The organism is Streptomyces sp. NPDC037242, from assembly GCF_055604165.1.
Genome location: NZ_JBVJUY010000013.1, coordinates 1 through 57,230 on the forward strand (window position 1 = coordinate 1; position 57,230 = coordinate 57,230).

A 57,230-nucleotide genomic window follows, 5' to 3' on the forward strand; every position below is an offset into this window, starting at 1 on the left:
GAGGTGGGGCCGGGGGGCCGGCCGGGGGACCCATCAGCCGTCCTATTCGAAGCCCACCCCCCCCCCCCCCCCCCCCCCCCTCCCCCCCCCCTCTCCCCCCCCCCCCCCCCCCCCCCCCATCCCCCCCCCCCCGGACCGCGGGGCGCTAGCGCCGGTACCCGAGCACCGTCATCATCCCGGCCTCCGAGTGGTACACGTTGTGGCAGTGCACCATCCACAGCCCGGGGTTGTCGGCGTCGAAGTCCGCCGTCAAGGTCCCGTTCGGCAGGACGATCGCGGTGTCCTTGCGGGCGCCGCCGGCCCGCCCGCCGAGGGCGAAGGTGTGCCCGTGCAGGTGGAGCGGGTGCCACATCGTGGTGGCGTTGCTGAACTCCAGCCGGACCCGTTCGCCCGCCTTCACGGGGTGCCGCTGGTCCGCCGCGTACGGCTTGCCGTCGAAGGCCCAGTCGTACGCGGCCATGCCGCCGGTCAGCTTGATCTTTACCGTACGGTCCGGCTCGCGCGGGGCGAGCGCGGCCGGTTCGGCGGCCTTCAGGCCCTCCGCCGTCAGCGGCCGCCCGGACAGCTCGGCGGGCCGGGTCGCGGCGGTGGGCGCCGTACCCGAACCGGTGCGCAGCAGCGCGAGCGCCGAGCGGCCCTTGCCCTCGGCGAGCGCCGTCAGCGGGAACACCCCGTCCCCGGCGGTGACCAGCACGTCGTACCGCTCGCCCATGCCCAGGAGCAGGGAGCGGGTGGTGGTGTGCTCCACCGGGTAGCCGTCGGTGTGGGTGACCGTCAGATCGTGGCCGCCGAGGGCGATTCGGAAGGCGGTGTCCCCGCCCGCGTTGACGATCCGCAGCCGGATCCGCTCGCCGGGGCGCGCGGTGAAGACCGACGGGTCCTGCGGGGCCCGGCCGTTGATGAGGTAGTGCGGGTACGCGACGTCCCCCGCGTCCTTGCCGAGCACGTCGCTGTCGCCGCCCATGAGGACGCGGGACGGGCCGCCGGTGGCGGGAGCGGTGCTGCTCGCCGTACTGCCGTGGCCCGCGTGGCCGCCGCCGGATCCGCCCGAGCCGCCCGAGCCGCCCGGGCCCATGCCCTTGCGGAGTTCGGCGAGCACGGCGTCGGGGGTGGAGCCGTCGACCCCGTCGAGCCAGTCGTCGAGGACCACCACCCACTCCTTGTCGTAGGAGAGCGGCTCCTTCGGGTCCTCGACGATCAGCGGGGCGTACAGTCCGCGGTCCTGCTGGACCCCGGAGTGCGGGTGGAACCAGTACGTCCCCGGGTGCGGGACGGCGAAGCGGTACGTGAAGGAGCCGCCCGGGGCGATGTCCCGCTGGGTCAGCCCCGGGACCCCGTCCATGTCGTTGCGCAGCGCCAGGCCGTGCCAGTGCAGGGAGGTGGCCTCGGGGAGGTGGTTGGCCAGGGTCAGGGCGAGCGTGCCGCCCGCGGTGACCCGTACCTCCTGCCCGGGGAGCCTGTCCCCGTACGCCCACGAGCGGACGGAGAGCCCGCCGCCGAGGTCGAGCGGGGTGGCGGTGGCCGTGAGCCGGACCTCGGTGAGCGGGCCGGAGGCCTTGCGGGCGGCCTCGGCGGCCCGGACCTCGGGGCCGGCCGGGTCGACGTAGCCGCCGGGGCCGGCCGGGGTGGCGGAGGCGCCGCCGTGGTCCATGGAGCCGGAGCCGTGGTCCATGCCGGCCGTGCCGGAGCCCCCGGAGCAGGCGGCGAGCAGCCCGGAGCCGGCGGCGGCCGCGGTGGCGCCGAGCACGGCGCGGCGGGAGGGGAGGGAGGAAAGGGAGGGGAATGCGTGGGGAGCGCGGAAAGAGCGCATGGTGCAGCACCTCGTGGCTGTGTGGTGCGGTCGGATGGGCGCCGTCTGCCGCCGCCCCGCGGGCATGCGGGGGCGACAGCGGGGCCCGTCCTATACGCGCAGCACCGCCAGTCGGGTGAGGAGTTCGCGGGGTGGCGGCGGGTCCGGACCGCCGGACCGGCCCGGCGCGCGGGCCGCGCCCCCGAGCGGCGCGGCACGGCGCGGGCCGGCCAGTCCGGCTCCGAGGAACAGCAGGGTGAGCCCGGCCAGTACGGCGAGGCAGACCGACATGGGGTCCATGCCGATGCCGGACAGCGGCGCCCCGGCGGCCGGGTGGTCCGCGACGACGCCGGGTGCGAGGCCTCGTTCGAGGGCGGGTGCGTGCGCCGTGTCGGGGTCGTGCGGTGCACCGGGTGCACCGGGTGTGTCGGCCACGGCTGCCGCGTGCGCGGCGGACCGGGCAACGGAATGGCCCGTCGGCGCGTCCTCCGTGGCGTGGCCCTGCGCCGGATGGCCCAGGGTGTGCATGGTCACGATGCCCAGCAGCAGCGCGGCGAGCAGCAGCAGCCGGGGCCACCGGACAGCTCGTCGCGCGAAACGCAGGGCAGGGCGTGTCATGAACGAAACCCTACCCGGGGTGGGTATCCGATCGTAGGACCGGTACGGCCGTGTTTAGGATTAGTCACATTATGTCCATCAGGTCCCGTGACAACAGCGCCCGTACCGCGCCGCGCTCATGGCCGGTCGCCACCCTCATCGGCCTCGGCGCCGCGGCCTACACCGCGTGGGTGCTCGAAGTCGTGCTCTCCACCGGCCTCAACCCCATCGAGACGTACGTCAGCGAACTCGCCGCCCAGGACCAGCCGCTCGGCGGCCTCTTCCGGGCCACCGACTTCACCGCCGGACTGCTCGCCTTCCTCGGCGGGGCGCTGGCACTGCTCCGGCTCACCCGCCGCCCCGAGTCCCGCCGCCCCTGGGCCGTCGTCGGCTGGGCCGGTGTCACCCTCTTCGGCGCGGCCACCGCCGCCGATGCCTGGCTGCCGCTGAGCTGCACGCCCACCGCGGACCCGGAATGCGCCGCCCGGGAGACCGCCGGACTGGTCCCCGCCACCCATCAGGCCCATGCCGTCAGCAGCAGTCTCGCCATGACCGGCGCGCTCGTCGGGATAGTGGCCCTGACGGTAGCCGCCCGCCGCTACGGCTGGTTCGCGCCGCTCGCCCGGTTCGGCCCCGCGGTCGTCGTGCTCGAACTGCTCGCCACCGTCTGGACCCTGTCCGCCATCGCCCTGTTCACCGCCGGGCGCGGGACCTGGGCGCTCGGCGCCGGGCAGCGGCTGCAGGTACTGCTCGTGGCGGTCTGGCTGGGGCTGCTCGCGTACTCCGTGCACAAGGAGCGCCGTACGTGACCGCGAACGCCGATGGCACCGGCCGGTTCGTCCGGGTCGGCGGGGTCCCGCTGCACGTGGTCGTCGAGGGCGCGGGGCCGGTGTGCGTGCTCAGCGCCGGGCTGGCCATGGCCTGGTTCGACTGGGACCCGGTCGTCGGACCGCTCGTGGCCGCGGGCCGTACGGTCGTCCGGTTCGACCGCCCCGGACACGGCCTGAGCGGCCCGGCCGCCGAGCCGCCGACCGCCGCCGGGGAGGCCCGCCGGATCGCCGGGCTGCTGGACGCGCTGGGCCTGCCCGGCCCGGTGACCGTGGTCGGGCACTCCATCGCCGGGTTCCACGCCGAGGCCTTCGCCCGCCTGTACCCGGAGCGGACCGCCGCCGTGGTGCTGGTCGACTCCAGCGTCGAGGAGGCCCCCCGTACGCTGCTGCCCGCCGGGCTGCGCACCGGCGCCGCCCGCGCGTTCGGCCGGGCGCTGACCGCCGCCGGGCTGCCGGCCGCGCTGGGGCCGTGGGCCCGGCGGGCCACCGTACGGGCCTCCCGCACCGGCGGCGGCGACCCGGCCGCGCGGGACCTCGTACGCCGCTGCTACCGCACCGGCCGGGTCTGGCGGGGGGCCCTGCTGGAGAACTCCCGCTACCTGGACGTGGCCGCCGAGGTCCCGGCCCTGCGCCGGACGCACGCGCTGACGGCCCCCGCCACCGTGCTCGTCGGGTACGACGGCTCGGCGCGCGCGGGCGCCCTGCGCTGGCTCGCCCGCCAGGCGGAGCTCGCCGACGCGCTCGGCGCCCGGTTCGAGGTCGCCGAGCCGGCCGGGCACCTGGTCATGCTGGACCGCCCCGACCAGGTGGCCAGGGCGGTCCTCAGCACGGCCGACGCGGCCGATGCGGCCGACGCGACCGACGGGCCTCAGCCGCGGGCGTAGACCTTCTCCGCCCAGCCCGCTATCTGCTGCTCGGAGAGGTGTTTGGCCAGGTCGGCCTCGCTGATCATGCCCACGAGCTTCTTGTTCTCGATCACCGGCAGTCGACGGATCTGGTGGCTCTGCATCTCCTCCAGCACCTCGGAGATGTCGGCGCCCGCGTCGATCCAGCGCGGCGTGCCCCGGGCCATGTCGCCCGCGGTGACCTTCGACGGGTCGTGGCCCTTGGCCACACAGCTGACCACGATGTCGCGGTCCGTGAGGATGCCGCAGAGCCGTTCCGTCTCGTCACTGATGGGCAGCGCGCCCACATTGAGCTTCGCCATCAGCTGAGCGGCCCGGTCCAGGGTCTCGGTGGCGGGGATCCACTGGGCCCCGGCGTGCATGATGTCTCCGGCGGTGGTCATCGTGTAAACCTCCCTGCGCCGTGGCGACCGGACGCGGACGCGCTCCGGTCCCGGCGTCTTCCATCGTCGTGCCGCCGTTCGGACCACGCGACTCCAAACGGGGGAACGCGCACCCGTACGGGTGGCCGCATGGGCGGCCGTACGGGTGCGCGCTCCGCTCCTGCGCCGGTCAGCCGCGCGGTGCGGCCCCGCGCTTCGCCAGCATGTCGGCCATCAGGGTGAGCTCCGATTCCTGCGCCGCCACCATGCCCTGGGCCAGCGCCCGCTCGGCGGGGGTCTCGCACTGGGTGGCACAGCCCTGCGCCATGGTGACGCCGCCCTTGTGGTGGTCGGTCATCAGCTGGAGGTAGAGCACCTCCGCGTCCCGGCCGCTGAGGGTCCCGAGCTGCGCCAGCTCCTCCTTGGTGGCCATGCCGGGCATTAGCGCGCCCGGCTTGGCAGCCTGCGCGGAGTGCCCGGAATGCTCGCCACCGGTCCCCATCCAGGACATCGGCGGCTCGTCGGCCACCACCTTCGGCAGCCCCCACAGGTCCAGCCAGCCCAGCAGCATGCCGCGCTGGTTGGCCTGGGTGTTGGCGATGTCGTAGGCGAGGCTGCGCACCGCCTCGTCCCCGGTGCGGTCGCGCACGATGAAGGACATCTCCACCGCCTGCTGGTGGTGCACCGCCATGTCCCGGGCGAAGCCGGCGTCCGGCGAGTGGAGCCCCGGGGCGCGGGAGGACGTACCGGAACCGCCTGCCCCGGGGCCGCCGCTCGCGGTGGCGACCGTGGCCCCCACCGCGAACAGCAGCGCCAAGGCGACGGCCGCGCCCGCGGCCCAGTACGTACGGCTCACTTGTCGGCCAGCCCGTTCGTGCAGGCAGCGCCGGGCTCGGGGGTCTGCGGGCCCTGCACGTACTTGGTGAAGAACTGCGCGACGCGGGGGTCGGCCGCGTTGTCGACGGTCAGCTGCTTGCCCCACGCGCTGAGCATGATCGTGCCGGCCTGCTCCTTGTCCGGGCTCATCAGCGTGTACGGGGTCTTGCCGACCGTCTCGGCGAGCTTGTCGACGTCGGCCTTGGCGGCCTTCTCGTTGTACGTCACCCAGACCGCGCCGTGCTCCAGCGAGTGGACCGCGTTCACCTCGGGGAGCGGGTTCTTGTAGACGTCGCCGTTGCAGTTCATCCAGCGGGGGTGGTGGTCTCCGCCGACGGGCGGGTCCATCTCGTACTTCACCGGGGTCTCGACGTGGTTGCGGCCGAGCTTCGCGGCGTCCCAGCTCTGCTCGCCGTTGACCGGGGCCTTGCGGGCCGCCTCCTCGGCGTCCTTCTTGTTCTGCTGGTCGATCATCACCCAGGCGCCGAAGCCGATGAGCCCGGCGACGACGGCCGCCGAGACGGTGATCGCGATGGCCTTGTTGCGCCGGTCGCGGGCCCGCTCGGCGCGGCGCATCTCGGCTATGCGCGCTTGACGGGAGTTGTTGCTGTCGGACGTCCTGCTGGCCATGTGCCCTGATTCCTTCTGCTGAGGGGGGTGGAGGAGAGATGTGACGACGCCGGACCCGTCAGGTCCGCAGGACTTGGAGGGCGTACAGGTCAGGGGCGCGCGCGAGCGTCCCGGGCGGCCGGCCGACACCCGTGTGCGCGGGCCGGGCCGCCGGGACCGGGCCGCTCCCCGCAACGGCCACGGCGGGCGGCGGGACGGGCAGCACGCCGGGGGTGGTGTGCGCATGGGGGCCGCAGCCGGGCAGGTCGTACGGGGACGCGCAGAAGGCGTGCGTGCGGTGCGGGGCGTGCGTGGCGTGGGCGTCGAGCGCGTCGTTCACCGCGCCCGGGGCCGCGCTCGGCCGGGCACACAGGAGCCCGGTGGCGAGGAACACGGCGGCGAGGAGGAGCACCCCGAAGGCGCCCGGCAGGACGGCACGCCGAGCCGCGGTACGCCTGTGGCGTACCCCCTCGGCCTGCTCCCAGCCCCCCATGGGCGCCGATGGTAATGCTCATGACGGGTGCTAGGTCAGTGCGGGGGTGCCACGAGGTTTGCGGGGTGCGTAATGTGGCGGAAACCACCGCTGGCGATACTGGGCCGGCCCGACTGTGCCCCCGAGACCCGGGGCAGTGGTGCACAGGCCGCCTGAACTGCGAGGATGAAGGTATGGACAAGCAGCAGGAATTCGTCCTCCGGACGCTCGAGGAGCGCGACATCCGCTTCGTGCGCCTGTGGTTCACCGACGTACTGGGCTTCCTCAAGTCCGTCGCGGTCGCGCCCGCGGAGCTGGAGCAGGCCTTCGACGAGGGCATCGGCTTCGACGGCTCCGCCATCGAGGGCTTCGCACGGGTCTACGAGTCGGACATGATCGCCAAGCCGGACCCGAGCACCTTCCAGATACTGCCGTGGCGCGCCGAGGCCCCCGGGACCGCCCGGATGTTCTGCGACATCCTGATGCCGGACGGCTCGCCGTCCTTCGCGGACCCGCGCTACGTCCTCAAGCGCATCCTGGCCAAGACCTCCGACCTGGGCTTCACCTTCTACACCCACCCGGAGATCGAGTTCTTCCTGCTGAAGGACAAGCCGCTGGACGGCACCCGCCCCGTCCCCGCCGACAACTCCGGCTACTTCGACCACACTCCGCAGAACGTGGGCATGGACTTCCGCCGCCAGGCGATCACCATGCTCGAATCCATGGGCATCTCGGTGGAGTTCAGCCACCACGAGGGCGCTCCGGGGCAGCAGGAGATCGACCTGCGCTACGCCGACGCGCTCTCCACCGCCGACAACATCATGACCTTCCGCCTGGTCATGAAGCAGGTCGCCCTGGAACAGGGCGTCCAGGCCACCTTCATGCCGAAGCCGTTCTCGGAGTACCCCGGCTCGGGCATGCACACCCACCTCTCCCTCTTCGAGGGCGACCGCAACGCCTTCTACGAGTCGGGCGCCGAGTACCAGCTCTCGAAGGTCGGCCGCTCCTTCATCGCGGGCCTCCTGAAGCACGCCGCCGAAACGGCAGCGGTCACCAACCAGTGGGTCAACTCCTACAAGCGCATCTGGGGCGGCTCCTCGCGCACCGCCGGCTCCGGCGGCGAGGCCCCCTCGTACATCTGCTGGGGCCACAACAACCGCTCCGCCCTGATCCGCGTCCCGATGTACAAGCCGGGCAAGACCGGCTCCTCGCGCGTCGAGGTCCGCTCGATCGACTCCGGCGCGAACCCCTACCTCACGTACGCCGTCCTCCTGGCCGCGGGCCTGAAGGGCATCGAGGAGGGCTACGAACTCCCGGCGGGCGCCGACGACGACGTCTGGGCCCTCTCCGACGCCGAACGCCGCGCCATGGGCATCGAACCCCTCCCGCAGAACCTCGGCGAGGCCATCTCCCTGATGGAGCGCAGCGAACTGGTAGCCGAAACCCTCGGCGAACACGTCTTCGACTTCTTTCTCCGCAACAAGAAGCAGGAGTGGGAGGAATACCGCTCGGAGGTCACGGCCTTCGAACTCCGCAAGAACCTTCCGGTGTTGTAGGGGCAGGTCAAGCCCCTTGGGGCGGGCAGGGCATCCGGGCCGGTGGTCGTTGACCACCGGTCCGGAGTTGTGTCCTGGCCCTGGGGAGCGGTGGAGCGGTGGGCCGAGGTCACCCGGTCGGTCGAACCTGTGGGGTGGGGTGCCCGGGTTGGGGATGGCGGGCGTGGCTCGGGTGGGGCCGCGGCTTCGGGGGTCTGCCTGGTCGGTTTCCGGTTGCTCGGCCATCGGGCCGTATGTATCTGTGGAGAGGGGGCTCACCCTGCTGGCCATCCTGGAAGAGGCGGAGCCATGACAGGAGCACACGAGGCCGCCGGGCGCGTGATCGCCGGGCGGTACCGGCTCTTGCGTCAGCTCGGCGCCGGAGGCATGGGGCGCGTGTGGCTCGCCTACGACCAGGAACTGGCGTGCGAGGTCGCCCTCAAGGAGATCGCCCTGCCGCCGGACCTCCCGGAATCCGAGGTGGGCAGCCGGATCGCCCGGGCCCGCGGAGAAGCCCGCCACGCCGCGCGGCTGCGCGACCACCCCCATGTGGTCACGGTGCACGACATCGTGGAGGACGCCGGCCTGCCGTGGATCGTCATGGCGTTCGTACCCGGCGCGACCGATCTGGACGCGGTGGTGCGCGAGAACGGGCCGCTGCCGCCCCGCGAGGTGGCGCGGATCGGGCTGGCGGTCCTGGACGCCCTGCTGGAGGGCCACCGGCTCGGCATCCTGCACCGCGACGTCAAACCCGCCAATGTGCTCATGACGCGCTCCGGCATGAACTCCGGGCAGTACGCCGAGCGAGGCAAGGTGCTGCTGGCCGACTACGGCATCGCACTGGAACCGAGCTCCGGCGATCCGCGCCTGACCGGCACCGCGGGGATCCTCGGCTCCCCGCCCTACATGGCGCCGGAGCGGGCCCGCGGCGAGCCGCCGACCCCGGCAGCCGATCTGTTCGCGCTCGGCGCGACCCTGTACTTCGCGGTGGAGGGGACCGGTCCCTTCGAACGGGACTCCGCCTCCGCCACGCTGGCCGCCCTGCTCACGGAGGACCCCACCCCGGCGCTGCGGGCAGGGGAGCTCGCCCCGGTCGTGCAGGGGCTGCTGACCAAGGACCCCGCGCAGCGGATGGAGGGGGAGGAGGCGGTGCGCCGGCTCGGCCTCATCGTCGGCGGGCCCAACCCGGTGACCAACCCGGTGCAGCAGACGGTCCTTTCGGGCGAGGCGCCGCCACCCGGGCATCCTGCGCCCCAGCCGTTCGCGACCCTCCCGGGGTCGGGCCCGCCCCCGGGCTCCCGTCCGCCGCCCGATCAGGCCGGGCAAGGCCAAGGTCCCGCTCCCGCCCCCCGTCCCGAACCCTCCGGGAAGCGTTCCCGGCGCGGTGTCGTCCTGGCCGTCGCCGTGGCGGCCGTGGTGCTGGTGGTGGGCCTGGTACTGATGCTGCGAGGCGGCGGAGGCCCGTCGAACGGGGGCGAAGCGCAGTCCTCCGGGGACACCACGTCCGCGGTGGCCGAGGCGCACAAGGCCGTATCGGCGGCGCCGCTCTCGCCCGAGGACTGGGGCCCCGGCTACGTGCGGAGCGACCCGTACGAGCAGGACCCGGCCAAGGAATTCGCGGTCCGGGCCAATTGCGAGTTGTACGAGAAACCTGCGCGGACGGGCACGCTCGCCTCGGTCATGCGCGCCGTACAGCACGACGAAGCGGGCTTCTCGGCCAGTTCCGGGGCGGCGGTGTACGTGGACGACAGCACGGCCCGGGAATCCGTCGCCGACGACAGGGACACGATCCACCGCTGCACGGCCCAGCACCAGGGCAAAGCCCGCTGGGAAAACGTGCACGAGGCGGTCGCCCCCGAACTGTCCGGCTTCGACGAGGTGTTCTCCGAAGAGGGAAAGCTGGTCTCCTACGACGACGGCAGCAAGGCGAACGCACCGTACGTCCTGCTGACCGGTCGGACGGGGAACAGCACCGTCTCCGTCTACCTGGGCGGCCCGCCGGAGAAGCTGGCGGAGATCCGGAAGAAGGCCGCCGAGGTCCTGGTGCTCATGCGCACCCGCCTCGCCGCGCGGTAAGCGGTTTCCGACTCCCCCCGGGGCACGACAGCGCCCCGGGGGAAGGCCGGGTCGGTCCGGTCAGCCCTTCGAGAGGGTGACGACCTTGACCGTCGCGGGCGAGATGCTGCCCTGGCCCGTCTCGGGGTCCTCGGCGTACGTCGTCAGCTCGGCGCGGACCTTGCCCTTGGTGAAGCGGCTGTTCGGCTGCCAGGGGAGGTAGGCCTCGCTCTGCCAGGCGACCGCCTTGCCCGGGGTGCAGGCCACCGAGACGGCGATGATGCCCTTCAGGAGCTCGGTGTCGGTGACCTGCGTGACCGGGCCGTTGACGTACACGCTGGTCGGCTTGTTGCAGGTGACGGTGCCGTGCAGGAGCGCCTTGCCGTTCGAGGCGAGGGCCTTGCCGGTGCCCGCGATGGTGACGCCGGTCTTGAGCGGGACGGGCGTCGGCGTCACGGTGGAGCTCAGGCTCAGCGTGCCGCTCAGGACGTTGCGGTCGTCGCAGTCCTGCTCGAAGCGGGCGTTGAGGGTCTTCACCTTGCCGTCCGCGCCGAACTCCAGCGCGCCGATCCAGAACCCGCCGGTCAGGCTGTCGCAGCCGGCACGGTAGCCGTTGACGAGCATGGCCGGGGCGCCGGAGTCCGCAGGGGCCGGGAAGTGCACGGCCTCCGTGTACGAGCCCACCGCGAGCGCCTGGCCGGCGGGCGCGGCGAACTCGGCCGTCCACGGGTCGCCCGAGCGGTTGATCGTGACCCGGATCGAGTTGCGGTCGGCGGAGGAGGTGACGTCGAAGCGGTCGCCCTGCTTGGTGTCGTACCAGCGGGCCTGGTCGTCGCCGCCCTCGCCCGGGTCGCCCGCCCAGTGGAACTGGCCCGTGCCGACCGGGGCGGCCTGCGCCGCGGTGGTGCCGAGGAGCCCGGCGGCCAGCGGCAGGGTCAGCGCCACCAGGGCGGCCGAGCGGGTGAGTCTGCGGGCGCGCGTGGACATGCGGAAGTGCACTCTGGATCCCCCGTGAAGTGTGCGTCAGGAAGGGCCGGTGATGATCACCGGCCCGGCCCGAGTCTGCCAAGGAGGACGGGCTAACACAACATCTTTGCCACTTAAGGGAGTTATCGCGCCGAGTCGGGGACCGCCCGGTGCCAGACGGTACGGGCGGGGTTGGGCAGGGAGCCGACGACATGGAGCTCGGCGTCCAGCCCCAGGACCGCCGTCGTGGTGGCGCCGTCCGCCTCCTGGACGCCCGCCGGTGCGCCCGCGAACAGCATCCGGGACTCCGTCCACGCGGGCGGCCCGCCCAGGCCGGTCGTGCTGACGGTGCCGGAGTCCGCGCGCCCGGACAACACCCGGCCCGCGACGCCGACCGCGCCGTAGCCGGCCCGCCCGCCGGCCTCCGAGACGCTGGAGACGACCGGCTTCCCGCTGCCGCCCCCCGCCGTGGCCAGCGCGGTACGCACGACCCCCGAGTCCGGCCGCCGGAAGTAGAGGCGGACGCCCGCGCCCTCCGGCGCCGCCGTCAGCGGGACGGTGGTGGCGGGCAGCCCCGTCGGGAACGGGCCCCGCAGCGCGCCGGCCGGATCCGCGGAGGTCCAGGCCAGTACCGACTTGGTGGTGGTGGCGTACAGGTGGCGCCGCCCGGCGGCGTCGGTCACCGTCACCGGATCGCTCTGCAGGTCCTCCCCGCCGAGCCGCAGCCAGTCGCCGAAGCCGCCGCCCGGCTGCTGCTCACGGGCCCGCAGCGTGCGGTGCGCGTCGCGGACGTACACGGCCAGGCGGCCGTCGGCGCTCACCGCCGCCGCGGGGGCGCTGATCGCCGAGGTGCCGTCCTCGTCGGCCGCCTCGGGGGTGCCGAGCGACTGCCACGGCCCGAACGGGCCGCCGGGCGCGGACTGGACGGCGTACACGACCTCGCGCCGGTAGTCCTGCGGCCGCTCGCCCAGGACCGTACGGGTGGCGAGGACCGCGACGCGCCCGTCGGGGAAGCGGGCGGTGGTCGCGCCCGGGTCGATGCCGGTGCCGGGCAGCAGGGCCGGTCCGGTCCAGTCGGCCCCGGCGCCCGGGCCGCGGCTCCAGACGGCCATCCGGCCGTCCAGCGGCGAGAACGCGTACAGCCGGCCGGGCACGCCCTCCACCAGCCACGATGCGCTGTCCCCGCGGGCGTAGCGCAGCGACTGGGCCCAGTTGCGGCCGGTCGGGCTGCCCGCCACCTTGCGGTCGCCGCAACCCGAGGGGCTGCCGCAGTAGTTCTCGCGGTCGTGCCAGGCGTACGTCCTCAGGTAGCCGGTCTTCGTCTCGGCCGTCTGCGGGTCCAGCGCGTGCGGGAGGGTGCTGTTGTGGTAGCCGAGGTAGTTCTGGACGGTGAACCGCGGCCGCTCCCCGACCGGCACGTCAGCGGCGTACCGCGCCGTCGCGGCCTGAGCGAACCGCGCCCCGTACATGTGGTCCTGGTGGTCGGTGTACTTGCCGGTGTCGGCGTACCGTCCCGGGGTCGGGTCCTGGATCCGTATCGTCGTGGGCCGGTACGTCCCCAGGAGTCCGGCTATCGCCCGTATCACCTGGTCCTTGGTGTACGTGTACGGCTGCCGGACCGGGGTGCCGTTGGTCAACTGGGGCTCCAGCGCCGGTATCCGGCCGTTCCACAGGCCGCGCAGGCTTTCGGGATTGTCGCTGAAGGAGTTGCGGGCCTCGCGCAGTTGCAGCCAGACGAGGTTGACCTGCGGCTGGGCGACGAGCACGTCGAGCTCGGCCTGCCCGCCGCCGGCCGTGGGTATGACCGTGCGCCGCCAGGGGGCGGCGCGGTCGCCGGTGGCCATCTGGGCGTAGGCGGAGCGGATGCCGTTCTGCCGGGCCTCCGCGTAGTGGGCGCGGTCGGCGGGCTGGTCGGGGTCCCTGGCGGCCGCGCCGTGGGCCTGGTTGCGGCCGTCGGCCTCGCCGGAGGTGAGGTAGACGGTGGTGAGCGGGGTGCCGGCCGTGAGCGAGCGGCTGAGGTCGGGGTTCATGAAGAACAGGTCGTCGTCGGGGTGGGCGACGATCTGGACGACCGATCCGGCCGTGGTGCTCACGGGCAGTTCGGCGGCGGGGTTGCGCGTCTGGGTGGCCTCGGCCGCCGTCTGCTGGCCGGAGGCGACGGCGAGTACGCCGGTGGCACCCGCGGTGAGCATGGGCAGCACGGCCGCGAGGAGGAAACGGCGGCGGGAAACGGGCATCGCTAACCCTTGAGGTCGTTCCGGACGGGAAGAACCGCTGTGCAGTCAGTGAGAGGCCGAACGGGGGGAGTTGGTTCACCGGGACGGGCGATGACTTTGGACGCGGCGGCGGCGTGCGCGTCCGCGTCTCCTCCACGGCGCCCGCGTCCCGTCTACGGCGCCTGGGCCTCGTTGCGCGGGCCAACGGGCAGCCACGGCGCGAGGTACGCGTCGGGCTCGTTCGCCGACGAGGTCACGTACAGCCGCGCGTCGAGCCCCACCACCGCCAGGCTGACCGTGTTCCTGCCGGTCATCGTGGACGACGGCGCGCCGACGAACATCAGCGGCGAGCGCCGCCACGGCCGGCCCGACCCGACGTCCGCGCCCAGCAGCCCGCCCGCCGAACGGCCCGCGAGCACGTGCCCGCTCGCCGTCACCGAGCCGAAGCCCTGCAGTCCGCCGAGGTCCGTGAGGCCGTTGGCCTTCAGTCCGCCCTCGCCCGTGACCAGGGCCGTACGCACATTGCCCGAGCCCGGCTTGCGGAACCACAGCCGTACTCCGCCCTCGCGGCCCTCCGCGGTGAGGGGGAGCGTGGTGTCCGGCAGCCCGGTGGGCGTCGCCGGTCCCAGCGGGGCGCCCGGCTTCGGCTGCACCCACCCCAGCACCGTCTTGGTGGTGGACACGAACACCATGCGCCGCCCGGCCCCGTCGGTCGCGGCCGCCGGGGTGCCGTGCAGGTCGGAGCCCCCGTACTGCTCCCACGGGCCCCAACTGCCGTTCGCCGCCTGCACCCGGCCGCGCAGGGTGTACGCCCCGTCGCGCACGTACGCCGCCAACTGCCCGGCGCCGTCCACCGATACGGCGGGCGCGCTGATGTCGGAGGTCCAGTTCTCGTCGGCGGTCTCCGGAGTGCCGAGGGACTGCCACTCCCCGAACTCCTCGGAGCCCGGGCCCTGCTGGAGGGCGTAGACGACCTCGCGCTTGTAGTCCGCGGGCTTGGCGCCGAAGGACGTACGGGTACCGAAGGCGGCGATCCGGCCGTCCTTCAGGGTGACGGTGGAGATGCCCTGGTCCATGCCGGTGCCGGGGAGCAGGCGCGGCCCGCTCCAGGCGCCGATCGGCCCGGACCGGTGCCAGACGGCGACCTGGCCGTCGAGCACCTTGAAGGCCCACAGGCCGTGGCGGCTGTCGGAGGTCAGCCAAGAAGTGCTGGTGCCACGGGCGTAGTTGATGGAATCCGTCCACCGGTTGCCCGCCGGGTGGTCGGCGACCTTGAGGTCTCCGCAGCCGGCGTCGCTGCCGCAGTGGTTCTGCTTGTCGAGCCAGGCGTAGGTGTCCAGGATGTCCAGCTTCGCCTTGGCCTCGTCCGGGTCCAGCGCGCTGGGGAGCGACCCGTTGAAGTAGCCGAGGTAGTTCTGCACCGCGAAGTGCGGGCGGTCCTTGACGTCCTTCGCGTACGAGGCCAGCGCGAGCTGCGCGAAGCGGGCGCCGTAGAAGTGGTCCTGGTGGTCGGTGTACCGCTTGGTGTCCGGGAACCGGCCGGGGGTCGGGTCCTGGGAGCGGACGGTCGTCGGCCGGTACTGCGCGAGGAGGCCGACGAGGGTCTGGACGACCTGGTCCTTCGTGTACGTGAACTTCTGCTTGACCGGGGTGCCCGAGGCGAGCATCGACTCCAGACGGGGGACCTTGCCGTCCCACAGGCCGTGGAGGCTGTCGGGGACGTCCGCGTAGACGTGGCCGGCCTCGCGCAGTTGCAGCCAGACGAGGTTGACCTCGGGCTTCGCGACGAGGACGTCGACCTCGGCGTGGCCGCCGCCCTTGGTGGGGACGACGGTGCGCTTCCAGGGGCTGCTGCGGTCGCCGGTGGCCATCTTGGCGTAGGCGGCGCGGATGCCGTTCTGGCGGGCCTCGGCGTACGCGGGCTTGTTCGCCGGGGTGGAGGCCTCCTTGGCGGCGCCGGCGTTGATGCCGTCGGCTTCGCCGGAGGTCAAGTAGACCGAGGTGACGGGGTGGCCGGCGGCTATGGAGTAGCGCAGGTCCGGGTTCATGAAGTAGAGGTCGTCATCGGGGTGCGCGACGATCTGGAGCACCCGGCCGGGGTCGGGCGCGGCGGCGGGGACGGCGGCGGCGGGCTTTCCGTGCGGGGCGGTGGGGGCGCCGAGGCCGGCGAGGGCCTCGTTGCCCCTGAGTATGAGCATGCTGCCGGCGGTGATGGCCGCGCAGAGGGCGACGACCTTGACGAGCCGGGCCCTGGCGGGCGCCTTGCCGGATGTCCTGCCGCCCGCCGCGGCCCCGGCGGCGGCCGCCGCGCGCCGCCCGCGCGGCCGCGCGTCCCCGGCCGGTCCGCCCCGCCGCGCGTCCCCGGCCGGCGCCGGGGGCGCCTGCCCGGCCCGCGGGGACCCGTGGCCGCCGGGGTCGGGGTGCGGGTCGCCCTGCCCCGACGCCCCGCCGCGGCCGGGACGCCGGGCGTCGTGGCCTACGGGGTCGGGGTGCGGGGCGGCGTCGTGCGACGGGTCGGGGTGCGGCGCGCCTCGGTCGCCGGGGCCGGGGTGCCGGGCGTCGTGGGTCGCCGGGCCGGGCTGCCAGGAGCCGTGGCCGGTGGGGTTGATGGGGTCGGGGTGCCCGGGGGCGTGGTGCGACGGCCCGTACTGCGGCGCGCCGTGGCCGACCTGGCCGGGGTGCCAGGGGCCGTGGCCGACGGGGTCGACAGTGCCGGCCTGCCAGGGGCCCTGGGCGGCGTGGCCCGGGTGCCCGGCGGCGTCGTGCGACGGGTCGGGGTGCGGCGCGCCTCGGTCGCCGGGGCCGGGGTGTTGGGGGTCGTGGGTCGCCGGGCCGGGCTGCCAAGAGCCGTGGCCCACCGGGTGGGGGTGCCCTGGGGCGTGGCCTGACGAGTCGTACTGCGGCGCGCCGTGGCCGTCCTGGCCGGGGTACCAAGGGCCTTGGGCGGCGGGGCCCGGGTGCCCGGCGGCGTCGTGCGACGGGTCGGGGTGCGGCACGCCTCGGCCGGCGGGGCCGGGGTGCCAGGGGCCTTGGGCGGCGGGGTCGGGGTGCCCGGGGGTGTGGTCTGACGGTCCGTATTGCGGCGCGCTGTGGCCGTCCTGGCCGGGGTACCAAGGGCCTTGGGCGGCGGGGTCGGGCTGCCAGGGGCCCTGGGTGGCGGGGCCGGGGTGGCCTGACGGGGTGGGGTGCCAGGAGTTGTGGGCCGACGGGTCGGGGTGGTGGGCGCTCCGGCCGACCGGGTCGGGGTGGTGCGCGGGGTGACCGTAGGGTTCGGTGTGCCGGGGGTTGTGGCCGAACGGCTCGGGCTGCCAGGGGCTCTGCGTGGCAGGGTCGGGGTGGCCCATGGTGTGGTTCGACGGCCCGGGGTACCAGGCGCCGTGGCCGGACGGGGCGGACTGCCAGGAAGTGTCGCCGGGCGGCGCGGACTGCCAGTCGTGGCCCACCGGGTCGTAGGACCGGGGGGCGTGGCCGTCCGGGCCGGGGTGCCAGCCGTCGGTGGACGGGGCGGGCTGCCAGCCGTGGGCACCCGCGGCGGGCTGCCCGGTGGAGTGGTCGGCCGGACCCGGGTGCCAGGAGGCTTCGCCGGCCGGGTCGGTGTGCCAGGTGGGGGCCGTGGGGTCGGTGTGCCAGGTGGGGCCGTTGGTGCCCGGGGAGTCGTGGTCGGGCATGGGCTCCTCCGTGGCCGGGCGGCGGGCGGGGAGCGAACCCCATTCCGTTGTATGTACTCGGATAGTCCGATAATCCGCCTCATGATACGGCCCAGAATCCGAACACCTGCTCCATGGCCGTGTGTCACCGCCCCGACCCGAGGACACAGCTGGAGGACGCCGCCGGCCACACGGCGCGGGTGCCGCCCGGCGGCACGGTCCGTGGACGCGCCCAGCGGCCGCGCCCGAGGGCCGGTGCCGGGCCACCAGCCGCTCGGGAACCCGCGCCGGGCCCCGGGCCGCACCCCGCGGGACCGCCGGCCTCGGCCCCGCCCGGGCCCACCACGCGACGCGCGGACAGGCCCCGGGCCCCCGCCCGAGCACGCGGCCCCGGGGCGCAACCCGCGCCCCCCAGCCCCCTGGCGTGGCCCCGCCCCGCCCCGGGCGCGGCCCGTCGCCCGAGCACGCGGACCGGGGCGCAACTCGCGCGCCCCCGGCGGCCCCGGGGGCGCGGCCCCGTCCCGCGCCGGGCCCCGGGCCGCACCCCGCGGGACCGCCGGCCTCGGCCCCGCCCGGGCCCACCACGCGACGCGGGACAGGCCCCGGGCCCCCGCCCGAGCACGCGGCCCCGGGGCGCAACCCGCGCGGCTCCACCCCGCCCCGCCCCCACCGGCGCACCCCGGCGGTCAACGGCCGTCCCCGGGCCGGGTGAGGACGTAGGCTCGGGATGGCGCGCCGGTGTGCGCCAGGGCAGTGGCAGGGCAGTGGCAGCGACGTACTCGGGAGGCGGCGGGATGACAGTCCCGGGACGCAGGAGCAGTACCTTCAGCCGGCTGCTGCGCAGCGGCTTCACCGACCCCTCCACCGCGGCCCGGCTGCTCGACGCCGACGCGCTCGCCGCCGTACGCACCGACCCGGTGCTCCTCGACGCCCTCGGGGCCACCGCCGATCCCGACCTCGCCCTGCTCGGCCTGGTACGGCTCGCCGAGGCGCAGGCACCCGACGAGCTACCGGTGCTCCTCGACACCCTCGTCAGCGCCAAACCGCTGCGCGACCGCCTGCTCGGCGTACTCGGCGCCTCCGAGGCGCTCGGCGACCACCTCGCCCGACACCCCCGCGACTGGCGGAGCCTCGTCACCTACGAGGCCGCCGACCTGCACCCCGGACTCGCCGAGTTCGAGCGCGGGCTCGCCGGCGCGCACGACCCCGTCCAACTGCGCGTCGCCTACCGCCGCTGCCTGCTCTCCATCGCCGCCCGGGACGTCTGCGGCACCATCGACGTGGCCGAGACCGCCGCCGAGCTCGCCGACCTCGCCACCGCCACCCTCCGCGCGGCCCTGCGCATCGCCTGCGCCGCCGACCCCGCCGACGCGGCGCACTGTCGCCTCGCCGTCATCGCGATGGGCAAGTGCGGCGGCAACGAGCTGAACTACGTCTCCGACGTCGACGTGATCTTCGTCGGGGAGGCGGCCAACGGCACCGACGAGGGCAAGGGCATCCAGGCCGCCACCCGCCTCGCCTCCCACCTCATGCGGATCTGCTCGGAGACCACCGTCGAGGGCACCATCTGGCCCGTCGACGCCAACCTCCGCCCCGAGGGCAGAAACGGTCCGCTCGTACGGACCCTCGCCTCCCACCTCGCCTACTACCAACGCTGGGCCAAGACCTGGGAGTTCCAGGCCCTCCTCAAGGCCCGGGCCGTCGCCGGCGACGAGGCGCTCGGCGCCGAGTACGTCGAAGCCATAACGCCCCTCGTCTGGCAGGCCGCCGAACGCGAGAACTTCGTCGCCGACGTCCAGAAGATGCGCCGCCGCGTCGTCGACAACATCCCCGCCGCCCAGGTCGACCGCGAGCTCAAGCTCGGCCCCGGCGGCCTGCGCGACGTCGAGTTCGCCGTGCAGCTGCTCCAGCTCGTGCACGGCCGCAGCGACGCCACCCTGCACTCCGGCACCACCCTCGACGCCCTGCACGCCCTCGCCGCCGGCGGGTACGTCGGGCGCGCCGACGCCGCCCAGCTGCACGACGCGTACCGCTTCCTGCGCGCCATGGAGCACCGCATCCAGCTCTACCGGCTGCGCCGCACCCACCTCGTCCCCGAGGACGAGAACGACCTGCGGCGCCTGGGCCGCTCACTGGGCCTGCGCACCGAACCCGTGTCCGAACTCAACAAGGCCTGGCGCCGGCACGCCTCCGTCGTCCGCCGCCTGCACGAGAAGCTCTTCTACCGGCCGCTCCTCGACGCCGTCGCCCAGCTCGCCCCCGGCGAGACCCGCCTCTCGCCCCGCGCCGCCGGCCAGCGCCTCGAAGCCCTCGGTTACGCCGACCCGGCCGGGGCCCTGCGCCACCTCGAAGCCCTCGCCTCCGGCGTCACCCGCAAAGCCGCCATCCAGCGCACCCTGCTTCCGGTCCTGCTCGGCTGGTTCGCCGACTCGGCCGACCCCGACGCCGGCCTGCTCGGCTTCCGCAAGGTCTCCGACGCCCTCGGCAAGACCCCCTGGTACCTGCGGCTGCTGCGCGACGAGGGCGCCGCCGCCGAGAACCTCGCCCGCGTCCTGTCCGCCGGCCGCCTCGCCCCCGACCTGCTGATGCGCGCCCCCGAGGCCGTCGCCCTGCTCGGCGACCCCGGAGGCCTGGCGCCCCGTACGCACGAGGCCCTGGAGCAGGAGGTCCTCGCCGCCGTCGGCCGGGCCCCGAACCCCGAGGCCGGCGTCGCCGCCGCCCGAGGGGTCCGCCGCCGCGAGCTCTTCCGCACCGCCGCGGCCGACATCATCGGCTCCTACGGTACGGAGGACAGCCCGGCCGAGGAGGACCACGGAGCCCTCGTCGACCGGGTCGGCAGCGCCGTCTCCGACCTCACCGCCGCCACGATCGCCGGAGCCCTGCGCGCCGCCGTCCAGGGCCACTGGGGCGACACCCTGCCCACCCGCTTCGCCGTCATCGGCGTAGGCCGCTTCGGCGGGCACGAACTGGGCTACGGCTCCGACGCGGACGTCCTGTTCGTCCACGAACCCCGCGAGGGCGTCGACGAACAGGAGGCCGCCAAGGCCGCCCAGGCCGTCATCGCCGAGATGCGCAGGCTGCTCCAAGTACCCACCGCGGACCCGCCGTTGCTGATCGACGCCGACCTGCGTCCCGAGGGCCGCTCCGGACCGCTGGTGCGCACCCTGGGCTCCTACGCCGCGTACTACCGGCGCTGGTCCATGACCTGGGAGTCCCAGGCCCTGCTGCGCGCGGAACCGGTCGCCGGCGACGCCGAGCTGGGCGCCCGCTTCATCGAGCTCATCGACCCGCTGCGCTACCCGGTGGAGGGCCTGGGCGAGGACGCCGTACGGGAGATCCGCAGGCTCAAGGCCCGGATGGAGTCCGAGCGGCTGCCGCGCGGCGCCGACCCGACCCTGCACACCAAACTGGGCCGCGGCGGCCTCAGCGACGTCGAGTGGACCGTCCAGCTGCTCCAGATGCGGCACGCCTGGGCGGAGCCGGGCCTGCGCACCACCCGCACCCGCCCGGCGCTGGCCGCGGCGCACGCGGCCGGGCTGATCCCGACCGAGGAGGCGCAGATCCTCGACGAGGCCTGGGTGCTCGCCACCCGGGTCCGCAACGCGGTGATGCTGGTGCGCGGCCGCGCAGGGGACACCTTCCCCTCGGAGGCCCGCGAGCTGGCGGCGGTGGGCCGCTACCTCGGCTACGCCCCGGGCCGCGTCGGGGAGGTCCTGGACGACTACCGCCGCATCACCCGCCGCGCCCGGGCGGTGGTGGACGAACTGTTCTACGGAGCCTGACGCCCAGGGAGCAAGCAGCCCCCGGCCTCAGCGCGCCGCGCCGAAGGCCTGCGTCCAGTAGTTGTTCGGCTGGGCCAGGCCGATGCCCATCTCCTTGAAGGAGCAGTTCAGGATGTTCTGCCGGTGGCCGGGGCTGTTCATCCAGCCCTCCATGACCTTCTCGGGAGTGCTGTACCCGTAGGCGACGTTCTCGCCGTACGTGCTCCACGCGTATCCGGCGCGGGTGATGCGCTGGCCCGGGTCGGAGCCGTCGGAGCCCGTGTGGGACATGTTGCTGTGGGCGGCCATGTCCTCGCTGTGGGCCTGCGCGGCCTTCGTGAGCGTCGCGTTGATGGTGACGGCCGGGCACCCGGCGGCGGCGCGCTCCTGGTTGACGAGCGAGAGGACCGCGGCGACGGCGCCGGAGGCCGGCGGGGCGGCGGTCTTCGGGGGCTCGGGCGCCTGCGGCTTCTTGGCGACGACCGGCGGCTTCGGCGCCTGCGTCTGCGGGGGCGCGGGCGGGGTCGTCCGTACGACCGGCTGCGCGGGGGCCTCGGGGCTGCTGGGGGAGGCGGCCGGGGGGTTGCTCGGGGACTGGACGTCCACGGGCACCACGGGGGCCTTGGACGTGGCGGCGGCCGGGGACGCGTCCTGCCACGGCCGGCTCTCCGACCGGCTCTTGGCCTGCGTGCGACCCGTGTCCTGCGTGTCGAAGCAGGCGATGGCGGCAGTGGGGACAGCCACGATTCCCAGAGCACCGACGGCGATGGCTATCTTCTTGAGCGGTTTCTTCTTCCGATGCTTCTGCATGCGTGACCTCATTCAGTGATCGCGAAGCTTCCGGCGCCCGAATCGCGAGGCGCCGGAGGAGCCGCCATTCTTAAAAGCCCGCCAACGGCCTGGCAAGTTTCGCCTGATCGTCCACCTTGGGGATTCGACGCGCGGCTTGAAACGGGCTCCTGATCGTGCATGGTCACGATTCGGTCACTCCTGGAACCGCCTGAGGGGCATTCAGAAGAGCCTGTGACCAGGCCGGTCGGGGGTGACCCGATCGGTACCGCGGATTCCGTTTCCGCCGGTGAGGGGAATGTCGATCCCAAACCAGACAAATATCGAAATGTCGGCGGCATGACGCCCCGTGAGGGGCGCCCCGCACCGACCTACGGGCCGTGACGCATGTCACGAATTCCCGGTCCTACGCGGTCGCCCGCCGCAGAACCGCGAAGACGGCGCGGGAGGACTCGCCGTCCGGGGTGTGCCACTGGGCCGTGACGCGGGCGCGGTCGGCCTCGTCGGCGGGGGCCTGCGGGTGCAGTACGCGGGTCACCGACAGGGCGAGCTCGGCGTCCGCGACCGGGTCCGGCAGGTCCGCGTCCCCGGCCCCGCCGGCCTCGACGGCGACCGTGGGGTCCGGCGTGCCGCTCTCGCTCTGCATCTGCGGCACGGCCTCGCCGCGCAGCAGCGCGCGGAGCCGGGCCACCAGCACCGGGTCCCCGGTGCCGTCGTACACCCAGCGCAGCCCCAGGACGCCGTGCTCCGACGTGCCGACGAGGGCCTGCTCGGCACCCTCCAACGCGGCCCCGCGGTACGTCAGCGGTACGTGGTAGGCGACCGGGGTGCCGTCGGCGGTATCGGTGACGACCATGAACTCGATGCCGACCTCGCCCTCGGGGTCGTCGAGCCGGAAGCCGCCCGCCTTGGCCAGCTGCGGGGCCCGGCCGGGGAGACCGGCGTACCAGGACTGCTTCGGCAGCCAGGACTCCAGGAGCTCCAGCTTGCCGGGGGTCATGGTGGTGCGGTGGATGACGGCCATGCCGGTGACTCCTCGGTGTCGTACGGAAGTTGGTCAACCGGAGGGGGAGTCTAATGGCCGCCGCCGCCCGCTCCCCGTGGGCCGGAACCGGAAGCTGCGACGCCGGTGAACCTTCCTGACGCGGCACTAGGTTGGTCGGCGCCCGCCCCCGTAGCCTTCCGGCCCCCCCCCGAAGGAGCACCGCAGTGCCCGCTGCCGACACCGTCCTCACCGGAGCCCGCGTCCGCACCCTCGACCCGGCCCGCCCCGGAGCCCGCGCGGTGGCCGTCACCGACGGCCTGATCACGGCCGTCGGCGACGAGCGCGACGTACGAGACTGGCGCGGCCCCGGCACCGAGGTGATCGACCTCGGCGGCGCCACGCTCACCCCCGGCCTCACCGACGCCCACAGCCACCCCGTCTGGGGCATCGAGGCGGCCACCGGAACCGACCTCTCCGCCGTCCGGGACCTGGACGGACTCCGCGCCGCCCTGCGCACCGCCGACCGGGCCCCCGGAGGATGGGTGGTGGGCTTCGGCCTCGACCACAACGCCTTCGGCGGCCGGCCCCTCGACCGGGCCCTGATCGAGGAGGCCCTCGCCGGGGCCCCCGCCTTCCTGCGCCTCTATGACGGCCACTCCGCCCTCGCGAGCGGCGCGGCCCTGACGGCCGCCGGGATCACCGGCCCCCGCGGCTTCGCCCAGCGGTCCGAGGTCGTCTGCGACGCCGAGGGGCGCCCCACCGGGCACCTGGTCGAGCACGCGGCGATGGCCCTGGTCGGCGCCCTGCTCCCGAAGCCGGCCCGCGCCGAGCGCCGGGACCGCCTCGTCGGGCTGCTCGGCGACATGGCGGCCACCGGCCTCACCGGCGCCCACGTCATGGACCTCGGCGACGGGGACGTACCGGCCCTCCTCGCCACCGTCGAGTACGAAGGACACCTGCCGCTGCGGCTGCGCCTGGCGCCCTGGTGCATGCCCGGGGCGGGGGAGGAGGAGCTGGCCGAGCTGATCGCGCTCCAGGGGACCGCCGGCCGCCACTGGCAGGTCGGCGGGGTGAAGCTCTTCATGGACGGCACCGTCGAGGGCGGCACCGCCTGGCTGGAGCATGCCGACTGCCACGGCCGGGGCACGGACGCCTTCTGGCCCGACCCCGAGGCCTACTCGGCGGCCGTACGGGTCCTGGACGCGGCCGGGGTGGGCACCGCGACCCACGCCATCGGCGACGCGGCGGTCCGGCACGTCCTCGACACCGTCGCGGCGCTGGGCGGCCGGGCGGCCCGGGCCCGGCACCGGATCGAGCACATCGAGACCGTCCCCGACGACCAGCTGAAGCGGTTCGCCGAGCTGGGAGCGGCCGCCTCCATGCAGCCGCCGCACACCGCCTACACCCGGGCGGACCACACCGACGAATGGTCGAAGCGGCTGGGGGAGGAGCGGGCGGCGCGCGCCTGGCGCTGCCGCGACCTGCGCGACGCCGGGGCGGTGCTCGCCCTCGGCTCGGACTGGCCCATCGCCCACCACGACGCCCGGCAGGTGCTGGCCACCGCCCGCAGCCCGCTGGGCGCGGCCGCGGCCGGGCGGGCCCTGACCGGGCTGATGGCACTGGAGGGCATGACCTCGCACGCCGCGCTCGCGGCGGGTGAGGAAGCGGTGGCGGGCCGGATCGCGCCGGGCTGCCGCGCGGACCTGACGGCCTTCGCCCTCGACCCGGTGACCGCCGCGCCGGACGAGCTGGCCGGGGCCCCGGTCCGGCTCACCGTCTCGGGCGGCCGGATCACGCACCGGGAGGGGGTTTGAAGGGAACCCGGAAGGCCGGACCTCAGCGCTGGAAGCGGCCCAGCACGGCCGCGGCCACCGGGTGGCGGCCCGTGTGCTCGGGCTCGCGCGGCAGCCGGTGCGGCAGCGCCCCGTACCAGGCGCGCGAGACGGCGAAGCCGAAGGCCAGGCAGACCATGCCGCCCACGGCGTCGAGCCAGAAGTGGTTGGCGGTGGCCACGATCACGATCAGGGTGGCCGTCGGGTAGAGCAGGCCGAGGATCCGTGCCCATGGAGCGGAGGCGACCGCGAAGATCGTCAGCCCGCACCAGAGCGACCACCCTATGTGCATCGAGGGCATGGCCGCGTACTGGTTCGACATGTGCTTGAGGTTGCCGGAGGCCATCGACCCCCAGGTGTGGTGCACCAGCACGGTGTCGATGAAGTCCTGCCCGTTCATCAGGCGGGGCGGTGCGAGCGGGTAGCAGTAGTAACCGACCAGGGCCACGCCCGTGGTGGCGAAGAGGATCAGCCGCGTCGCCGCGTACCGCCCCGGATGGAAACGGTAGATCCACACCAGTACGCCGATGGTCACGACGAAGTGGAGCGTGGCGTAGTAGTAGTTCATGCCCACGATCAGCCACGTCACCGAATTGATGGCGTGGTTGACCTGCTCCTCGACGGCGATGCCGAGGGTGCGCTCGAGATTCCACAGCCAGTCGGCGTTGGCGAGCGCGGCCGACTTCTGCTCGGGCACGGCGTTGCGGATCAGTGAGTACGTCCAGTAGCTGATCGCGATCAGCAGTACTTCGAACCAGATCCGCGGCCGGCGCGGTGAGCGCAACCGGGACAGGAGGGACTCGCCCTGGGCAGAGGTCGCCGCCGGGCGGGCATCACTGTCGGTCACGGGTGGTGACGAGACGTCCGTCCGGGTTTCCAGTGTCTTCACGCTCGATTCACCCATGGGGGAAGAGTCTGCCAGATGCGCTCTCGCCTCCGATCATCCCTCGGGACGGTCTTCGGCGCAGCCTCTCCCCCTCGGGGACTACTGGAGCCGTGACGCCAGGGATCCGTGGGGCCGGATCGCGGTCACGGGGCGGCGTCCCGGCGCTGGCGCGGCCCGGAGGCCGTGGAGCCCCGGACCACCAGCTCCGGCAGGAAGACGAATTCGCTGTGCGGGGCCGGCGTACCGCCGATCTCCTCCAGCAGGGTCCGCACCGCGGCCTGGCCCATCGCCTGCACGGGCTGGCGGATCGTGGTCAGCGGCGGATCCGTGAACGCTATGAGCGGGGAGTCGTCGAAACCGACCACCGAGACGTCCTGCGGCACCCGCAGGCCCTGCTGCCGGGCAGCCCGGATCGCGCCGAGCGCCATCATGTCGCTCGCGCACACCACGGCCGTGCAGCCGCGCGAGATCAACGCCGCCGCGGCGGCCTGGCCGCCCTCCAGGGTGTAGAGGGAGTGCTGGATCAGCTCCTCGATCTCGGCCTCGCCGAGTCCGAGCCGCTCCTTCATGCCGAGCCGGAAGCCCTCGATCTTGCGCACGACGGGCACGAACCGCTTGGGTCCGACCGCGAGGCCGATCCGGGTGTGCCCGAGCGCGGTCAGGTGGGTCACCGCGAGCTGCATCGCCGCCCGGTCGTCGGGGGAGACGAAGGGGGCCCGCACCTTGTCGGAGAAGCCGTTGATGAGGACGTACGGGACGCCCTGGCCGCGGAGCTGGTCGTAGCGGCCCATGTCGGCCGTCGTGTCGGCGTGCAGCCCGGAGACGAAGATGATCCCGGAGACCCCGCGGTCGACCAGCATCTCGGTCAGCTCGTCCTCGGTGGACCCGCCCGGGGTCTGCGTGGCCAGCACCGGCGTGTACCCCTGGCGCGTCAGCGCCTGGCCGATGACCTGGGCGAGCGCCGGGAAGATGGGGTTGTCGAGCTCGGGGGTTATCAGGCCGACCAGTCCCGCGCTGCGCTGGCGCAGCCGTACGGGCCGTTCGTAGCCGAGTACGTCGAGCGCGGCCAGCACGGACTCACGGGTGCCCGCGGCCACACCGGGCTTGCCGTTGAGCACGCGGCTGACTGTGGCTTCGCTGACCCCCGCCTGGGCTGCGATGTCGGCTAGCCGTGCGGTCACGGGATTGGACTGTACCGGTCGCGGGTTCACACTGACCACCACGTGCACGAATCCGCGGGAAGCCGCACGGTACGGCCGTCCGTCTCGACCGGCGAGCTGGAGAGTACGGGGCGCCCCGGCGAGGGCAGTTCGAGCGCATCGGGGAGGGTGTTGACGGTGCAGGCGAAGCCGGGCCGGGTGAACAGCAGCACGCCTTCGGGCGCCGGCAGCCAGGTCAGCGGCCCGGCCTCCGGGGCGCCGAGGCCCGGCAGCGCACGCCGCAGTTCCAGCGCGGCGCGGTACAGCTCCAGGGTGGAGTGCGGGTCGCCGGTCTGGGCGGCGACGCCGAGGCCGCCCCAGCCGGCGGGCTGCGGGAGCCAGCTGCCGGCCGGGCCGAAGCCGTACGGGGGCTCCGTCCCGGACCAGGGCAGCGGGACCCGGCAGCCGTCGCGCAGCCCGTCCTGTCCGGCGGTGCGCAGGAAGGCCGGGTCCCGGCGCACCGCGTCGGGGAGGTCCAGCACCTCGGGGAGCCCGAGTTCCTCGCCCTGGTAGACGTACGCCGACCCGGGCAGGGCCAGCATCAGCAGCGCGGCCGCCCGGGCCCTGGCCAGGCCCTGCACGCCGTCCCCGTAGCGGGTGACATGGCGTACGACGTCGTGGTTGGACAGCACCCAGGTGGTCGGCGCGCCGACGGAGGCGGTGGCGGCCAGGGACTCGTCGATGACGGTGCGCATCGCGTCCGGGTCCCACGGGCAGTTCAGGAACCGGAAGTTGAAGGCCTGGTGCAGCTCGTCGGGCCGTACGTACAGGGCGAGCCGCTCGGAGGTCGGCGCCCAGGCCTCGGCGACCCCGATGCGGTCGCCCGGGTAGGAGTCCAGCAGCCGGCGCCATGAGCGGTGGATCTCGTGCACCCGGTCCTGGTCGAAGAAGGGCAGCGGCTCGGTGCCGATCAGGGTGGCCTGGGCGCCGCGGCCGATGTCCGGCAGGCCGGGGGCCTTGACCATGCCGTGGGCCACGTCGATGCGGAAGCCGTCGACGCCGAGGTCGAGCCAGAAACGCAGGACGGAGGTGAACTCGGCGGCGACCTCGGGGTGGTCCCAGTTCAGGTCGGGCTGCTCGGGGGCGAAGAGGTGCAGGTACCAGGAGCCGTCGGGGGTCCGGGTCCAGGCGGGGCCGCCGAAGACGGACTCCCAGTCGTTGGGCGGTGCGGCCCCGTCCGCGCCCCGCCCCGGGCGGAAGAGGTAGCGCTCCCGCGCGCCCGGCTCCCCGGCGAGGGCGGCGCGGAACCAGGGGTGCTGTTCGGAGGTGTGGTTCGGCACCACGTCCACGATGACCCGCAGGCCCAGCGCGTGGGCGGCCCGTACGAGGGCGTCCGCGTCGGAGAGGTCCCCGAAGAGGGGGTCCACGGCCCGGTAGTCCGCGACGTCGTAGCCGCCGTCGGCCTGCGGGGACACGTAGAAGGGGGTCAGCCACACCGCGTCGACACCGAGCCGGGCCAGGTGCGGGAGGCGCTCGCGCACCCCGCGCAGGTCCCCGACGCCGTCTCCGTCGCTGTCCGCGAAGGAGCGGACGTAGACCTGATAGATGACGGCATCGCGCCACCAGCGGCCGGTCCCGGTGCCGTTGCTGGAAGAGCTTGCAAGCCGCGATGCCGTCAACTCATGGGTCATATCGGGGTCAACGCGAGTACACCTCCCCTGGTTGCGGGCCCGGGCAGTCGAAGACTCTTCGAACTAACAGCAAGCTGCGGCAACCGTACGGACACACGGATGTAACGATCAGCTTCTCTTGCAGAAAATTGCCGCAAGCTCTTTCGGACGGCTTGCAGGCTTGTTACGTTCCTGGCAACTCGGGACCGCGAGGGCGCGTCCGGGATCATCGAAGGAGTTCATATGCGGCGTGGCATAGCGGCCACCGCGCTGGTCGCGGCCCTGGCGCTCGCGGCGACGGCTTGCGGCGGTGACGGCAAGGACGCGGGTGAGGACACCAAGGCCGGCGGAGAGCTCTCCGGCACGGTCACCTGGTGGGACACCTCGAACGACACCGAGAAGGTGTCGTTCCAGAAGATCGCCGAGGCGTTCACCGCCAAGCACCCCAAGGTCACCGTCAAGTACGTCAACATCCCGTACGGCGACGCGCAGAACAAGGTCAAGAACGCCTTCAACAGCGGTTCCGAAGCCCCTGACGTGATCCGCGCCGACGTCGGCTGGGTCGCCGACTTCGCCTCGCTCGGCTACCTCGACGAGGTCCCGGCCGAGACCGTGAAGAAGATCGACGCCGAGTTCCTCCCCAAGGCCGCGGCCAGCGGCAAGTACGAGGGCAAGACCTACGCGGTCCCGCAGGTCATCGACACCCTGGGCCTCCTCTACAACAAGAAGATGCTCGCCGACGCCGGTGTGCAGCCCCCCACCACGCTGGAGGAGCTGAAGACCGCCGCCGCGGCCGTCAAGGCGAAGACCGGCAAGGCCGGCCTGTACCTGCGCGGCGACGACAGCTACTGGTTCCTGCCGTTCATCTACGGCGAGGGCGGCGACCTGGTCGACGCCAAGAACAAGACGGTCACCGTCGACGGCCCGGCCGGCGTCAAGGCCCTCAAGGCCGCCCGTGACCTGGTCGCCTCCGGCGCCGCCGTCACCAACGCCACCGACGGCTACGCCAACATGCAGACCGCCTTCAAGTCCGGGGAGGTCGCGATGATGATCAACGGCCCCTGGGCGGTCGCCGACACCTACGCCGGCGACCAGTTCAAGGACAAGGCCAACCTCGGCGTCGCCACCGTCCCGGCCGGCTCCGCCAAGGCGGGCGCCCCGCAGGGCGGCCACGACCTCGCCGTGTACGCCGGCTCCAAGAACCGCGCCGCCTCGCACGCCTTCGTCGAGTACATGACCTCGCAGGAGGTCCAGGTGCAGGCCACCAAGGAGCTCAGCCTGCTCCCCACGCGGACCGCGGCCTACGAGCAGCCCGACGTCAAGGGCAGCGAGATGGTCCAGTTCTTCAAGCCCGCCGTGGACAAGGCCGTCGAGCGCGCCTGGATCCCGGAGAACGGCTCGCTCTTCGAGCCGCTGAAGGTCGAATACACCAAGGCGGTCACCGGAGCATCGAGCCCCGAGGACGCGGCCAAGGCGGCCGGAGTCGAGTTCCGCAAGATTCTCAAGGGTTGGAAGTAGCGAAACCATGGCTGCTCACACCAGCCAGTCGGTGGCGAAGGCCGCGGGCGACGACGTCGCCCGCGGCCCGAGCCGCAGGACTGACAGCGGGAAGCGCGGTGGACTGAAGCGAGCGCTCGCCACCCACTGGTACGCCTGGACGATGGTCACCCCCGTGGTGCTCGTCCTCGGCGTGATCATCGGCTGGCCGCTCGCCCGCGGCGTCTACCTCTCGCTCACGGACGCCAACGAGCGCAACGTCGGCCGGACGATCGGCGCCAACCACATCGAGGCGACGTACGAGTTCGTCGGACTCGACAACTACACGGCCGTCCTCAGCGACCCGGTGTTCCTCCAGCGGCTGGTGTGGACGGTGACGTGGACCGTCGCCTGCGTGTCGATCACCTTCATGCTCGGCCTCGCCCTCGCCAACATGCTCAACCGGGAGTTCAAGGGCCGCGCCGCCTACCGGATGGCGCTCATCCTGCCCTGGGCCGTCCCCGGCTTCGTCTCCGTCTTCGCCTGGCGGTTCCTCTTCAACCGCGACAACGGCATCCTCAACAAGATCCTCGAAGGCGGCGGCATCTCCGCCGTCCCCTGGCTCGACGACCCCACCTGGGCCAAGGTCGCGGTCATCGCCGTCAACGTCTGGCTCGGCGTCCCCTTCATGATGGTCGCCCTGCTCGGCGGGCTCCAGTCGATCCCCGGCGAGCTCTACGAGGCCGCCGAGATGGACGGCGCGAGCGCCTGGCAGCGGTTCCGCCACATCACCCTGCCCGGGCTGCGCGCGGTGAGCATGACGGTGATCCTGCTCTCCACCATCTGGACCTTCAACATGTTCCCGGTGATCTTCCTGCTCACCCGGGGCGGACCGGGCGACGCCACCGAGATCCTCGTGACCCAGGCCTTCCGCGAGGCGTTCGTACAGAGCCCGCGCGACTTCGCCGGCTCCGCCACCTGGGGCGTGCTGATCCTCCTGCTGCTCGTGATCTTCGCGCTGGTCTACCGGCGCTCGCTGCGCAAGCAGGGAGAGGTGTGGTGACCATGACCACCAGCACGCGGGGCCGCCGCGCCCCCCTCGCCTCCGTCGGCCTGCACGCCACCCTGATCGTCGCGTCCGTGATCGCCGTCTTCCCGGTGCTGTGGGTCCTGCTGACCTCCCTCAAGCCCGCGAAGCAGGCCATCAGCACGGACTTCGTGAAGGACCCGACCCTGGAGAACTACCGCTACCTGGTGGAGTCGACCTCCTTCTTCACCTGGTTCGGCAACTCCGTCCTGGTCGCCGGCATCACCACCGTCCTCGGCGTGTTCATCGCCGCCACCACCGGATACGCCGTCAGCCGGTTCAAGTTCCCCGGCATGAAGCCGCTGATGTGGACCCTGCTCATCACGCAGATGTTCCCCATGGCCATCCTGATCGTCCCGCTCTACAACCTCATGGGACAACTGGGGCTGCTCAACCAGCCCGTCGGGCTGATCGTCACCTACCTCACCATCGCCGTGCCGTTCTGCGCCTGGATGATGAAGAGCTTCTTCGACACCATCCCGGTGGAGATCGACGAATCCGGCCGCGTCGACGGACTCAACCCCTTCGGCACCTTCTGGCGGCTGATCCTGCCGCTGGCCAAGCCCGGCCTCGCCGTCACCGGCTTCTACTCCTTCATCACCGCCTGGGGCGAAGTCGCCTACGCCTCCGCCTTCATGGTCGGCGACGAGAACCTCACCCTGGCCGGAGGACTGCAGACCTTCGTCACCCAGTACACCGCCAACTGGGGCCCGATGACCGCCGCCTCGGTCGTCATCGCGATCCCCGCGGCACTCTTCTTCGTCTTCGCCCAGCGTCACCTCGTCGCCGGGATGACGGCAGGCGCGACCAAGGGCTGACCACCCGCTGACCACCCCCGCGCCCGCCCCCTCTCACCCCCGGCCCGATCTCTCCAAGGACGACATGACCCAGCACCTCGCCGACGCACTCGCCACCCCGACCGGCACCCAGCCCGGTTGGTGGAGAGAAGCGGTGATCTACCAGGTCTATCCGCGCAGCTTCGCCGACTCCGACGGGGACGGCATGGGGGACCTCGAAGGCATCCGCAGCCGACTGCCCTACCTCAAGGAGCTGGGCGTCGACGCCGTCTGGCTCAGCCCCTTCTACGCCTCCCCGCAGGCCGACGCCGGCTACGACGTCGCCGACTACCGGGCCATCGACCCCATGTTCGGCAGCCTGCACGACGCCGACGCCGTGATCCGCGAGGCCCACGCCCTGGGCCTGCGCATCATCGTCGACCTCGTCCCCAACCACTGCTCCGACCAGCACGAATGGTTCAAGCAGGCACTGCGCGAAGGGCCCGGCACCCCGCTGCGCGAGCGCTTCCACTTCCGCCCCGGGCAGGGCGCGACCGGGGAGCTCCCGCCCAACGACTGGGAGTCCATCTTCGGCGGCCCCGCCTGGACCCGGGTCGCCGACGGCGAGTGGTACCTGCACCTCTTCGCCCCCGAGCAGCCCGACTTCAACTGGGAACACCCCGCCGTCCAGGACGAGTTCCGCTCCATCCTGCGGTTCTGGCTGGACCTGGGCACCGACGGCTTCCGCATCGACGTCGCCCACGGCCTCGTCAAGGCCCCCGGCCTGCCCGACCTCGGCCGCGACGAGCAGCTCAAGCTGCTCGGCAACCAGGTGCTCCCCTTCTTCGACCAGGACGGGGTCCACGAGATCTACCGCTCCTGGCGCCTGATCCTCGACGAGTACGCGGGCGACCGCATCGGCGTCGCCGAGGCCTGGACCCCCAGCGCGGAGCGCACCGCGATGTACCTGCGCCCCGACGAGCTGCACCAGGCCTTCAACTTCCAGTACCTGAACACCGGCTGGGACGCCGAGGCGCTGCGCGCCACGATCGACGAGTCGCTCGACGCGATGCGGCCGGTCGGCGCGCCGACCACCTGGGTGCTGTCCAACCACGACGTCGTACGCCACCGCACCCGCTTCGGCAGCCTGGAGCGCGCGCGGGCGGCCGCGCTGCTGATGCTGGCCCTGCCCGGATCGGCGTACGTCTACCAGGGCGAGGAGCTCGGCCTGCCGGAGGTCCTGGACCTCCCCGACGCGGTGCGCCAGGACCCCTCCTTCTTCAAGGAGAACGGCCAGGACGGACTGCGCGACGGCTGCCGCGTGCCGATCCCGTGGTCCGGCGACCAGGCCCCGTACGGCTTCGGGACGGGCGGCAGCTGGCTGCCGCAGCCCGCCGAGTGGGCCGGGCTGAGCGTCGAGGCGCAGACCGGCGACCCGGCCTCCACGCTGGAGCTGTACCGCGCGGCCCTGCGGGTGCGGCGCGCGCACCCGGCACTGGGCGCGGGCGACGCCGTGGAGTGGCTGCCGGCTCCGGAGGGCGTACTGGCCTTCCGCCGCGGCGACTTCGTGTGCACGGCGAACACCACGGGCGAGGCCGTACGGCTGCCCGCGCCGGGCACGGTCGTGCTGGCGAGCACGGACCTCGCGGAGCCGGGCCTCCTTCCGGCGGACAGCACGGTGTGGTGGCAGGGGTGACTTCCCCGCTGCGGCTGACGGACATCGCTGCGCAGGCCCAGGTCAGCGAGGCGACCGTCAGCCGCGTGGTCAACGGCAAACCGGGCGTCGCGGCCGGCACCCGGCACAAGGTGCTGGCCGCGCTCGACCTGCTGGGCTACGAGCGGCCCGTACGGCTCAAGCGGCGCAGCAACGGCCTGGTGGGACTGCTGATCCCGGAGCTGACGAACCCCATATTCCCGGCTTTCGCGCAGGTCATCGAGCAGGCGCTGGCCGGGCACGGCTACACCCCGGTGCTGTGCACGCAGACCCCCGGCGGGGCCACCGAGGACGAGCTGGTGGAACAGCTGGAGGAGCGCGGGGTCACGGGGATCGTCTTCCTGTCGGGCCTGCACGCGGACTCGGCGGCCGACCCCGCGCGCTACCGGCGACTGGCGGCGCGCGGGGTTCCCTTCGTCCTGATCAACGGCTTCAACGAGAGCGTCAACGCCCCCTTCATCTCCCCGGACGACCGGGCGGCGGCGGACATGGCCGTGCGGCACCTGGAGGACCTGGGCCACCGCAGGATCGGCCTGGCGATCGGGCCGACGCGCTACGTGCCGTCGGCGCGCAAGGAACAGGGCTTCCTGGGGGCGCTGCCGTCGGCCGACTCGGAAGGCCTGATCCAGCGCACGCTGTTCACGGTCGAGGGCGGCCACGCGGCGGGCATCGCCCTGCTGGACCGCGGCTGCACGGGCATCGTGTGCGGCAGCGACCCGATGGCACTCGGCGTCATCCGCGCGGCGCGCGAACGGGGCCTGCGGGTCCCCGAGGACGTGTCGGTGGTCGGCTTCGACGACTCCCCGCTGATCGCCTTCACGGACCCACCGCTGACCACGGTCCGCCAGCCGGTGCGCGCGATGGCGACGGCGGCGGTGGGCGCCCTGCTGGAGGCGGTCTCCGGCACCCCGGTCCAGCGCACGGAGTACGTCTTCCAGCCGGAACTGGTGGTGCGAGGGTCGACGGGGCAGGCGCCGGGGGTGGGGTAGCGGCTCGGGCGTGATGCCGGGTACGCCGTCCACTCGGTGGCGTTGACGGGGTCCGGGGGCGTCCCGTCAGTCCACTGTCCTTCCGGGCCGGTCCGGTCCCTCAAGGGCGCTCCTTCGTCGCGTCGCTTCGCGATGTCGCTGCGCTCCACCCTTGACCGACCGACCCGTCCCGGAATGCCAGAAGCCTGCCGGGAAGCCCCCGAAGGAATGGCCGGGTTCAACAGTGTCCAGGAGCGGCCCCCGCCAGGGACCCGCGAGGAACCCCCGGACCGGCCCAACTGCCCCCCGGGCCGACCACATGACCCTGGCGGGAGGTCCGGCGCGCCAGATCGCTACGCGCTCCTCCCGGCCAAGCGTCTGCCACCCGTCCGGGGCCGGGAATAGGCCGCCAACGATCGCTACGCGCTCCCCGACGACTGCGTCCGACGACCGTCTGGGGCTGGGCATAGGCCGCCATGGATGGACCTGGGGGTCTGAGGTCATCTGGCGGCGATCAGACCGACCATCTGCACGGCAATCCATCCCGGTGGTCCCTGACGGGTGCCGGATGGGCCCGGAAGTCGGCCTGATCGTCGCCACATGACGTCAGCCCCCAAGTCCGTCCTGGGCGGCCTATGTCCAGCCCCAAACCGGTCGCAGACGCAGTCGTCGAGGAGCGCATAACGATCGTTGGCGGCCTATGTCCGGCCCCGGACGGGTGGCAGACGCCGATAAGGAGGAGCGCGTAGCGATCTGGCGCGCCTGACCTCCCGCCAGGGTCATGTGGTCGGCCCGGGGAGCAGTCAGGCAGGTCCGGGGGTCCCTCGCGGGTCGCTGACCCTCCCCGTCCCTGAACACGTAAACCTCCCGGCCATTCCTTCGGGGGCTTCCCGGCAGGCTTCTGGCATTCCGGGACGGGTCGGTCGGTCAAGGGTGGAGCGCAGCGACATCGCGAAGCGACGCGACGAAGGAGCGCCCTTGAGGGACCGGACCGGCCCGGAAGGACAGTGGACTGACGGGACGCCCCCGGACCCCGTCAACGCCACCGAGCACACGGCGTACCCGATCACCCCCGCCGGCTGCCCACTCCCGCCCCACCCCACCCCCCCAGGACACGCGCAAGAAACAATTCTGCAATTTCTTGCGCAAGGTATTGCAGGGCTGTTGGCGTGCCCCTACGGTCGCCAGCAATCCCCACCTCTCCGCCAGGAGGCCCCACATGCCCCGCACCGGCACCGCAAGAGCAGCAAGAGCAACAGCAATAGCCAGCACCGCCCTGCTCGCTGCCCCCCTGCTCGCCGCCTCCGCCCTAGCCGCCGCCCTGACCGTCGGCGCGCCGCAGGCGCAGGCGGCGCCCCCGGGGGAGAAGGACGTCACCGCCGTGCTCTTCGAGTGGCGCTTCGACTCCGTCGCCGCCGCCTGTAGCGCTAGCCTCGGGCCCGCCGGTTACGGGTACGTCCAGGTCTCGCCTCCCCAGGAGCACATCCAGGGCGCGCAGTGGTGGACCTCGTACCAGCCCGTCAGCTACAAGATCGCCGGGCGGCTCGGGGACCGGGCCGCGTTCAAGAGCATGGTCGACACCTGTCACGCCGCCGGCGTGAAGGTGGTCGCCGACTCCGTCATCAACCACATGGCGGCGGGCGACGGCACGGGGACGGGCGGGAGTTCGTACACGAAGTACAACTACCCGGGCCTCTACTCCGGTTCCGACATGGACGACTGCCGGGCCACGATCTCCAACTACCAGGACCGCGCCAACGTCCAGAACTGCGAGCTCGTGCAGCTGGCCGACCTCGACACCGGCGAGGACCACGTACGCGGCCAGATCGCCGGGTACCTGAACGACCTGCTGAGCCTCGGCGTCGACGGCTTCCGGATCGACGCCGCCAAGCACATGCCCGCCGCCGACCTCGCCAACATCAAGTCCCGGCTGACGAACCCGAACGCCTACTGGAAGCAGGAGGCGATCCACGGGGCCGGTGAGGCCGTGTCGCCCGCCGAGTACCTCGGCAACGGGGACGTCCAGGAGTTCCGGTACGCCCGCGACCTCAAGCGGGTCTTCCAGAACGAGAACCTCGCCTACCTGAAGAACTTCGGCGAGGCGTGGGGACACATGGCGAGCGGGCAGTCCGCCGTCTTCGTCGACAACCACGACACCGAGCGGGTCGGCGACACCCTCAACTACAAGAACGGCTCGGCCTACACCCTCGCCAGCGTCTTCATGCTGGCCTGGCCCTACGGCTCCCCGGACGTGCACTCCGGCTACGAGTGGACCGACAAGGACGCCGGTCCGCCGAACGGCGGTGCGGTGAGCGCCTGTTACGCCGACGGCTGGAAGTGCCAGCACGCCTGGCGGGAGATCTCCTCCATGGTCGCCTTCCGCAACACCGCGCGCGGCCAGGCCGTCACCGACTGGTGGGACAACGGCGGCGACCAGATCGCCTTCGGGCGCGGCTCCAAGGCGTACGTCGCGATCAACCACGAGGCGGGCGCCCTGACCCGTACCTTCCAGACCTCCCTCGCGGCCGGCGACTACTGCGACGTCCAGAGCGGGCGCGCCGTGACCGTGGACTCCGGTGGCCGGTTCACCGCGACCCTCGGCGCCGGGACGGCCGTCGCCCTGCACACGGGGGCGCGTACCTGCTCCGGCGGTACGACCCCGCCGCCCTCGCAGACCTCCGGCGCCTCCTTCGCCGTCAACGCCACCACCGCCCTCGGCCAGAACATCCATGTCGTCGGAGACCGCGCCGAGCTCGGCGCCTGGAACACCGCCGGCGCCCTCAAGCTCGACCCGGCCGCCTACCCCGTCTGGAAGCTCGACGTCACGCTCCCGGCCGGCGCGTCCTTCGCGTACAAGTACATCCGCAAGGACGCCTCCGGGAACGTCACCTGGGAGAGCGGCGCCAACCGTACGGCCGTTGTCCCCGCGAGCGGCAAGGTCACGCTGAGCGACACCTGGCGCAGCTGACCGCCCGCCCCACAGACCAGGGCCGCCCGGTATCACCTTCCCCGCCACCACCGGGCGGCCCTTATTCATGCGACACGTGACACGTACACAAGGAGACCCGCCTTGATACGCCCTGCCGCAGGAGTCCTCGCCGCCGCCATGGCCGTGACGCTCCTGCCCGCCCTCCCCGCCGCGGCCGCCGCCGCGAGGCCGCCGGCCCCGCCCTCGGACGCGAAGCTGGCCGCCGAGGCCGCGCGGCACGACCTGACCCGGGAGCAGTTCTACTTCGTGCTCCCGGACCGGTTCGCCAACGGCGATCCGCGCAACGACCGGGGAGGCCTGACCGGTAGCCGGCTGGAGACCGGCCTGGACCCGACGGACAAGGGCTTCTACCAGGGCGGTGACCTGAAGGGGCTGACCGACCGGCTGGACTACATCAAGGGGCTCGGCACCACGGCCATCTGGATGGCGCCGATCTTCAAGAACCAGCCGGTGCAGGGCAAGGGGACCGATGTCTCCGCCGGCTACCACGGCTACTGGATCACCGACTTCACGCAGGTCGACCCGCACTTCGGCACCAACGCGGACCTGGAGCGGCTGATCGACAAGGCGCACGGGAAGGGGATGAAGGTCTTCTTCGACGTCATCACCAACCACACCGCCGATGTCGTGGACTACCGGGAGGCGTCCTACTCGTACCTGTCGAAGGGGGCCTTCCCGTACCTCACGAAGGACGGTGCGCCCTTCACGGACTCCGACTACGCGGACGGGAAGGGGAAGTTCCCGAAGACGGACGCGGACTCCTTCCCGCGGACGCCCTTCGTCCCGGACGCGAAGAAGAACCTGAAGTCCCCGGCGTGGCTCAACGACCCGGCGATGTACCACAACCGCGGTGACTCCACCTTCGCCGGCGAGTCCTCGGACCAGGGCGACTTCTTCGGTCTCGACGACCTGTGGACCGAGCGCCCCGAGGTCGTCGCGGGGATGGAGAAGATCTACGAGAAGTGGGTCGAGGACTTCGACATCGACGGCTTCCGCATCGACACGGTCAAGCACGTCAACACCGAGTTCTGGACCCAGTGGGCGACCGCCCTCGACAAGTACGCGGCGCGCCACGGCCGGGACGACTTCTTCATGTTCGGCGAGGTCTACTCCGCCGACACCGCCGTCACCTCCCCGTACGTGACGCGCGGACGGCTCGACGCCACCCTGGACTTCCCGCTCCAGGAGGCGATCCGCTCGTACGCCTCCCAGGGCGCGGCGGCCGGGCGGCTGGGCTCGGTCTTCGCCGACGACTACCGGTACACCACCGACAAGGCGAACGCCTACGAGCAGGTCACCTTCCTCGGCAACCACGACATGGGCCGCTTCGGGACCTTCCTGAAGCAGGACCGGCCGGGTGCGGGGGAGCAGGAGCTGCTGGACCGGTACCGGCTCGCCAACGAGCTGATGTTCCTCTCCCGCGGCAACCCGGTGGTCTACTCCGGTGACGAGCAGGGCTTCACCGGCGCGGGCGGCGACAAGGACGCGCGCCAGCCGCTGTTCGCCGCGCAGGCGGCGGACTATCTGGACGACGACCAGCTCGGGACGGCGCGCACGCATGCGAGCGATGCCTACGATCCGGGACACCCGCTCTACAAGCAGATCAGTGCTCTCTCGAAGCTGACGAAGGACCACCCGGCGCTCCGCGACGGCGTCCAGAGCGAGCGCCTCTCCGACGGCTCCGTCTACGCCTTCGCGCGCACCGACACCAAGACCCGCACCGAATACCTGGTCGCCGCCAACAACGCGTCCGAGTCCCGCACCGTGGAGATCGACGCCCCGGCCGGCGCCCAGTACCGCACCCTGTACGGCGGCTCGGCGCAGCTGCGCGCCTCCGCCGCCGGCAAGCTCACCGTCCCCGTCCCCGCCCTCGGCTCCGTGGTCCTCCAGGCCACCGGCCCGGCGGCCGCGCCCGCCACCCGGCCCGCGCTGACCCTCAAGGCCCCCGCCCCCGGCGCCACCGGAACCGTCGAGCTCGCCGCCGAGGTCACCGGCGGCGCGCTGAACCGGGTGGTCTTCGCCGCCCAGACCGGCAACGGCAAGTGGCAGGTGCTCGGCTCCGCCGACCACGCCCCGTACAAGGTCACCCAGCACATCACCGCGCCCGCCGGGACGGCCCTGCGCTACAAGGCCGTGGTCGTCGACTCCGCCGGCCGCACCGCCGGCGCCCTCGCCGAGTCCGCCGCCGGCCAGGCCCCGCCCGCCGAGGTCCCCACCGCCACGCAGCGCGACTACGCGGTGGTCCACTACAACCGCCCCGACGGCGACTACGCGAACTGGCGCCTCTACGCCTGGGGCGATATCGGCGACGGCGAAGCCACTCCCTGGCCCGCCGGGCACGACTTCACCGGCCGTGACGCGTACGGGGCCTTCGCCTACGTCCGGCTCAAGCCCGGTGCCTCCTCGGTCGGCTACCTCGTCATCGACAAGGACGGCAACAAGGACGTCGCCGCCGACCGCACCATCGACGTGACCAGGACCGGCGAGATCTGGCTGGAGCAGGGCAAGGAACCCGCCCGCACCGACCGGCCCGCTTACCCGCCGCAGGACACCGCCAAGGCCGTCATCCACCACCGGCGCACCGACGGCGCCTACGACGGCTGGGGCCTGCACGTCTGGACCGGCGCCGCCAACCCGACCGAGTGGTCCAAGCCGCTGCTCCCGTCGCGCACCGACTCCTACGGCGCGGTGTACGAGGTGCCGCTCGCCCCCGGTGCCACCTCGCTCAGCTACATCCTGCACAAGGGCGACGAGAAGGACCTGCCCACCGACCAGTCCCTGGACCTGAAGGCCACCGGCCACGAGGTCTGGGCGCTCGGCGGCCAGGAGAAGTACCTCCTGCCGCAGCCCGCGGGCTCGGCCGCCGCCCTGGACCTCACCAAGTCCCACGCCGTCTGGATCGACCGCGACACCGTCGCCTGGAACGCCCCGGCGGCCGCCGCCTCCCTCCAGCTCCTCGCCTCCCGCGACGGCTCGGTCAAGGCGGAGAACGGCACCCTGACCGGCCAGGCGCAGTGGCTGCGGCTCGCCGGCTCGCAGCTCACCGAGGCCCAGAAGCAGAAGTTCCCGCATCTGGCCGGGTACGCCGCCTTCACCGTCGACCCCCGCGACCGCGACCGCGACCGGGTACGGGACGCCCTGCGCGGCCAGCTCGTCGCGAGCGCCCGCGCCGCCAACGGCGCCGTCCTGGCCGCCACCGGCGTCCAGCTCGCCGGGGTGCTCGACGACCTCTACGCGAACACGACCGCCCTGGGCCCGGTCTTCAAGGACGGCCGCCCCACCCTCTCCGTCTGGGCCCCCACGGCCCAGCACGTCGACCTGGAGCTCGACGGCCGCACGGTCGCCATGCGCCGCGACGACACCACCGGTGTCTGGTCGGTGCGCGGGGAGCGCGGCTGGGCGGGCAAGCCGTATCGCTACGCCGTGACGGTCTGGGCCCCGAGCACGGGCCGGGTCGTACGGAACCTGGTGACCGACCCGTACTCCACGGCGCTGACCACGGATTCCGCGTACAGCCTGGCCGTCGACCTCGCCGACCCGAAGCTCGCCCCGCCCGGCTGGCGCGAGCTGCGCAAGCCCGCGGCCGTCCCCTTCACCTCGGCGCAGATCCAGGAGCTCCACATCCGGGACTTCTCGGTCGCCGACCGCACGAGCGGCCACCCCGGCCAGTACCTGGCCTTCACCGACACCGCTTCGGCGGGCATGCGGCACCTGCGCGACCTGGCCGCCGCGGGCACCTCGTACGTCCACCTCCTCCCGGCCTTCGACATCGGCACCATCCCGGAGAACCCGGCCGACCGCACCGAGCCCGCCTGCGACCTCAAGGTCTACGCGCCCGACTCCGAGGAACAGCAGGCCTGCGTGGCCGCCGCGGCCGCGAAGGACGCGTACAACTGGGGCTACGACCCGCTGCACTACACGGTTCCGGAGGGCAGCTACGCGAGCGACCCGGACGGCACGCTCCGTACGGTCGAGTTCCGCAGGATGGTCCAGTCCCTGAACGGGGCCGGTCTGCGCACGGTGATGGACGTGGTCTACAACCACACCGTCGCGGCCGGCCAGTCGGACAAGTCCGTCCTGGACCGGATCGTGCCGGGCTACTACCAGCGCCTGCTCGCCGACGGCTCGGTGGCCACCTCCACCTGCTGCGCCAACACCGCCCCCGAGAACGCCATGATGGGCCGGCTCGTCGTGGACTCGATCGTCACCTGGGCGAAGGAGTACAAGGTCGACGGCTTCCGCTTCGACCTCATGGGGCACCACCCGAAGGCCAACATCCTGGCCGTGCGCGCGGCCCTGGACGCCCTGACGCCCGCCAAGGACGGGGTCGACGGGAAGAAGATCGTCCTCTACGGGGAGGGCTGGAACTTCGGCGAGGTCGCGAACGACGCCCGCTTCGTCCAGGCCACCCAGCAGAACATGGCCGGCACCGGCATCGCCACCTTCTCCGACCGGGCCCGCGACGCGGTGCGCGGCGGCGGCCCCTTCGACGAGGACCCGCGCGTGCAGGGCTTCGCGTCGGGCCTGTTCACCGCCCCGAACGGGTCCCCGGCGAACGGCACCGCGGAGCAGCAGCGGGCCCGGCTGCTGCACGACCAGGACCTGATCAAGGTCGGCCTGAGCGGCAATCTCGCCTCGTACGCCTTCACCGACAGCACCGGCCGCCGGATCAAGGGCTCCGAGCTGGACTACAACGGCGCCCCGGCCGGCTATGCGGCGGCCCCCGGCGACGCGCTCGCCTACGTGGACGCGCACGACAACGAAACCCTGGCCGACGCCCTGTCGTTCAAGATCGCACCGGACACCCCGGCGGCCGACAAGGCCCGCATGCAGGTCCTGGCGATGGCCACGGCGACCCTCTCGCAGGGTCCGGCCCTGTCCCAGGCGGGCTCCGACCTGCTCCGCTCCAAGTCCCTGGACCGCAACTCGTACGACAGCGGTGACTGGTTCAACGCCATCCACTGGGACTGCCGGGACGGCAACGGCTTCGGCCGGGGCCTGCCGCCGGCCGCCGACAACCGCCCGAAGTGGCCGTACGCGAAGCCGCTGCTGATGGCGCCCGCCCCCACCTGCGCGGACATCACCGGCGCGGGGTCCGCCTTCCGGGACCTGCTCAGGATCCGCACGACGGAACCCGTCTTCGCCCTGGCGACGGCCCAGGCGGTCCAGGACCGGCTGGCCTTCCCGCTGTCGGGCCCGGGCGAGACCCCGGGCGTGCTCACCATGACGCTCGGCGACCTGGTGGTGGTCTTCAACGCCACCCCCGCGGCGCAGACGCAGCGGATCCCGGCCGCCGCGGGCGGGGGCTACACCCTGCACCCGGTGCAGGCGGCCGGCTCCGACCCGGTGGTCAAGCGCTCCGCCTACGACCCGGCGAAGGGGGAGTTCACGGCGCCGCCCCGCACGGTGGCGGTGTTCAAGCGCTCCTGACCCCCTGAAGGACAAGGAGGCGGCGGTGCCGGCCACGGACCGGCACCGCCGCCTCCTGCTGTCCGGGACCGGACGTCAGACCCAGATGCGCACGGCTTCCATGCGCCGCGACTGACCGGTGGTCCCCACGTACGCGGGGTTGGCGACCACAGTGCTCAGCCAGCCGTGGTCCGCGACGTGCGCCTGGGCCCCCACGCTGCCGGAGCCGACCTGGAGGCCGAGCGCCTCCATGCGCCGCGACTGGCCGGTGGTGCCGACCCCCACGACGTCCCCGTCCTTGCCGCAGGCCCAGCCCTGCCAGCCGATGCCGGCGAGGTGGGCGTTGGCGCAGACCCCGCCCACCCCGCCGGTCGAGACCAGCACGGCCTCCATCCGGCGGCTCTGGCCGGTCGTTCCGGCGACGTTGCCGTTGCACACCGACGACTGCCATCCGATGCCCTCGACATGGGCGGCGTAACAGACGACCCGGGCGCTGGGGGCCAGTGAGGCCCGCGCGCTCGCCGTCGCGGCCTTCAGTTCCGCGACCACCGAGGCGGGCGCCTCGACGGCCGAGCCGCCGCCGGCGACCACCGTGCTTGCGGCGGCTGCTCCTGCCGCCGACGGCAGCTCTTGCGCCTGGGAGATCCCGGTGGCCCCCAGAACGCCCGCCAACGCCATTCCCAGGACCGCGGCCGCGGCCTTCCCCATGGAATTCTTCATTGGATTCCCCTCCTGGTACCGACTGGTCGGGGCCATCTCTACCGGCGCGCAGAAGGGTGGGACAACCGGTTGCGGGTGCTACGGCCGAGAGCCGACGCGGCATGGCGCGCGAGGGGTGGTTGCGCCCGGGGTGTCCGGTGTGCGTCGGATGTCACGGTGCCGGCGCGGTCATGGCGCAAGGCGGCGCTCCAGCAGGATCACGCCGTACACGCGGCCGTCCTTGCCCGTCTTGTGGGGGAACTCGCCGACCACCCGGTAGCCCGCCTCCTGGTAGTACGCGAGCAGCCGCGGGTTGGTGGACACGCAGTCCAGCCGCGCCCGTTCCCGCCCGGTGCGGGCGATGCGGTGCTCGGCGTGCTCCAGGATGCGCAGGCCGGTGCCGGCGGGGGCGGCCTCGCGCTCGACCATGAGCCGGTGCACGTATCCGGCCACGGGCGGCTGGACCCCCCAGGCCTCCTCGTCCGACCACCACAGCTCGTAGGCCCCGATGACCCGGCCGTCGGCGTCGTGGGCGAGCCACACCTCTCCCTCGCGCATCTTCGACCGGAAGTGCCCGAGGTCCTTGTCTCCCGGCTTCCACTGCACGATGCCGTTCGCCCGCATCCAGCGCGCGGCCTGGTCGTACAGCTTCACCAGCGTGCCGGCGTCCTTCTCCTCGGCCTGCCGGAACAAGATCCCGTCATCAATGATCACGCGGGCATTATCGCCAAAGCATGATCACCTTGGATGGGGGACCGCCTCGGAAACCGCCCCGGAGGCCATTGCGGATGCGGGTCCGGCCTCTTCGGCGCCCCCGCCCGGCGCGAGCGCGGCCAGCCTGCCGACCAGCTCCCCGAAGGGCCCGTCGACCGGCTCCTGGGCCAGGATCCGTACGAGGATGTCCGCCATCTCGGCGTCGTACGCGGCGCTCACGGCCGCCAGCGCGGCGAAGTCGTGCACCAGCTGCAGTTCCAGCTCGGCCCGCGGGATCTCCCGCCCGTCCAGCCACAGCAGCGCGGTGGTCTCCGCCAGCGACACCCACGAGCGCACGACGAGCGCGAGGCGGGCGGGCGGCTCCTCGACCCCGAGGTGGCTGAGGATCTGCTCGTACGCGGCGCGCCGGACCTCGTCGACCATGGCGTTGGTGCGGCTGCTCCCGGCCGCCGGACCGCCCCGCATCAGCGCGGAGAAGCCGGGGCCGTGGTCGTCGACGAACGCGAAGAAGCGCCCCATCACCCGCAGCAGGCGCGCCCCCAGCGGACCTTCCCGCGGTTCCACGAACCGCAGCGCCAGCTCGTCGGCGGCCCGCCGCAGCGCGGCCTCGTAGAGGCTCAACTTGCCCGGAAAGTAGTGGTAGACGAGGGGCCGGGATATCCCCGCGGCCGCCGCGATCTCGTCGATGGACACATCGTCGGGCGACCGGTTGCTGAACAGCTCCAGGGCAACCCCGATCAGCTGCTGCCGCCGCTCCTCGACACCCATCCTGCGCCGCACCCCGGTTGTCATGCCGACACCCTACTTCGCCTCCGGCGCGGCCCGTTCTCCCGTCCGCCCGGCTAAAGGTCCAGGACCAGGCGTTCCGAGGCGGCGCGGGAGACGCACAGGAGCATGGAGTCCTCGCGTTCGCCGTCGGTGAGGAGTTCGTCGCGGTGGTCCGCCTCGCCCGCCAGGAAGCGGTGCTGGCAGGTTCCGCAGAATCCCTGTTCGCAGGAGTACGGGGTGTTGGGGAACTCCCGGCGGACCGCGGCCAGCGTGGTCTCCTCGGCCCCCACCTCGATCGTGCGTCCCGAGCGGCGCAGTTCGACCGTGAACGGCCGCGCGTCCGCGGTCGCCGCGGCCGGGGTGAAGCGCTCCAAGTGGACCGCGGTGCCTTCGGGGGCGGCCTCGGTGACCGCCTGCATCAGGGGGCCCGGGCCGCAGCAGTAGATCAGCGTGCCCGGCGCGGTCCCGGAGAGCTGGGCCAGGTCGGGGAGGCCCGCCTCGTCCTGCGGGACGATCGTGACGCGGTCGCCGTACGCCTCCAGTTCGGGGAGGAAGGGCATCGACGCCCGGGAGCGCCCGCAGTAGAGGAGGGTCCACCGGGCTCCGGCGGCCGTGGCGCCGCGGAGCATCGGCAGCACCGGTGTGATGCCGATGCCGCCCGCGACGAACACGTAGGCGGGGGCGGTGGCCAGCTCGAAGCGGTTGCGCGGCGGCCGGACCGCCAGCTCGGCGCCCTCCACCAGCAGCGCGTGGGCCTCGCGGGAGCCGCCGCGGCCGTCCTCGACCAGCCGGATCGCGATGGTGTAGCGGCCCGCCACGGAGGGGTCGCCGCACAGGGAGTACTGGCGGACCAGGCCCGAGGGGAGGGTCACGTCCACGTGCGCGCCCGGGGTCCACGGCGGGAGCTCCGGCGACTCCAGGGTCAGTTGGAGCACCCCGGCCGCGGGCTGCGTACGGGACACGATCAGGGTGCGGATCCACCGGCGCGGCGAGTAGCCCGATACCGGGGTCTCCAGCGCGGGCAGCGGCCACAGCGGGGAGCGCGCGATCCGCTTGCGCAGCGCGCGCCTGGTCACCCAGGCGGCGCCCGCCAGCGCCGTCACCGTCAGGGCGCGGTTCATGCGTGCGCACCGCCGTTCGCGCCGGGGGAGGAGGCCAGGTAGGCGACGGCCTGGGCCGTCGAGCCCTCCTGCGAGGGGTGGTACGTACGGGAGAGGTACGTCGGGATGGACTTCAGCATCGAGCCCGTCGAGGGCAGGACGCCCCGGCGGCCCGCGCGGTGGAACTGGCCCAGGGAGGCCTTGCCGTCCTTGAGCGAGGGGTCGTTCTCCATGAAGAAGCGGGCCCCGCGCTGCCACAGGAAGACCAGCGCGGCGAAGGCGGTGGCCCAGGTCCGGACGCGCCGGCGGTAGCCGCCGTCCACGTGCATGAAGAGGTCGAAGGCCACCGAGCGGTGCTCGACCTCCTCCGCGCCGTGCCAGCGCAGCAGGTCGAGCATCATCGGGTCCGCGCCCCGCCGGTCCAACTCGTCCGCGTTGAGGACCCAGTTGCCGAGGAAGGCGGTGTAGTGCTCGATGGCCGCGATCATCGCGACCCGCTCCATGAGCCACCACTTGCGCGCCCTGCCCGGCGGGAGGGTGCGGTCGCCCAGCATCTTCTCGAACAGCCAGTCCACCTGCGCGGTGTAGGGCGTCGGGTCCAGGCCGAGCCGCTTGAGGTGGGGGAGCACGTCGTCGTGAGCGGCGGCGTGCATGGCCTCCTGGCCGATGAAGCCGACGACGTCCGCCCGCAGCTGCTCGTCCTCGATGTACGGCAGGACCTGCTTGTAGACGTGCACGAACCACCGTTCGCCCGCCGGCAGCAGCAGGTGCAGCACGTTGATGGTGTGGGTGGCGAACGGGTCGCCGGGCAGCCAGTGGAGCGGGGTGTCCTCCCAGTCGAAGGACACGTTCCGGGCCTTGAGGTCTATGTGTTCCGACGCCACGGAGGCGGGCGCGAGCGGCGTATTAGACATGGCGTCAATGTACTGATGGGTAAGAGGGAGGGAAACCCCTCTGCACCCACTTCCTGACGACTCGGCCCAGGCACCCGCTAGCGCAGCACCCCCGCCTTGGTGCCGTCCGTGAGCTTGCCCGACAGGTCCACCTGCGCCCCGGCCGGCGCCTTCACCGCCAGCCGGTTGCCCGCCGTCGCCCCGTTCACCCCGCTGCCCGACACCGACAGCGAGGCGAACTGGGCGCTGCCCGCCGCCAGTACGTACCACTGGCCCGCCCGGGACTTCCACAGCACGCCCGCCAGCACCCGCGGCTCCCGGGGCCCGCACGCGGGCGAGCCCTCCGCCTTCGCCGCCTGCGCCGCGGGAGCCGTGCCCGGGGCGAGGAACTGCGCCTGCACCCGGTCCGCCGTGCCCTGCCAGGTCTCCGCACGCGTGCACAGCCAGGTCGCGGTGCCGTCGCCCTCGGGCAGCGGCTGCTTCGCGTACGTCCAGGCGTTGACCGTACGGACCCCGTGCGAACGCACCGACGGCAGCAGGCAGGCGGTCCGCGACCACTCGCCGAGCTCCGCGCCCTCCGTCACGTTCCGCTCGGCCCCCGGCGCGCCCGAGGTCAGCCGCGCCGGGGTCAGCTCGCCCAGGTCGGTGACCAGCCGGGTCGCCCCGTCACCGGTCAGGGCCAGCGCGTTCCAGCTCGTACAGCTGCCGTCCGGGGCCGGGCCGGCGACCGGCGGGGTGATCCCGTCCGTCAGCTTCAGCGGCGCCGGGGCCTCGCCCGGCTTGAGCAGGTCCCGCAGCACGGCTCCGGTGACCCAGGGCGCCGCCAGATAGCGGACGTTGCCGTCGACCCTGCTGAGCACCAGGGCGGTGGCCGTGTCCGCCGAGGCACCGTCGGTCCGGGCGAAGTCGAGGGCGGCGATGTCGGTACCGCTGCGCGGTTCTGCGTACCGGACCACGCGCAGCCCGTCGTACAGCAGGACCACGACGGCCTGGTCGACGGCGCCCGCGAACAGCAGCTGCGGCGGCCCCATCGGCGGTCCGGACGGCGTGCCCGGCGTGGCCGAGACGACCACCGAGGAGCCGGGCCGCGCCCAGACGGCCAGCGCCCGGCGCAGCAGTTCGGCGTCGTCGGCGCGGTCGCCGCGCGCGGGCCAGCCGGAGTAGTCGGTACGGGAGGACGTACGCCAGACCGTGGGCGCGACCCGGACCAGCTGCCCGGGGTCCAGGGCCTGCTCCGCCGCGGCGTTGCGCGCGTACAGCGGGGCGGCGGCCCCGTCCGCGCCCCAGCCGCCGCCCGGCAGCGCGAGCAGCGCCCCGCACACGGCGAGCGCGGCCCCGGCGGCGAGCGCGGCCCGGACCAGGCGGCGGCGCCGCAACAGGTCGGTGGGGCGGGCCTGGAGCACGCACGGGTCGAACTCGGGGGAGGCGAACAGCGCGTCGTTGGCCGGGTCCCCGGACTCCGCGACCGCGGCGGCCGGGTTCACTACGCCGACCTCGGTCAGCACCCGCAGCACCTCCGCCTCGGGCAGCCGCTCCAGGGCCCGCAGCACGCAGGCCGCACGGCCGGGCCCGTCGAGGGTGGCCAGCCACTGGTCGAGCGCCAGCTCCTCGGCGCCCCCGGAACGCGGGAACAGGCGCAGCCCCCACACCTGGGGGAGCAACGGCGGGAGCTGCGCGCGCCGGGGCAGGGCGCGGAAGGTCAGCGGGATCCCGGCCTCCAGGGCGGCCCGCAGCACCCGCAGGCGCACGTACGCGTATCCGGACTCGCCCTGGGCGCCGCCGCGCTGCCCCGGGACGCCGCCCTGCTGCCCGGCGGCCTGCGCGCCCGCCCCGGGCCGTCGCCCGCGCGGCAGAGCGCGCTGGGTGAGGGAGTGGGCGGTGAGCACCCGCCGGTTGCGCCCGAGGGTGGGCGGCAGCACCAGGTAGGCGAGCCGCACCAGCCGCGGGTAGTGCTCGACGATGGCGGCCTCGGCCTGCTCGACGTCGAAGGCCCCCGAAGGTTCTGAAGGCTCGGCAGGCAGGGGGCGGGTGGCGGTATCCGGCGCAGTCACGTTCAGCAGAACGAGCGAATCGTCGGATGGTCACCCGTCCCCAGTGCGCACGTTCGGGTGTTGTTCGGTGTGGATCAGGCCGTCAGACGGACGCGCAGCGCCTCGACCGTCTCGTCGGAGATGCCGAGACCCTCGCGGACGTACTTCTCCATCGAGCCGTAGCGCGTGCTCACCTCGTCCAGCGCGGCCTCCAGGTACGAGGGGAAGACGCCGATCAGGGCGAGCGCGACGTCCGGGTCGCCGCCGGCCGCGGTGAAGCCCTCGATCATCGGCGCGAAGGCCAGTCGGACCGCGGCGTTGACCGAGAGGTACTCGGCCGTCAGGGTCTCGTCGTCCGCGCCGAGCAGCGACAGGACCACCGTCGCGCCCCAGCCCGTACGGTCCTTGCCGGCAGTGCAGTGGAAGAGCAGCGGGCCGGCGTCCGGGTCGGCGAGCTCGGTGAGCAGCAGCCGGTACGCGGCCTGCGCGGAGCCCGAGGCGACCAGCGACCGGTAGACGTCGGCGAACAGCGCCTGCGCCTTGCCGCCGCCCAGGTGCTCCTCGGCCACGGCCGGGTCGGAGAGCAGGTCCTTGAGCTGGGCCGCGGCGGGCGTCTTGCCGGCGCCGGGGGCCATCTTGTCGGCGAGTGCGTCGGCGACGAGGAGGCGTACCCCGGCCGGCAGCCGGTCGGGGTGCGCGGCGCGCTCGGTGCCGGTGCGGAAGTCGATGACCGTACGCAGGTCCAGCGCGGCCACCACCGGGTCGGCGTCGAGGTCGAGCCGGTCGAGCTGCCCGGCGCGCAGGGCCAGCCCCGGGCGGACGCTTCGGCCGCCGGGGAGCGCGGTGCCGCCGAGGTCCCGCAGGTTGGCGACGGTGGTGGCGGGGATGGCGGTCATCGTGGCGGCTCCAGCGGTGTGCGGGTGACGTGGGTGCGCCACTTGTGCGTATCTATATGATTTTCGGAGATTTTGGCCCGGAAAGGTAATCGACGGCGAGCGAGAAGCCGACGCCCAGCCCCAGTGCCACCAGGTGCCCGGCGTCCGTGAAGGTCCGCTCCCGCTTCAGCAGCGGCCGGGCCATGAGCGCCAGCAGCCCCACCCGGGCGGTGGTGCGGACCGCCCCGCGCGGCAGCGCCGAGGTCAGTGCGCCGAGCACCGCGTTGAGGCCGTAGCTGGTGCCCACGTCCAGGGCGCGCCGGGTCCGCGGACCGGCCGCGGCGCGCATCGCGCCGTACACCAGCAGCGTCGCCGCGGTGTGCCCGAGCAGGAAGACGCCGGCGGTCCACCAGGCCCCGTACGCGTACTCGGCGTACCCGAGGACCGCGACCAGCAGCAGGGCGTAGGGCAGGGGCATCGGCTCCTCGACGACGAACGCGCTGCTCAGGAGCGTGTCCCAGTGCCCGGAGGAGAGGTTGTCGACGTTGGTCGAGCACCGGCGCAGCACGCGCTCGCGCTCCGCCGGATCCAGCCGCTCCAGGGCGTGCGCCCCCAGCTGGACGCCGCCCGCGTACACCGCACCGACTGGCAATGGCCATGGCAATGGATTCACCCGACCATGATCGGATACCACCCTCCGGCGGGTGTCACCGGGCCCCGTGCGAGCATGTTCGAGCCATGCTCCAGAGTCCCGCGCCGATGCGCGCCGCACGGGCCGCGATGTTCGCGGCGGTGTGTGTCGCTTTGGGCGCGGTGGGGCATTCGTACATGTCCGGCACGGACATTCCCCTTACGGGCCTTCTGGCCGCTTTCGGGCTGACCGGCGGGCTCGCCTGGCTCGGCGCCGGGTGTCGGCGCGGCCCCCTCTCCATCGCCGTGGCCCTCCTGGGAGTCCAGGCCGTGCTGCACGGCGTCTTCTCCGGCGGCCGCGCGGCGACGACCGCGCCCGCGGCCGGGGGGACGCCGGCGCACCACCACATGCCGGGCATGGACATGCCGATGGGTGTGCCCGTGGGTGTGCCCGTGGCCGGGGCGGAAGGCATGGACGGCATGGCGGGGATGGACGGCATGGCGGGGATGGCCGCGCACGCCCACGGGCACGGCGGCCTCGGCATGATCGCCGCGCACGTCCTCGCCGGGCTGTTCTGCGCCGCCTGGCTGGCCTGGGGCGAGGCCGCCGTCTTCCGCCTCGCCCGGGTCCTCGCGGCCGGCGCACTGCTCGCCGCCCGGCCGCTCTCCCGGGCCCTCGCGCTGCTCCGGGCGCGCGTGGCCCCCGTACTGAGGGAGCCCGCCCCGCGCCCGGCGTACGAACGGCCGCGCGCGCTGCGCGGGGCCGTGCACGCCCACGCCCTGGAACGGCGCGGCCCGCCCGGCCGGCGAACGACCCGAGCCACGGCCCCAGGCCGTCCTGCCCGCGCCTGACCGGCGCACCTCCTCGGCGAGGGGGGGCGAAGACCCGGGGCCGATCACCCATGTCTTCGCCAACACCTAGGACCCACATGTCCCTCGACGAGGTTCAGGAAGTCCGCGCAGCGGACTCCGACGTACCCGAGGCCCAGAGCCAGACCCCTGCCTCTGCCCCTGCCAAGTCCCGCCCCGGCGGCTGGGCGGCCCTGCGGCCGCTGCTGCTGCGCCTGCACTTCTATGCCGGGCTGCTCATAGCTCCGCTGCTCTTCGTCGCCGCCGCCACCGGCCTGCTGTACGCCGGCTCCTGGCAGGCCGAGAAGATCCTCTACTCCGACCAGCTGACGGTCGCCCGCGTCGGCGACGCCACCCGGGCGCTCAGTGCCCAGGTCGAGGCCGCCAAGGCCGCCGCGCCCCAGGGGAAGGTCGTCTCCGTGTGGCCCGCCCCCGAGGCGGAGGCCACCACCCGCGTGATCATGGAGAGTCCGGGGCTCGCGGAGGGCGAGACCCTCACCGTCTTCGTCGACCCGTATACGGCCGAGGTGCGCGGACAGCTCACCACCGCCGGGGACGCGCTGCCCCTGCGGGCCTGGCTGAGCGAGTTCCACTCGAACCTCCAGCTCGGTGAGTTCGGCCGGAACTACAGCGAACTCGCCGCCAGCTGGCTGTGGGTGGTCGCGCTGGGCGGGTTCGCCCTGTGGATCGGCCGCCGGCGCAAGCGACGGGCGGAGCTGGTCCTGCCGGATCGCAGGGCCACCGGCCGCCGCAAGACCCTCTCCTGGCACGGGACCGTCGGCCTCTGGGCCGCCGCCGGGCTCGTCGCGCTCTCCGCGACCGGTCTGACCTGGTCGAAGTACGCCGGCGAGAACATCGGGGAACTCCAGGACAGCCTCGGCGGCGCCACCCCGTCCGTCTCCGCCAAGCTGAGCGCCGGTGCGGGCTCCGACGGCTCCGACGAACACGCCGGGCACGTCATGACCGAGGGCATGGAGATGCCCCCGCCAGCCCCCACCGCCGACATCGGCATCGAGCGGGCGGTGGAGGCCGCCCGCGCCGCGGGCGTCACCGAGTACCTCCAGGTGACGCTGCCCGCCAAGGGCAAGGGCTACGTGGTCAAGGAGAAGGACAAGCAGGTGCCCGTGCACCTGGACGCCGTCGCCGTCGACCCCGCCGACGGACGGGTCATGGACGAACTCCGCTTCGCCGACTACCCCCTGCTCGCCCAGCTGACGCGCTTCGGCATCGACCTGCACATGGGCCTGACCTTCGGACTCGCCAACCAGCTGGCGCTCGCCGCGCTCGCGGTCGCGGTGATGTTCATGGTCTTCTGGGGCTACCGGATGTGGTGGCTGCGCAGGCCCACCAAGGAGCTGAGGCTGTCGGCCGGCCGCGCCCAGCCGCGCGGTGCCTGGCGGAAACTGCCGGTGACGCTGGTGCTGCCGCTGGCCGCGGTGACGGCCGTCGTGGGCTGGTTCATCCCGCTGCTCGGGATCAGCCTGGTGGCGTTCCTGGCGGTCGACGTCCTGCTCGGCATCGTGGCGGCGCGGCGCGCCAGGACCGCGGTCTAGGACCGGTCGCGTCCCCGGGGCGTGACGACAGGTGGGCCCGTATTCCCGAGGGGGTACGGGCCCACCGTCGTGTCAACGCAGGCCTCAGGGGGCGTACTTGTAGCCCACCCGGCGCACGGTCTGGATCGCGCCGCGGTGCGCGGTGCCCAGCTTGCGGCGCAGCCGGGCGATGTGGACGTCGACGGTACGGCCGTCGCCGATGTGCCCGTAGCCCCACACCGTGGTCACCAGCTGGTCGCGACTGTGCACGCGGTGCGGGTTCGCGACCAGGTGGGCGAGGAGTTCGAACTCCAGGTACGTCAGGTCGAGCACGGCACCGTCCACCTCGGCGGTGCGCTGCGCCGCGTCGATGCGGACCAGGGCGTCACCGGTGGAGGCGGCGGGCGCCGTGGGGGCCGCGGGTGCCTGCGGCGCGAGGGCGAGCGGCGGCTGCTGGTCGGCCGGTACGAGGACCAGGTAGCCGACCATCGGCGGCTGGCCGGGCAGCGCCGGCAGGGTGTGCTGGGGGGCCGGGAGCCAGGTGGCGCCGGGCGGCAGGAGGTCCACGACACGGGCCACCTCGTCCCGGTCCACGGACCGCAGCCGGTGGCGCGGACTGGGCGGGAAGGTCAGGGGCGCGGGCGTGGCGGAGGCGGAAACGAGGGTACGGGTGTGGGACATGAGTGGTCAGCTCTTTCACGCGGAGTGGTCGGCAGGAGACGTGCGTACGTCGTCGTTGTCGTACCGCGCAGACCGAAGGCCCCGGGGAAGGTCCGGTGGGAGATCCCGAAGGGCTTTAGAGGGCCGGCGCGTTCTTCGCGCGGCAACACACCCGGTCGAAATCGTGATCCTGACGGGACGGCCAGAACGGCTCGAGGTCGCTGCGACCTGTCGAGGTGTGCGAGTGGCTGGCCATGGATCCATTCAAGCAGATGTCGTGGGCCCGGGGCAGGCCCCGTCTCACTCAGTGGATCGGAATCTCATGTTCCGGGATCAAGAGTTCGTCAGGTCGTCGCAATCCCGACAATCCGTCAGCCGGTCGGCGCCTTCCGCCAGTCCGTTCATCCCAGTAGCGGCAACGGCAACGGCGCCCGCCGGGCCACAGGGGCTCGGCGGGCGCCGTCGTCAGTGCGGTCGGCGATCGTCAACGATCACTGCCGGTCTGCGCTCAGACCAGGCCGTCCTTCTCCAGGCCGGCGCAGCAGGTGTCCGTGATCAGACGGGTCACCACGTACGGGTCCACGTTCGCGTTCGGGCGGCGGTCCTCGATGTAGCCCTTGCCGTCCTTCTCCACCTGCCACGGGATGCGGACGGAGGCGCCGCGGTCCGAGACGCCATAGCTGAACTCGTTCCAGGGGGCCGTCTCGTGCAGACCCGTCAGGCGCTCGTCGATGCCCGCGCCGTAGTTCTTGACGTGGTCCAGCGGCTTGCTGCCCTCGCCCAGCGCCTCGCACGCGGAGATGATCGCGCGGTAGTCCTCGCGCATCGCCTTCGTGGAGAAGTTGGTGTGCGCGCCCGCGCCGTTCCAGTCGCCCTTGACCGGCTTCGGGTTCAGCGTCGCGGAGACGTTGAAGTCCTCGGCGGTGCGGTAGAGCAGCCAGCGCGCGATCCACAGCTGGTCGGAGACCTCCAGCGGCCCGACGGGGCCGACCTGGAACTCCCACTGGCCAGGCATGACCTCGGCGTTGATGCCGGAGATGCTCAGGCCCGCCGCGAGGCAGTGGTCCAGGTGCTTCTCGACGATGTCACGGCCGAAGATCTCGTCCGAGCCGACGCCGCAGTAGTAACCGCCCTGCGCGGCCGGGAAGCCGTTGACCGGGAAGCCGAGCGGGCGGGTGCCGTCGAAGAAGGTGTACTCCTGCTCGATGCCGAAGATCGGCGCCTGGGCGGCGAACTTCTCGGCGATCGGACGGAGCAGCGCGCGGGTGTTCGACTCGTGCGGGGTCATGTCGATGTTCAGGACCTCGCACAGGACGAGGACGTTGTCCCCGCCGCGGATCGGGTCCGGGCAGGAGAACACCGGCTGGAGTACGCGGTCCGAGGCGTGGCCCTCGGCCTGGTTGGTGCTGGATCCGTCGAAGCCCCAGATCGGCAGCTCGTCGCCGTCGGCGAGGATCTTCGTCTTGGAGCGCAGCTTCGCCGTCGGCTCGGTGCCGTCGATCCAGATGTACTCAGCCTTGTAGCTCACGGGCCCCATCCTTCGGTGCGTCGCTCCGGCGCAGACTCTGCGGGCGCTGCGGATTCGTGCGGTGTAGACCAGAGCGTGCCCGCTCGCGATTTCTCTTCCGTTGCCCGTATGTGAACCCCGTGTTACCGAGGTTTGCACCGCAGGTCGGGCGGGTTGTGCGGGTCGGCGGTAGTGCGCCCGTGCGAGTGGGGCAGACTGAGCGGGTGAGCATTTCGTACGATTTGAACTCCGCTGATGGCTCCGGCGACTCCGCCGACGAGGCCGCCTCCCGCCCCCGACCCCGGGTCGGGCTGCTGGGTACGGGTCCCTGGGCCCGCCGCACCCATGCCCCCGCCCTCGCCGCGCACAGCGGCTCCGAGTTCGTCGGGGTGTGGGGCCGGCGCCCCGAAGCCGCGGCCGAGCTGGCACTCGCGTACGGCGTGAAGGTGTACGAAGACCCCGACGCACTGTTCGCCGACTGTGACGTCGTGGCCTTCGCCCTGCCCCCCGACGTACAGGCCCCGCTCGCGGTGCGCGCGGCCGCCGCCGGATGCCACCTGCTGCTCGACAAGCCCGTCGCCACCACCGTGGAGGACGCCCGCGCGGTGGCCGGGGCCGTCGCGGAGCACCGGGTCGCCTCGGTCGTCTTCCTGACCCTGCGCTTCGCCGAGCCGACCGCGGGCTGGGTCGAGGAACAGGCGGGCCGGTCGGGGTGGTTCACCGCCAGCGCCCACTGGCTCGGCGCCGTCTTCCCGCCCGACGGGGCTCCCAGCGCGTACGCCGACTCGCCCTGGCGCAAGGCCAGGGGCGGGCTGTGGGACGTCGGCCCCCACGCCCTGTCGGTCCTGATCCCGGTGCTGGGCGAGGTCACCTCGGTCAGCGCCACCCGAGGCCCCTCCGACGTGGTCCAGCTCGCGCTGCGCCACGCCTCCGGCGCGGCGAGCACCGCCGTCCTCAGCCTGGGCGCCCCGAGCGCGGCCGCCGGGGTGGGGCTGGAACTGCGCGGGGCCGAGGGCGTCTTCGGGCTGCCGGACTGGAGCGACGTACCGGGTGCGTACGGGCGTGCGCTGGACGCGCTGCTCACGGCGGCCCGTACCGGGGTGCCGGATCCGCGGGGGGCCGGGTTCGGGGCGCGGCTGACGGAGATCCTGGCGGAGGCGGAGGCGCAGCTGCCGGGCTGAGGTGCGCCGGGCGGCCGGGCGGCCGAGCGGCCGGGCGGCCGGGCGGCTGCCCGGCCCGGCCGGCGCCGGCTCGGGCCGCTACTTGATCAGGGCGTTGGCCACGATGATGGCCAGGCCGATCGTGGCGTCCGCGAGGCCGATCAGCAGTGCGGAGCTGAGCCGGTAGCCGACCCGGATCGCCACGAAGGACCCCCAGGCGAACAGCAGCGCGGTGTTCAGCCCGAGCCCGACGGCCGTCACCCCGTGCGAGTCCCAGCCGGTCAGCCCGGCGAGTACCAGCAGCAGGACGGTGGGGAGGGTGGCCGCGATCATCGGCCACTCGTTCCACAGCGCCCGGGCCAGGACCCGCCACCGGTGCCCGGCGGAGCCGGCCCGGTGGGTGGTCATGTGGTGCGAGTACCCGTGCGCGAGCGCGGCCGTGGCCGCCGTCACGACCACCCAGCTGGCGTCGTAGAACGGGGTGTAGGGCCCGTCCTTCTGGTCCAGCGCGGCCAGCAGCCCGCTGGCGAGCACCGTCCCGTACACCCCGCCGAACATCCAGTCGGCGCCGCGCCGGGGCGGGGGGAGGTGCTGCGGGCTCTTCGGCTGGGGCGGCTGCTGCTGGGGCTCCGGTCGCGACTCGGGCTGCGGCTGCGGCTGGGGCTCCGGCGACTGCTCGGCGTTCACGGTGCGCGGTCCTCGGGTGCGGTATATCCCCTTTCGGGCTGACTTCGGCAAGGTTAGGTGCTGCGGGGTGGGCTCCGCGTGAGCGCGGCCAGACACCCCCTAGTGCTGGGCCTTGCGGGAGAGGGCCTCGTGGACGGCCTCGTCGGAGCGGGCGACCACGGCCGTGCCGTCCTCGGCGGTGATGATGGGGCGCTGGATCAGCTTCGGGTGCGCCGCCAGGTGCGCGATCCAGCGCTGCCGGGCCTCCTCGGTCTCCTCGCGCGGCAGCTCCCGTACGCCCGTCTCCTTGGCCAGCGGGTCCGAGGTTCGGGTGATGTCCCACGGCTCCAGACCCAGGCGGCCCAGGACCTCGCGGATCTCGGCCTCGGAGGGGACGTCCTCCAAGTAGCGCCGGACCGTGTACTCGGCTCCCTCCGCGTCCAGCAGGGTCAGTGCGCTGCGGCACTTCGAGCAGGCGGGGTTGATCCAGATCTCCATGCCGGAAAGCTTAGCGAGGCGGTGTCTGGCCAGGGCCTTTGTCAGTGGTCGCCGGTAAAATCTAAGAAGAACGACAGGAAGCCAACTACCGTTTGGGAGGCTGTAGATGGCCACTGCCAGGACCGCCGTCACCATCCAGCACGTCAAGAAGAAGCCGCTGCCGGCGGGGCTGCCCCGCGAGTGGTACGAGAGCCACAACCGGCGCCTGAAGGCGATGCGGTTGGCCATATCCCTGCTCGACTCGGGGACGTATGACGCTCAGCGCGCCACCAACCGGAAGATCCGCACGATGGCCGTGCGGACGGGGAT

At 73.2% G+C, this 57,230-nt stretch carries 43 protein-coding genes (1 of these 43 running past the window's edge); 17 read left to right on the plus strand and 26 right to left on the minus strand.

Annotation, left to right across the window (positions count from 1 at the left end; genetic code table 11):
- Positions 1-145: 145 nt before the first annotated feature.
- Together ACZ7GJ_RS17290 and ACZ7GJ_RS17295 are read right to left on the minus strand one after the other, a co-directional pair.
- The gene (locus tag ACZ7GJ_RS17290; protein WP_470752496.1) at positions 146-1,810 is read right to left on the minus strand and encodes a multicopper oxidase family protein; all 1,665 of its coding nucleotides are present in this window, start codon (positions 1,808-1,810) and stop codon (positions 146-148) included.
- 90 nt (positions 1,811-1,900) lie between these two features.
- A complete protein-coding gene (locus ACZ7GJ_RS17295) occupies positions 1,901-2,407 on the minus strand; it encodes a hypothetical protein (RefSeq protein ID WP_470752499.1) in 507 nt (168 codons plus the stop codon).
- Positions 2,408-2,478: 71 nt separating this feature from the next.
- Between ACZ7GJ_RS17295 and ACZ7GJ_RS17300 the strand changes: the two genes are divergently transcribed.
- Entirely contained in the window at positions 2,479-3,195 is a 717-nt protein-coding gene (locus tag ACZ7GJ_RS17300) for a DUF998 domain-containing protein (protein ID WP_470752500.1), read from the plus strand.
- Positions 3,192-4,100: an alpha/beta fold hydrolase gene (locus ACZ7GJ_RS17305; RefSeq protein WP_470752501.1), complete on the plus strand. Its 909-nt coding sequence runs from the start codon at positions 3,192-3,194 to the stop codon at positions 4,098-4,100. Before ACZ7GJ_RS17300 ends, ACZ7GJ_RS17305 begins: the two co-directional genes overlap by 4 nt.
- Here the strand turns inward: ACZ7GJ_RS17305 and ACZ7GJ_RS17310 are convergent.
- The 4 genes from ACZ7GJ_RS17310 to ACZ7GJ_RS17325 all read right to left on the minus strand — a co-directional run bounded on the left by ACZ7GJ_RS17310 (position 4,085) and on the right by ACZ7GJ_RS17325 (position 6,461).
- Positions 4,085-4,504 carry a CBS domain-containing protein gene (locus ACZ7GJ_RS17310; RefSeq protein WP_470752503.1) on the minus strand — a complete coding sequence of 140 codons (420 nt, stop codon included), beginning with the start codon at positions 4,502-4,504 and terminating at the stop codon, positions 4,085-4,087. The two genes, ACZ7GJ_RS17305 and ACZ7GJ_RS17310, sit on opposite strands and share 16 nt — an antisense overlap.
- A gap of 169 nt (positions 4,505-4,673) precedes the next feature.
- Positions 4,674-5,339: a DUF305 domain-containing protein gene (locus tag ACZ7GJ_RS17315; protein WP_470752505.1), complete on the minus strand. Its 666-nt coding sequence runs from the start codon at positions 5,337-5,339 to the stop codon at positions 4,674-4,676.
- Positions 5,336-5,989, minus strand: a complete 654-nt coding sequence (locus ACZ7GJ_RS17320) for a DUF3105 domain-containing protein (protein WP_470752507.1) — start codon at positions 5,987-5,989, stop codon at positions 5,336-5,338. The genes ACZ7GJ_RS17315 and ACZ7GJ_RS17320 overlap by 4 nt, the downstream gene beginning before the upstream one ends.
- 58 nt (positions 5,990-6,047) lie before the next feature.
- Positions 6,048-6,461 carry a hypothetical protein gene (locus ACZ7GJ_RS17325; protein ID WP_470752508.1) on the minus strand — a complete coding sequence of 138 codons (414 nt, stop codon included), beginning with the start codon at positions 6,459-6,461 and terminating at the stop codon, positions 6,048-6,050.
- Positions 6,462-6,634: 173 nt separating this feature from the next.
- On the opposite strand from ACZ7GJ_RS17325, the gene ACZ7GJ_RS17330 reads away from it, so the two are divergent.
- Together ACZ7GJ_RS17330 and ACZ7GJ_RS17335 are read left to right on the plus strand one after the other, a co-directional pair.
- Positions 6,635-7,996, plus strand: a complete 1,362-nt coding sequence (locus tag ACZ7GJ_RS17330) for a glutamine synthetase family protein (protein WP_365479648.1) — start codon at positions 6,635-6,637, stop codon at positions 7,994-7,996.
- Positions 7,997-8,284: 288 nt separating this feature from the next.
- Positions 8,285-10,051 carry a serine/threonine-protein kinase gene (locus tag ACZ7GJ_RS17335; protein ID WP_470752509.1) on the plus strand — a complete coding sequence of 589 codons (1,767 nt, stop codon included), beginning with the start codon at positions 8,285-8,287 and terminating at the stop codon, positions 10,049-10,051.
- 60 nt (positions 10,052-10,111) lie between these two features.
- Here ACZ7GJ_RS17335 and ACZ7GJ_RS17340 read toward each other — a convergent pair whose 3' ends face one another.
- The 3 genes from ACZ7GJ_RS17340 to ACZ7GJ_RS17350 form a co-directional block, all read right to left on the minus strand.
- On the minus strand, positions 10,112-11,017 hold the full coding sequence (locus ACZ7GJ_RS17340) for a hypothetical protein (protein ID WP_470752511.1): 906 nt from the start codon (positions 11,015-11,017) through the stop codon (positions 10,112-10,114).
- A gap of 122 nt (positions 11,018-11,139) precedes the next feature.
- A complete protein-coding gene (locus tag ACZ7GJ_RS17345; RefSeq protein WP_470752513.1) occupies positions 11,140-13,233 on the minus strand; it encodes a PIG-L family deacetylase in 2,094 nt (697 codons plus the stop codon).
- Positions 13,234-13,385: 152 nt separating this feature from the next.
- Positions 13,386-16,880, minus strand: a complete 3,495-nt coding sequence (locus tag ACZ7GJ_RS17350) for a PIG-L family deacetylase (RefSeq protein ID WP_470752515.1) — start codon at positions 16,878-16,880, stop codon at positions 13,386-13,388.
- A gap of 773 nt (positions 16,881-17,653) precedes the next feature.
- Between ACZ7GJ_RS17350 and ACZ7GJ_RS17355 the strand changes: the two genes are divergently transcribed.
- Positions 17,654-20,641, plus strand: a complete 2,988-nt coding sequence (locus ACZ7GJ_RS17355) for a bifunctional [glutamine synthetase] adenylyltransferase/[glutamine synthetase]-adenylyl-L-tyrosine phosphorylase (protein WP_470752517.1) — start codon at positions 17,654-17,656, stop codon at positions 20,639-20,641.
- Positions 20,642-20,668: 27 nt separating this feature from the next.
- Here ACZ7GJ_RS17355 and ACZ7GJ_RS17360 read toward each other — a convergent pair whose 3' ends face one another.
- Together ACZ7GJ_RS17360 and ACZ7GJ_RS17365 are read right to left on the minus strand one after the other, a co-directional pair.
- Positions 20,669-21,430 carry a CAP domain-containing protein gene (locus ACZ7GJ_RS17360; RefSeq protein ID WP_470752519.1) on the minus strand — a complete coding sequence of 254 codons (762 nt, stop codon included), beginning with the start codon at positions 21,428-21,430 and terminating at the stop codon, positions 20,669-20,671.
- A gap of 385 nt (positions 21,431-21,815) precedes the next feature.
- Positions 21,816-22,433 (minus strand): maltokinase N-terminal cap-like domain-containing protein, encoded by a 618-nt coding sequence (locus ACZ7GJ_RS17365; RefSeq protein WP_470752520.1) that lies wholly within the window; start codon positions 22,431-22,433, stop codon positions 21,816-21,818.
- A gap of 185 nt (positions 22,434-22,618) precedes the next feature.
- Here ACZ7GJ_RS17365 and ACZ7GJ_RS17370 point away from each other — a divergent pair, with 185 nt between their 5' ends.
- The gene (locus tag ACZ7GJ_RS17370; protein WP_470752521.1) at positions 22,619-24,208 is read left to right on the plus strand and encodes an amidohydrolase; all 1,590 of its coding nucleotides are present in this window, start codon (positions 22,619-22,621) and stop codon (positions 24,206-24,208) included.
- 22 nt (positions 24,209-24,230) lie between these two features.
- Here the strand turns inward: ACZ7GJ_RS17370 and ACZ7GJ_RS17375 are convergent, their stop codons facing one another.
- The 3 genes from ACZ7GJ_RS17375 to ACZ7GJ_RS17385 form a co-directional block, all read right to left on the minus strand.
- On the minus strand, positions 24,231-25,130 hold the full coding sequence (locus ACZ7GJ_RS17375) for a phosphatase PAP2 family protein (protein ID WP_470752522.1): 900 nt from the start codon (positions 25,128-25,130) through the stop codon (positions 24,231-24,233).
- Between the two features lie 125 nt (positions 25,131-25,255).
- Positions 25,256-26,293 carry a LacI family DNA-binding transcriptional regulator gene (locus ACZ7GJ_RS17380; RefSeq protein ID WP_470752523.1) on the minus strand — a complete coding sequence of 346 codons (1,038 nt, stop codon included), beginning with the start codon at positions 26,291-26,293 and terminating at the stop codon, positions 25,256-25,258.
- A 26-nt stretch (positions 26,294-26,319) separates the two neighbouring features.
- A complete protein-coding gene (locus ACZ7GJ_RS17385; RefSeq protein ID WP_470752525.1) occupies positions 26,320-27,942 on the minus strand; it encodes a glycoside hydrolase family 13 protein in 1,623 nt (540 codons plus the stop codon).
- 222 nt (positions 27,943-28,164) lie between these two features.
- Between ACZ7GJ_RS17385 and ACZ7GJ_RS17390 the strand changes: the two genes are divergently transcribed.
- The 7 genes from ACZ7GJ_RS17390 (at position 28,165) to pulA (ending at position 42,361) form a co-directional block, all read left to right on the plus strand.
- On the plus strand, positions 28,165-29,439 hold the full coding sequence (locus tag ACZ7GJ_RS17390; protein ID WP_470752528.1) for an extracellular solute-binding protein: 1,275 nt from the start codon (positions 28,165-28,167) through the stop codon (positions 29,437-29,439).
- 7 nt (positions 29,440-29,446) lie between these two features.
- Positions 29,447-30,460 carry a carbohydrate ABC transporter permease gene (locus ACZ7GJ_RS17395; RefSeq protein WP_470752531.1) on the plus strand — a complete coding sequence of 338 codons (1,014 nt, stop codon included), beginning with the start codon at positions 29,447-29,449 and terminating at the stop codon, positions 30,458-30,460.
- A 2-nt stretch (positions 30,461-30,462) separates the two neighbouring features.
- Positions 30,463-31,302 (plus strand): sugar ABC transporter permease, encoded by an 840-nt coding sequence (locus ACZ7GJ_RS17400; protein WP_470752533.1) that lies wholly within the window; start codon positions 30,463-30,465, stop codon positions 31,300-31,302.
- Positions 31,303-31,366: 64 nt separating this feature from the next.
- Positions 31,367-32,956 (plus strand): glycoside hydrolase family 13 protein, encoded by a 1,590-nt coding sequence (locus ACZ7GJ_RS17405; protein ID WP_470752535.1) that lies wholly within the window; start codon positions 31,367-31,369, stop codon positions 32,954-32,956.
- Positions 32,944-33,963, plus strand: coding sequence for a LacI family DNA-binding transcriptional regulator (locus ACZ7GJ_RS17410; RefSeq protein ID WP_470752537.1), 1,020 nt, complete (start codon positions 32,944-32,946; stop codon positions 33,961-33,963). The genes ACZ7GJ_RS17405 and ACZ7GJ_RS17410 overlap by 13 nt, the downstream gene beginning before the upstream one ends.
- Positions 33,964-35,161: 1,198 nt before the next feature.
- On the plus strand, positions 35,162-36,910 hold the full coding sequence (locus tag ACZ7GJ_RS17415; protein WP_470752540.1) for a carbohydrate-binding module family 20 domain-containing protein: 1,749 nt from the start codon (positions 35,162-35,164) through the stop codon (positions 36,908-36,910).
- A gap of 138 nt (positions 36,911-37,048) precedes the next feature.
- A complete protein-coding gene (gene pulA / locus ACZ7GJ_RS17420; RefSeq protein ID WP_470752818.1) occupies positions 37,049-42,361 on the plus strand; it encodes a pullulanase-type alpha-1,6-glucosidase in 5,313 nt (1,770 codons plus the stop codon).
- A gap of 75 nt (positions 42,362-42,436) precedes the next feature.
- Here the strand turns inward: pulA and ACZ7GJ_RS17425 are convergent, their stop codons facing one another.
- From ACZ7GJ_RS17425 to ACZ7GJ_RS17460, 8 genes are all read right to left on the minus strand, one after another.
- The gene (locus ACZ7GJ_RS17425; RefSeq protein WP_470752542.1) at positions 42,437-43,060 is read right to left on the minus strand and encodes a hypothetical protein; all 624 of its coding nucleotides are present in this window, start codon (positions 43,058-43,060) and stop codon (positions 42,437-42,439) included.
- A gap of 168 nt (positions 43,061-43,228) precedes the next feature.
- On the minus strand, positions 43,229-43,753 hold the full coding sequence (locus ACZ7GJ_RS17430; protein WP_470752545.1) for a GNAT family N-acetyltransferase: 525 nt from the start codon (positions 43,751-43,753) through the stop codon (positions 43,229-43,231).
- A gap of 24 nt (positions 43,754-43,777) precedes the next feature.
- Positions 43,778-44,545: a TetR/AcrR family transcriptional regulator gene (locus tag ACZ7GJ_RS17435; RefSeq protein WP_470752547.1), complete on the minus strand. Its 768-nt coding sequence runs from the start codon at positions 44,543-44,545 to the stop codon at positions 43,778-43,780.
- A 50-nt stretch (positions 44,546-44,595) separates the two neighbouring features.
- The gene (locus ACZ7GJ_RS17440; protein ID WP_470752549.1) at positions 44,596-45,642 is read right to left on the minus strand and encodes a PDR/VanB family oxidoreductase; all 1,047 of its coding nucleotides are present in this window, start codon (positions 45,640-45,642) and stop codon (positions 44,596-44,598) included.
- Positions 45,639-46,535: a metal-dependent hydrolase gene (locus ACZ7GJ_RS17445; protein ID WP_470752551.1), complete on the minus strand. Its 897-nt coding sequence runs from the start codon at positions 46,533-46,535 to the stop codon at positions 45,639-45,641. Before ACZ7GJ_RS17445 ends, ACZ7GJ_RS17440 begins: the two co-directional genes overlap by 4 nt.
- A gap of 77 nt (positions 46,536-46,612) precedes the next feature.
- The gene (locus ACZ7GJ_RS17450; RefSeq protein ID WP_470752552.1) at positions 46,613-48,565 is read right to left on the minus strand and encodes a hypothetical protein; all 1,953 of its coding nucleotides are present in this window, start codon (positions 48,563-48,565) and stop codon (positions 46,613-46,615) included.
- A 74-nt stretch (positions 48,566-48,639) separates the two neighbouring features.
- Positions 48,640-49,440 (minus strand): tyrosine-protein phosphatase, encoded by an 801-nt coding sequence (locus tag ACZ7GJ_RS17455; RefSeq protein WP_470752553.1) that lies wholly within the window; start codon positions 49,438-49,440, stop codon positions 48,640-48,642.
- Positions 49,441-49,492: 52 nt separating this feature from the next.
- The gene (locus ACZ7GJ_RS17460; RefSeq protein ID WP_470752555.1) at positions 49,493-50,071 is read right to left on the minus strand and encodes a rhomboid-like protein; all 579 of its coding nucleotides are present in this window, start codon (positions 50,069-50,071) and stop codon (positions 49,493-49,495) included.
- Between the two features lie 86 nt (positions 50,072-50,157).
- Between ACZ7GJ_RS17460 and ACZ7GJ_RS17465 the strand changes: the two genes are divergently transcribed.
- Together ACZ7GJ_RS17465 and ACZ7GJ_RS17470 are read left to right on the plus strand one after the other, a co-directional pair.
- A complete protein-coding gene (locus ACZ7GJ_RS17465; RefSeq protein ID WP_470752556.1) occupies positions 50,158-50,901 on the plus strand; it encodes a hypothetical protein in 744 nt (247 codons plus the stop codon).
- A 77-nt stretch (positions 50,902-50,978) separates the two neighbouring features.
- Complete coding sequence (locus ACZ7GJ_RS17470; RefSeq protein ID WP_470752557.1) at positions 50,979-52,451, plus strand: PepSY-associated TM helix domain-containing protein; 1,473 nt, start codon at positions 50,979-50,981, stop codon at positions 52,449-52,451.
- An 84-nt stretch (positions 52,452-52,535) separates the two neighbouring features.
- Here ACZ7GJ_RS17470 and ACZ7GJ_RS17475 read toward each other — a convergent pair whose 3' ends face one another.
- Positions 52,536-53,111 carry a winged helix-turn-helix domain-containing protein gene (locus ACZ7GJ_RS17475; protein ID WP_470752559.1) on the minus strand — a complete coding sequence of 192 codons (576 nt, stop codon included), beginning with the start codon at positions 53,109-53,111 and terminating at the stop codon, positions 52,536-52,538.
- 487 nt (positions 53,112-53,598) lie between these two features.
- Entirely contained in the window at positions 53,599-54,618 is a 1,020-nt protein-coding gene (glnII, locus tag ACZ7GJ_RS17480; protein ID WP_470752561.1) for a glutamine synthetase, read from the minus strand.
- Positions 54,619-54,839: 221 nt separating this feature from the next.
- Here glnII and ACZ7GJ_RS17485 point away from each other — a divergent pair, with 221 nt between their 5' ends.
- Complete coding sequence (locus ACZ7GJ_RS17485) at positions 54,840-55,778, plus strand: Gfo/Idh/MocA family protein (RefSeq protein ID WP_470752819.1); 939 nt, start codon at positions 54,840-54,842, stop codon at positions 55,776-55,778.
- Between the two features lie 78 nt (positions 55,779-55,856).
- On the opposite strand, the gene ACZ7GJ_RS17490 is transcribed toward ACZ7GJ_RS17485, so the two are convergent.
- Together ACZ7GJ_RS17490 and ACZ7GJ_RS17495 are read right to left on the minus strand one after the other, a co-directional pair.
- Positions 55,857-56,444 (minus strand): hypothetical protein, encoded by a 588-nt coding sequence (locus ACZ7GJ_RS17490; RefSeq protein WP_470752562.1) that lies wholly within the window; start codon positions 56,442-56,444, stop codon positions 55,857-55,859.
- A gap of 99 nt (positions 56,445-56,543) precedes the next feature.
- Entirely contained in the window at positions 56,544-56,921 is a 378-nt protein-coding gene (locus ACZ7GJ_RS17495; protein ID WP_470752563.1) for an ArsC/Spx/MgsR family protein, read from the minus strand.
- Between the two features lie 106 nt (positions 56,922-57,027).
- Between ACZ7GJ_RS17495 and ACZ7GJ_RS17500 the strand changes: the two genes are divergently transcribed.
- A protein-coding gene (locus tag ACZ7GJ_RS17500) for a hypothetical protein (protein ID WP_470752565.1) crosses the window boundary here: on the plus strand, positions 57,028-57,230 show its 5' portion. The gene runs 61 nt beyond the window's last position; the window shows 203 of its 264 coding nt (coding positions 1-203); the start codon lies at positions 57,028-57,030; the stop codon falls past the right edge of the window.

Bases quoted from the DNA above. Each gene is read 5' to 3' on its own strand.
- ACZ7GJ_RS17290 (WP_470752496.1), bottom strand. From the start codon at position 1,810: ATGCGCTCTTTCCGCGCTCCCCACGCATTCCCCTCCCTTTCCTCCCTC.
- ACZ7GJ_RS17295 (WP_470752499.1), bottom strand. From the start codon at position 2,407: ATGACACGCCCTGCCCTGCGTTTCGCGCGACGAGCTGTCCGGTGGCCC.
- ACZ7GJ_RS17300 (WP_470752500.1), top strand. From the start codon at position 2,479: ATGTCCATCAGGTCCCGTGACAACAGCGCCCGTACCGCGCCGCGCTCA.
- ACZ7GJ_RS17310 (WP_470752503.1), bottom strand. From the start codon at position 4,504: ATGACCACCGCCGGAGACATCATGCACGCCGGGGCCCAGTGGATCCCC.
- ACZ7GJ_RS17320 (WP_470752507.1), bottom strand. From the start codon at position 5,989: ATGGCCAGCAGGACGTCCGACAGCAACAACTCCCGTCAAGCGCGCATA.
- ACZ7GJ_RS17325 (WP_470752508.1), bottom strand. From the start codon at position 6,461: ATGGGGGGCTGGGAGCAGGCCGAGGGGGTACGCCACAGGCGTACCGCG.
- ACZ7GJ_RS17330 (WP_365479648.1), top strand. From the start codon at position 6,635: ATGGACAAGCAGCAGGAATTCGTCCTCCGGACGCTCGAGGAGCGCGAC.
- ACZ7GJ_RS17335 (WP_470752509.1), top strand. From the start codon at position 8,285: ATGACAGGAGCACACGAGGCCGCCGGGCGCGTGATCGCCGGGCGGTAC.
- ACZ7GJ_RS17340 (WP_470752511.1), bottom strand. From the start codon at position 11,017: ATGTCCACGCGCGCCCGCAGACTCACCCGCTCGGCCGCCCTGGTGGCG.
- ACZ7GJ_RS17345 (WP_470752513.1), bottom strand. From the start codon at position 13,233: ATGCCCGTTTCCCGCCGCCGTTTCCTCCTCGCGGCCGTGCTGCCCATG.
- ACZ7GJ_RS17350 (WP_470752515.1), bottom strand. From the start codon at position 16,880: ATGCCCGACCACGACTCCCCGGGCACCAACGGCCCCACCTGGCACACC.
- ACZ7GJ_RS17355 (WP_470752517.1), top strand. From the start codon at position 17,654: ATGACAGTCCCGGGACGCAGGAGCAGTACCTTCAGCCGGCTGCTGCGC.
- ACZ7GJ_RS17360 (WP_470752519.1), bottom strand. From the start codon at position 21,430: ATGCAGAAGCATCGGAAGAAGAAACCGCTCAAGAAGATAGCCATCGCC.
- ACZ7GJ_RS17365 (WP_470752520.1), bottom strand. From the start codon at position 22,433: ATGGCCGTCATCCACCGCACCACCATGACCCCCGGCAAGCTGGAGCTC.
- ACZ7GJ_RS17375 (WP_470752522.1), bottom strand. From the start codon at position 25,130: ATGGGTGAATCGAGCGTGAAGACACTGGAAACCCGGACGGACGTCTCG.
- ACZ7GJ_RS17385 (WP_470752525.1), bottom strand. From the start codon at position 27,942: ATGACCCATGAGTTGACGGCATCGCGGCTTGCAAGCTCTTCCAGCAAC.
- ACZ7GJ_RS17390 (WP_470752528.1), top strand. From the start codon at position 28,165: ATGCGGCGTGGCATAGCGGCCACCGCGCTGGTCGCGGCCCTGGCGCTC.
- ACZ7GJ_RS17395 (WP_470752531.1), top strand. From the start codon at position 29,447: ATGGCTGCTCACACCAGCCAGTCGGTGGCGAAGGCCGCGGGCGACGAC.
- ACZ7GJ_RS17400 (WP_470752533.1), top strand. From the start codon at position 30,463: ATGACCACCAGCACGCGGGGCCGCCGCGCCCCCCTCGCCTCCGTCGGC.
- ACZ7GJ_RS17405 (WP_470752535.1), top strand. From the start codon at position 31,367: ATGACCCAGCACCTCGCCGACGCACTCGCCACCCCGACCGGCACCCAG.
- ACZ7GJ_RS17415 (WP_470752540.1), top strand. From the start codon at position 35,162: ATGCCCCGCACCGGCACCGCAAGAGCAGCAAGAGCAACAGCAATAGCC.
- pulA (WP_470752818.1), top strand. From the start codon at position 37,049: ATGGCCGTGACGCTCCTGCCCGCCCTCCCCGCCGCGGCCGCCGCCGCG.
- ACZ7GJ_RS17425 (WP_470752542.1), bottom strand. From the start codon at position 43,060: ATGAAGAATTCCATGGGGAAGGCCGCGGCCGCGGTCCTGGGAATGGCG.
- ACZ7GJ_RS17435 (WP_470752547.1), bottom strand. From the start codon at position 44,545: ATGACAACCGGGGTGCGGCGCAGGATGGGTGTCGAGGAGCGGCGGCAG.
- ACZ7GJ_RS17440 (WP_470752549.1), bottom strand. From the start codon at position 45,642: ATGAACCGCGCCCTGACGGTGACGGCGCTGGCGGGCGCCGCCTGGGTG.
- ACZ7GJ_RS17445 (WP_470752551.1), bottom strand. From the start codon at position 46,535: ATGTCTAATACGCCGCTCGCGCCCGCCTCCGTGGCGTCGGAACACATA.
- ACZ7GJ_RS17455 (WP_470752553.1), bottom strand. From the start codon at position 49,440: ATGACCGCCATCCCCGCCACCACCGTCGCCAACCTGCGGGACCTCGGC.
- ACZ7GJ_RS17465 (WP_470752556.1), top strand. From the start codon at position 50,158: ATGCTCCAGAGTCCCGCGCCGATGCGCGCCGCACGGGCCGCGATGTTC.
- ACZ7GJ_RS17470 (WP_470752557.1), top strand. From the start codon at position 50,979: ATGTCCCTCGACGAGGTTCAGGAAGTCCGCGCAGCGGACTCCGACGTA.
- ACZ7GJ_RS17475 (WP_470752559.1), bottom strand. From the start codon at position 53,111: ATGTCCCACACCCGTACCCTCGTTTCCGCCTCCGCCACGCCCGCGCCC.
- ACZ7GJ_RS17495 (WP_470752563.1), bottom strand. From the start codon at position 56,921: ATGGAGATCTGGATCAACCCCGCCTGCTCGAAGTGCCGCAGCGCACTG.